Annotated in this window: 49 protein-coding genes and 1 tRNA gene; 45 read left to right on the forward strand and 5 right to left on the reverse strand. The window is 40.2% G+C overall.

The genetic code is table 11. The features are described 5' to 3' along the window. The first annotated feature begins 375 nt into the window (after positions 1–375). The 33 genes from VER_RS02025 (at position 376) to VER_RS02185 (ending at position 39,991) form a co-directional block, all read left to right on the forward strand. Positions 376–2,661: a bifunctional dihydroorotate dehydrogenase B NAD binding subunit/NADPH-dependent glutamate synthase gene (locus tag VER_RS02025; RefSeq protein WP_162099226.1), complete on the forward strand. Its 2,286-nt coding sequence runs from the start codon at positions 376–378 to the stop codon at positions 2,659–2,661. A gap of 264 nt (positions 2,662–2,925) precedes the next feature. Next, positions 2,926–4,974 (forward strand): urocanate hydratase, encoded by a 2,049-nt coding sequence (locus tag VER_RS02030; RefSeq protein ID WP_162099227.1) that lies wholly within the window; start codon positions 2,926–2,928, stop codon positions 4,972–4,974. A 365-nt stretch (positions 4,975–5,339) separates the two neighbouring features. Further along, entirely contained in the window at positions 5,340–6,584 is a 1,245-nt protein-coding gene (hutI, locus tag VER_RS02035) for an imidazolonepropionase (RefSeq protein WP_162099228.1), read from the forward strand. Positions 6,585–6,934: 350 nt separating this feature from the next. Beyond that, complete coding sequence (locus VER_RS02040; RefSeq protein ID WP_162099229.1) at positions 6,935–8,047, forward strand: GspE/PulE family protein; 1,113 nt, start codon at positions 6,935–6,937, stop codon at positions 8,045–8,047. Positions 8,048–8,084: 37 nt separating this feature from the next. Continuing rightward, on the forward strand, positions 8,085–9,167 hold the full coding sequence (locus tag VER_RS02045) for a type IV pilus twitching motility protein PilT (protein ID WP_162099230.1): 1,083 nt from the start codon (positions 8,085–8,087) through the stop codon (positions 9,165–9,167). Continuing rightward, the gene (locus tag VER_RS02050; protein WP_162099231.1) at positions 9,154–10,338 is read left to right on the forward strand and encodes a type II secretion system F family protein; all 1,185 of its coding nucleotides are present in this window, start codon (positions 9,154–9,156) and stop codon (positions 10,336–10,338) included. Before VER_RS02045 ends, VER_RS02050 begins: the two co-directional genes overlap by 14 nt. Before the next feature lie 51 nt (positions 10,339–10,389). Continuing rightward, on the forward strand, positions 10,390–10,815 hold the full coding sequence (locus tag VER_RS02055; protein WP_370456463.1) for a competence type IV pilus major pilin ComGC: 426 nt from the start codon (positions 10,390–10,392) through the stop codon (positions 10,813–10,815). Positions 10,816–10,866: 51 nt separating this feature from the next. Further along, the gene (locus VER_RS02060; protein WP_162099232.1) at positions 10,867–11,490 is read left to right on the forward strand and encodes an A24 family peptidase; all 624 of its coding nucleotides are present in this window, start codon (positions 10,867–10,869) and stop codon (positions 11,488–11,490) included. Between the two features lie 14 nt (positions 11,491–11,504). Then, complete coding sequence (locus VER_RS02065) at positions 11,505–11,990, forward strand: type II secretion system protein (protein WP_162099233.1); 486 nt, start codon at positions 11,505–11,507, stop codon at positions 11,988–11,990. A 3-nt stretch (positions 11,991–11,993) separates the two neighbouring features. Then, positions 11,994–12,380 (forward strand): hypothetical protein, encoded by a 387-nt coding sequence (locus VER_RS02070; protein WP_162099234.1) that lies wholly within the window; start codon positions 11,994–11,996, stop codon positions 12,378–12,380. Then, positions 12,340–12,918 (forward strand): hypothetical protein, encoded by a 579-nt coding sequence (locus VER_RS02075; RefSeq protein WP_162099235.1) that lies wholly within the window; start codon positions 12,340–12,342, stop codon positions 12,916–12,918. Before VER_RS02070 ends, VER_RS02075 begins: the two co-directional genes overlap by 41 nt. A gap of 171 nt (positions 12,919–13,089) precedes the next feature. Further along, positions 13,090–13,575 (forward strand): hypothetical protein, encoded by a 486-nt coding sequence (locus VER_RS02080; RefSeq protein ID WP_162099236.1) that lies wholly within the window; start codon positions 13,090–13,092, stop codon positions 13,573–13,575. A 20-nt stretch (positions 13,576–13,595) separates the two neighbouring features. After that, complete coding sequence (locus VER_RS02085) at positions 13,596–14,468, forward strand: hypothetical protein (protein WP_162099237.1); 873 nt, start codon at positions 13,596–13,598, stop codon at positions 14,466–14,468. 200 nt (positions 14,469–14,668) lie between these two features. Next, a complete protein-coding gene (locus VER_RS02090) occupies positions 14,669–15,130 on the forward strand; it encodes a hypothetical protein (protein WP_162099238.1) in 462 nt (153 codons plus the stop codon). A gap of 28 nt (positions 15,131–15,158) precedes the next feature. Next, complete coding sequence (locus VER_RS02095) at positions 15,159–15,548, forward strand: hypothetical protein (RefSeq protein ID WP_162099239.1); 390 nt, start codon at positions 15,159–15,161, stop codon at positions 15,546–15,548. 77 nt (positions 15,549–15,625) lie between these two features. After that, positions 15,626–16,252, forward strand: a complete 627-nt coding sequence (locus tag VER_RS02100) for a hypothetical protein (protein ID WP_162099240.1) — start codon at positions 15,626–15,628, stop codon at positions 16,250–16,252. After that, positions 16,252–16,401: a hypothetical protein gene (locus VER_RS02105; protein ID WP_162099241.1), complete on the forward strand. Its 150-nt coding sequence runs from the start codon at positions 16,252–16,254 to the stop codon at positions 16,399–16,401. The genes VER_RS02100 and VER_RS02105 overlap by 1 nt, the downstream gene beginning before the upstream one ends. A gap of 246 nt (positions 16,402–16,647) precedes the next feature. Beyond that, complete coding sequence (locus tag VER_RS02110; protein WP_162099242.1) at positions 16,648–17,238, forward strand: shikimate kinase; 591 nt, start codon at positions 16,648–16,650, stop codon at positions 17,236–17,238. Beyond that, a complete protein-coding gene (gene pfkA, locus VER_RS02115; protein ID WP_162099243.1) occupies positions 17,204–18,163 on the forward strand; it encodes a 6-phosphofructokinase in 960 nt (319 codons plus the stop codon). The genes VER_RS02110 and pfkA overlap by 35 nt, the downstream gene beginning before the upstream one ends. Before the next feature lie 214 nt (positions 18,164–18,377). Continuing rightward, on the forward strand, positions 18,378–19,454 hold the full coding sequence (locus tag VER_RS02120) for an efflux RND transporter periplasmic adaptor subunit (protein ID WP_162099244.1): 1,077 nt from the start codon (positions 18,378–18,380) through the stop codon (positions 19,452–19,454). 11 nt (positions 19,455–19,465) lie between these two features. Continuing rightward, positions 19,466–20,197, forward strand: coding sequence for an ABC transporter ATP-binding protein (locus VER_RS02125; protein ID WP_162099245.1), 732 nt, complete (start codon positions 19,466–19,468; stop codon positions 20,195–20,197). Then, entirely contained in the window at positions 20,190–21,404 is a 1,215-nt protein-coding gene (locus VER_RS02130; RefSeq protein ID WP_162099246.1) for an ABC transporter permease, read from the forward strand. Before VER_RS02125 ends, VER_RS02130 begins: the two co-directional genes overlap by 8 nt. A 209-nt stretch (positions 21,405–21,613) precedes the next feature. Beyond that, positions 21,614–22,066, forward strand: a complete 453-nt coding sequence (locus VER_RS02135) for a PaaI family thioesterase (RefSeq protein ID WP_162099247.1) — start codon at positions 21,614–21,616, stop codon at positions 22,064–22,066. A gap of 359 nt (positions 22,067–22,425) precedes the next feature. Next, positions 22,426–23,448 carry a phenylalanine--tRNA ligase subunit alpha gene (gene pheS / locus VER_RS02140; protein ID WP_162099248.1) on the forward strand — a complete coding sequence of 341 codons (1,023 nt, stop codon included), beginning with the start codon at positions 22,426–22,428 and terminating at the stop codon, positions 23,446–23,448. Positions 23,449–23,459: 11 nt separating this feature from the next. Next, a complete protein-coding gene (gene pheT, locus VER_RS02145; protein WP_162099249.1) occupies positions 23,460–25,904 on the forward strand; it encodes a phenylalanine--tRNA ligase subunit beta in 2,445 nt (814 codons plus the stop codon). 291 nt (positions 25,905–26,195) lie between these two features. Further along, complete coding sequence (locus tag VER_RS02150) at positions 26,196–28,469, forward strand: DUF3656 domain-containing protein (protein WP_162099250.1); 2,274 nt, start codon at positions 26,196–26,198, stop codon at positions 28,467–28,469. A gap of 41 nt (positions 28,470–28,510) precedes the next feature. After that, entirely contained in the window at positions 28,511–30,886 is a 2,376-nt protein-coding gene (locus VER_RS02155; RefSeq protein ID WP_162099251.1) for an endonuclease MutS2, read from the forward strand. Positions 30,887–31,009: 123 nt separating this feature from the next. Next, entirely contained in the window at positions 31,010–33,127 is a 2,118-nt protein-coding gene (locus VER_RS02160; RefSeq protein ID WP_162099252.1) for a transglycosylase domain-containing protein, read from the forward strand. 136 nt (positions 33,128–33,263) lie between these two features. Further along, positions 33,264–34,472: a tyrosine--tRNA ligase gene (gene tyrS, locus VER_RS02165; protein ID WP_162099253.1), complete on the forward strand. Its 1,209-nt coding sequence runs from the start codon at positions 33,264–33,266 to the stop codon at positions 34,470–34,472. A gap of 340 nt (positions 34,473–34,812) precedes the next feature. After that, a complete protein-coding gene (gene ppsA, locus VER_RS02170) occupies positions 34,813–37,191 on the forward strand; it encodes a phosphoenolpyruvate synthase (protein WP_162099254.1) in 2,379 nt (792 codons plus the stop codon). A gap of 190 nt (positions 37,192–37,381) precedes the next feature. Next, positions 37,382–38,011 (forward strand): CBS domain-containing protein, encoded by a 630-nt coding sequence (locus tag VER_RS02175; protein WP_162099255.1) that lies wholly within the window; start codon positions 37,382–37,384, stop codon positions 38,009–38,011. Between the two features lie 135 nt (positions 38,012–38,146). Continuing rightward, entirely contained in the window at positions 38,147–38,974 is an 828-nt protein-coding gene (locus tag VER_RS02180; protein ID WP_162099256.1) for a pyruvate, water dikinase regulatory protein, read from the forward strand. Positions 38,975–38,983: 9 nt separating this feature from the next. Continuing rightward, a complete protein-coding gene (locus VER_RS02185) occupies positions 38,984–39,991 on the forward strand; it encodes a deoxyguanosinetriphosphate triphosphohydrolase (protein WP_162099257.1) in 1,008 nt (335 codons plus the stop codon). 115 nt (positions 39,992–40,106) lie between these two features. On the opposite strand, the gene rpmB is transcribed toward VER_RS02185, so the two are convergent. Then, entirely contained in the window at positions 40,107–40,295 is a 189-nt protein-coding gene (rpmB, locus tag VER_RS02190) for a 50S ribosomal protein L28 (RefSeq protein WP_006556543.1), read from the reverse strand. A gap of 188 nt (positions 40,296–40,483) precedes the next feature. Here rpmB and recG point away from each other — a divergent pair, with 188 nt between their 5' ends. The 8 genes from recG to surE all read left to right on the forward strand — a co-directional run bounded on the left by recG (position 40,484) and on the right by surE (position 48,754). Beyond that, a complete protein-coding gene (gene recG, locus VER_RS02195) occupies positions 40,484–42,526 on the forward strand; it encodes an ATP-dependent DNA helicase RecG (protein WP_162099258.1) in 2,043 nt (680 codons plus the stop codon). Positions 42,527–42,676: 150 nt separating this feature from the next. Next, positions 42,677–42,862, forward strand: coding sequence for a 4-oxalocrotonate tautomerase (locus tag VER_RS02200; protein WP_162099259.1), 186 nt, complete (start codon positions 42,677–42,679; stop codon positions 42,860–42,862). Between the two features lie 101 nt (positions 42,863–42,963). Then, positions 42,964–44,418 carry an IMP dehydrogenase gene (gene guaB, locus VER_RS02205; protein ID WP_162099260.1) on the forward strand — a complete coding sequence of 485 codons (1,455 nt, stop codon included), beginning with the start codon at positions 42,964–42,966 and terminating at the stop codon, positions 44,416–44,418. Between the two features lie 19 nt (positions 44,419–44,437). Beyond that, complete coding sequence (locus VER_RS02210) at positions 44,438–45,163, forward strand: WecB/TagA/CpsF family glycosyltransferase (RefSeq protein ID WP_162099261.1); 726 nt, start codon at positions 44,438–44,440, stop codon at positions 45,161–45,163. Between the two features lie 14 nt (positions 45,164–45,177). Then, complete coding sequence (locus VER_RS02215) at positions 45,178–45,822, forward strand: phosphatidylserine decarboxylase family protein (protein WP_162099262.1); 645 nt, start codon at positions 45,178–45,180, stop codon at positions 45,820–45,822. Next, positions 45,815–46,486, forward strand: coding sequence for a CDP-diacylglycerol--serine O-phosphatidyltransferase (gene pssA / locus VER_RS02220; RefSeq protein ID WP_162099263.1), 672 nt, complete (start codon positions 45,815–45,817; stop codon positions 46,484–46,486). The genes VER_RS02215 and pssA overlap by 8 nt, the downstream gene beginning before the upstream one ends. Before the next feature lie 16 nt (positions 46,487–46,502). Next, on the forward strand, positions 46,503–47,768 hold the full coding sequence (locus tag VER_RS02225) for a glycosyltransferase family 2 protein (protein ID WP_162099264.1): 1,266 nt from the start codon (positions 46,503–46,505) through the stop codon (positions 47,766–47,768). A gap of 215 nt (positions 47,769–47,983) precedes the next feature. After that, the gene (gene surE / locus VER_RS02230; protein ID WP_162099265.1) at positions 47,984–48,754 is read left to right on the forward strand and encodes a 5'/3'-nucleotidase SurE; all 771 of its coding nucleotides are present in this window, start codon (positions 47,984–47,986) and stop codon (positions 48,752–48,754) included. A gap of 95 nt (positions 48,755–48,849) precedes the next feature. Here the strand turns inward: surE and VER_RS02235 are convergent. Further along, positions 48,850–48,933: transfer RNA gene (locus VER_RS02235), tRNA-Leu, on the reverse strand. 268 nt (positions 48,934–49,201) lie between these two features. Further along, on the reverse strand, positions 49,202–49,600 hold the full coding sequence (locus VER_RS02240; RefSeq protein WP_202922105.1) for a MerR family transcriptional regulator: 399 nt from the start codon (positions 49,598–49,600) through the stop codon (positions 49,202–49,204). A 177-nt stretch (positions 49,601–49,777) separates the two neighbouring features. Between VER_RS02240 and VER_RS02245 the strand changes: the two genes are divergently transcribed. Together VER_RS02245 and VER_RS02250 are read left to right on the forward strand one after the other, a co-directional pair. Continuing rightward, complete coding sequence (locus VER_RS02245; protein ID WP_162099267.1) at positions 49,778–50,419, forward strand: flavodoxin family protein; 642 nt, start codon at positions 49,778–49,780, stop codon at positions 50,417–50,419. A 150-nt stretch (positions 50,420–50,569) separates the two neighbouring features. Continuing rightward, positions 50,570–51,715 (forward strand): 2-methylaconitate cis-trans isomerase PrpF family protein, encoded by a 1,146-nt coding sequence (locus tag VER_RS02250; protein ID WP_162099268.1) that lies wholly within the window; start codon positions 50,570–50,572, stop codon positions 51,713–51,715. A 236-nt stretch (positions 51,716–51,951) separates the two neighbouring features. Here the strand turns inward: VER_RS02250 and VER_RS02255 are convergent, their stop codons facing one another. Continuing rightward, positions 51,952–52,812, reverse strand: a complete 861-nt coding sequence (locus VER_RS02255) for a LysR family transcriptional regulator (protein WP_162099269.1) — start codon at positions 52,810–52,812, stop codon at positions 51,952–51,954. Between the two features lie 100 nt (positions 52,813–52,912). On the opposite strand from VER_RS02255, the gene VER_RS02260 reads away from it, so the two are divergent. After that, positions 52,913–55,204 (forward strand): hydratase, encoded by a 2,292-nt coding sequence (locus VER_RS02260; RefSeq protein WP_162099270.1) that lies wholly within the window; start codon positions 52,913–52,915, stop codon positions 55,202–55,204. 141 nt (positions 55,205–55,345) lie between these two features. Here VER_RS02260 and VER_RS02265 read toward each other — a convergent pair whose 3' ends face one another. Continuing rightward, on the reverse strand, positions 55,346–56,695 hold the full coding sequence (locus VER_RS02265; RefSeq protein ID WP_162099271.1) for an MATE family efflux transporter: 1,350 nt from the start codon (positions 56,693–56,695) through the stop codon (positions 55,346–55,348). Positions 56,696–56,962: 267 nt separating this feature from the next. Here VER_RS02265 and VER_RS02270 point away from each other — a divergent pair, with 267 nt between their 5' ends. Continuing rightward, positions 56,963–57,634 (forward strand): TerC family protein, encoded by a 672-nt coding sequence (locus VER_RS02270; protein ID WP_202922106.1) that lies wholly within the window; start codon positions 56,963–56,965, stop codon positions 57,632–57,634. Positions 57,635–57,671: the final 37 nt, after the last annotated feature.

Here is a 57,671-nt window from a genome sequence, read left to right on the forward strand (position 1 = left end):
TCGACGCTTTTATTGTAACGGATTTTATTCAATATGTCTTTTTTTTGTACAAAAAAAGTAAGCGCCAAGAGGACACGCAACTTGCGTTTCTCTTTAGCGCCCCAAAATAAATTATAGAACCTTTTTTTAGGCTTTAGGATTACTTGTTACAAGGTTAATTAGGGATAGAAGGTCTGCTTGATAAATATATTACACTTATTATGCATAAATGTAATTTCTATTATTACTATTTTGGGTGTAAAATGATAGTAATGACATCGAAGGAATTAGGATTTACGAATCGATGAAGCTAAGCAGGTATAGCCTATGGTAGTAAATATCAAGTATAGTAATTGATATTTGCAGGTATTTAGTTTTTAAAAGGAGTGAGTTCTCTTGTATAAAATTGTAAAAAAGGAAGTTTTGCACGCCAATATGTACCAGTATGACATTTTAGCACCCCGATTGGCAGAATCGGCATTGCCAGGCCAATTTGTTATTGTTAAACATGGGGAATATGGGGAACGTGTTCCTTTGACAATTACCGATTATGATCGTGAGGCAGGTACGGTAAGTATTGTATTTCAGACCTTAGGAGATTCAACCCAAAAGCTAGCTAAACTAGAAGAAGGCGATTTTTTATCTGATTTTGTAGGTCCTTTAGGGAATCCTACTGATTTGGCAGAGCTTTCTGATGAAGAATTAAAAGACAAAAAAATCTTATTCCTTTGTGGCGGTGTAGGTACAGCGCCTGTATATCCACAAGTTAAATATTTAAGAGCTCGCGGTTGTGAAGCGGATGTAATCATTGGGGCTCGCAATAAAGATTTAATTATCTATGAAGACCATATGCGTTCTGTAGCGGGTAATTTATATTTAGCCACCGATGATGGTTCGACCGGTTTTCATGGCAATGTAGTCGCTTGTATGAAGGATTTAATTGCGCAAGGTAAAGAATATAATCATATCGTTGCCATTGGGCCAATGATTATGATGAAATTTGCTACCTTAGCAGCTAAAGAATTAGGGATTCCTATTGTTGTATCGTTGAACTCGATTATGGTTGACGGCACGGGGATGTGCGGTGCTTGTCGTGTTACTATTGGTGATGAAGTCAAATTTACTTGCGTTGATGGACCAGAATTTGATGGGTATTTAGTTGACTTTGACAATGCTATGCAACGTCAAACTATGTATAAATCAGAAGAAGGGCGCAAGTTAATTCGTGAAATGGATAAAGCCCATCCAAATCCCGATTGTACTTGTAAAGTAGATGAAGGCGCTGAAACGACCGAACTTACAGATAAGACAAAACGCATTCCTGTGCGGGAGCAAGATCCTGCTGAACGAGCTACAAATTTTGAAGAAGTATGTTTTGGTTATAGCAAAACAGAAGCTATGCTAGAAGCGCAGCGTTGTTTAGATTGTAAAGTACCACGCTGTGTACAGGCCTGCCCAGTGCATATTAATATTCCTGGTTTTATTCAGGCTTTGAAACATGGCAATATTGAAGAAGCAGGGCGTATCATTGCGCAGCAAAGTGCGTTACCTGCTATTTGTGGTCGTGTATGCCCACAAGAAGAACAATGTGAAGGCGCTTGCGTAATGGGGATTCGCAATGAAGCGGTAGCCATTGGCAAATTAGAACGTTTTGTAGCGGATACGAACCTTCAAAACGGAATCGTATTTGGTGAAAAAGAACCAGCTAAAGGCATTAAAGTGGCTGTTATTGGTTCCGGTCCAGCCGGGTTAAGTTGTGCCGGCGATTTAGCTAAGAAGGGTTATGACGTAACTGTGTTTGAATCCCTTCATAAATTAGGAGGCGTGTTAGCTTATGGCATTCCCGAGTTCCGTTTGCCAAAAGATCGCATTGTAAATAAAGAAGTAGAAAATATTAAAAATTTAGGCGTTAAATTTGAAACTGACGTAATTATTGGACGGACAGTGACCATTGATGAGTTAATGGATAAAGAAAACTTTAAAGCTGTCTTTATCGGTTCTGGGGCAGGGTTACCTAAATTCATGCACATTCCGGGCGAATCATCAAATGGAGTATTATCGGCTAATGAATTTTTAACGCGTGCTAATCTTATGAAATCCTATGATGATAGCTATGATACGCCAATTGCTATTGGTAAAGTATGTGTGACTGTAGGGGCTGGTAATGTGGCTATGGATGCGGCACGTACAGCATTGCGTTTAGGATCTGAATCTAAAATTGTGTATCGTCGTAGTGAAGATGAAATCCCAGCTCGAGCAGAAGAAGTGCATCATGCTAAAGAAGAAGGGGTTGAGTTTAATTTATTAACGAATCCAATTGAAATTCTTCATGATGAAAAAGGCTGGGTAACTGGTGTTAAATGCATTAAGATGGAATTAGGTGAACCTGATGCATCGGGGCGTCGACGTCCACAAGAAATTGCAGGCTCTGAATTTATCATTCCATGTGATACCGTGATTATGTCCTTAGGGACGAATCCAAATCCATTGATTCGTTCTACTACTAAAGGGCTTGAAACGCAGTCTTGGGGTGGTATTATTGCGGAAGAAAATACGGGCGCTACGTCCCGTCCTGGCGTATTTGCCGGTGGTGATGCAGTGACTGGGGCAGCTACAGTAATTTTAGCTATGGGTGCTGGTAAACAAGCGGCCACAGCGATTGACGAATATTTATCTAAATAAAACATTGCCTTATTGAATGGCATACATTTGTTAGTTAATAGAATCGGCCTTTATCCAAGGGATAAGGGCCGATTTTTAGTGGGGTAAATGTCCAAGTAAATGATGGCTAGCTTTACTAAGAAAATAATTATGATGTTATAATTCAAGATAAATCGAATAGTGTTAGACGTTTTTCAGATGAGAAATGTATACAATAACCTTAATCAGTATAGTCGATATAATGCATAAGCAAATATTGTAGTCATTTCAAAAAGGGGTGGACCTATGAATAACAAAACTGTACAAGACGCTATGACCATTAAACTTGATTTTTCCCAAGGCTTACCACCAAAGAAAAGTTTCCAAGAAGGGATTCGACGGGCTCCTGACCGTGGTTTTCGTTTAACCCCAGAACAAACGGAAGTAGCATTAAAAAATGCTCTTCGTTATATTCCCGAAGAATATCATGACGAATTGATTCCTGAATTTTTAGAAGAATTGACTACTCGTGGACGTATTTATGGCTATCGCTTCCGTCCAGAAGGGCGTTTATATGGCAAACCAATTGACGAATACAAGGGCCAGTGTGTAGAAGGTAAAGCCTTCCAAGTTATGATTGATAATAACCTTGATTTTGAAGTGGCTTTATATCCTTATGAACTTGTTACTTATGGGGAAACTGGTAGTGTTTGTCATGACTGGATGCAATATTTATTAATTAAACGGTATTTAGAAGAAGTAACGCAGGATCAGACGTTAGTGGTAGCCTCTGGGCACCCAGTAGGTTTGTTCCGTTCTAAACCAGAAGCGCCACGCGTAATTATTACCAATGGCATGATGGTTGGTTTATTTGATAACCTTAAAGATTGGGAAATTGCCGAAGAAATGGGCGTAGCAAACTACGGTCAAATGACAGCAGGTGGCTGGATGTATATTGGGCCACAAGGGATTGTTCATGGTACTTTTAATACGATTTTAAACGCTGGTCGCATGAAATTAGGTATTCCGGTTGATGGCGATTTAAGTGGCAAATTATTTGTTACCTCTGGGCTTGGTGGCATGAGTGGGGCACAAGGTAAAGCTGCTGAGATTGCTAATTGCGTAGCCATCATTGCAGAAGTTGACTACTCGCGTATTAAAACTCGTTTAGATCAAGGTTGGATTTCAGGCGTATCTGATTCCTTACCTGAAATTATTAAAATGGCACAAGACTCCATGGCCGCTAAAGAAGGCAAAGCCTATGCGTATCATGGCAATATTGTTGACTTGTTAGAGTACATTGCTACTAATGACATCCATGTAGATTTAATTTCTGACCAGACTTCCTGCCACAATGTATATGATGGCGGGTATTGTCCACAAGGCATTTCCTTTGAAGAACGGACTCGGTTGTTAGCCGAAGATTCTGCCAAGTTCCGCAGCTTAGTTAACGACACATTAAAAGCTCATTTCGCAGCTTTAAAACAGTTAACTGGCAAAGGGATTTATTTCTTCGATTATGGTAACTCCTTTATGAAGGCTGTTTATGATGCAGGGGTAAAAGAAATTTCTAAAAATGGTATCGATGATAAAGATGGTTTTATTTGGCCAAGCTATGTAGAAGATATTATGGGGCCTCATCTCTTTGACTATGGATATGGTCCATTCCGCTGGGTATGCTTAAGTGGCAAGCCAGAAGATTTACATAAAACAGACCAAGCCGCTATGGAATGTATTGAAGTAGATCGTCGTTATCAAGACCGTGATAATTATAATTGGATTCGTGATGCAGAAGAAAACAAAATGGTTGTTGGTACGCAAGCTCGTATTTTATATCAAGATGAAGTGGGCCGTGTGCGCATTGCCCTTCGTTTCAACGAATTAGTTCGCCTTGGTGAAATTGGTCCGGTTATGCTTGGCCGTGACCATCATGACGTATCAGGGACTGACTCGCCTTTCCGTGAAACGTCAAATATTAAAGATGGTTCTAATGTAATGGCTGATATGGCTATTCAAACATATGCTGGTAATGCTGCTCGTGGCATGAGCTTAATCGCTCTTCATAATGGTGGTGGCACAGGTATTGGTAAGGCCATTAATGGTGGTTTTGGGCTTGTACTTGATGGTAGCCATAGAGTCGATGAAATCATTCGCTCTGCTTTATCGTGGGACGTAATTGGTGGCGTTGCACGTCGCTCTTGGGCTCGTAATGAACATGCTATGGAAACGGCGGTAGAATTTAATAAAACTCGTGCTGGCGTAGGTCATATTACAATTCCTTATGTAGCTGACGATGCTAAAGTCAAAGCGGCTGTAGCTAAAGTTTATCCCACTGCTAAAGTGATTAAAGACTAAGCTTATATTGTTTACTCATTAACTGGTTATGATTGACTCGCAACGATGATAGCCACTCGCAAGAGGAACAATTAAGTGATACATTAAAAATATTAGCTTACATAGGCTAATATTCTACTTAGTCATTAATACTCGGTAGATACCGTTAGTCATATATAAATACAGCTCGGTAGGATTTAGACACGGTAGAAAATTATATACTAAGTAGTTTATCATAATAGCAACCACTGTTAGGTCTGTTTAACCTAGCAGTGGTTACTGTTCCATTTATAACAAAATAATTTATTCTATCTGAATGGATTTATATTACCTATAAAAGGTATAAGGAGATATAAGAAGATATAAGAAGACATAAGGAGACATATATGGCAGAACAATTATTAATAAAAAATGCAGCTCAAATAGTAACCCCTTTAGGTCATACATCACTTAAAGGTGCGGCTATGAAAGAGGTACAGATTTATGAAAATACGTCAGTACTTATTGAAGATGGGCGCATTAAAGCGATTGGTAATGACCCAAGTTGGGAAGCAAACGTACCAGCCGATAAGCAAATTGATGCTACAGGAAAAACAGTGTTACCAGGGTTTGTAGACTCTCATACTCACTTCGTTTTTGGTGGCTATCGTGCTGATGAGTTCTTGTGGCGCATGGAAGGCATGACCTACATGGAAATCATGGAACGTGGTGGTGGCATTAATAATACAATGCAGGCTACTCGTAATGCATCGGCTGAGGAATTAATTGATCATAGCTTAGATATTTTAAATAAAATGTTAGCTTTTGGGATTACTACGGTAGAAGGTAAAAGTGGCTATGGTATGGACCACGATACAGAGCTTCGTCAGTTAGAAGTTATGAAAGAGCTTGAAAAACGTCAGCCTGTTGAAATTGTTCGTACCTTCTTAGGCGCTCATTCTATTCCACCGGAATTTAAAGGTCGTAATCAAGATTTTTTACAATTCTTGGTTGATGAGGTAATGCCAGAAGTAAAACAAAAAGACTTAGCACAATTTTGTGATATTTTCTGTGAAAAAGGGGTATTCTCCATTGAAGAAAGCCGTAAGTTTTTACAGCAAGCTAAGGATATGGGCTTTGATTTAAAAATCCATGCTGATGAAATTGTAACCTTAGGTGGTGCTGAATTAGGTGCTGAGCTAGGTTGTCATTCGGCAGACCACTTATTGCATGCCTCTGAGGAAGGGATTAAAGCCTTAGCCAATAGCGACACGGTGGCGACTTTATTGCCAACCACTGCATTTTGTTTGAAGGAGCCATTTGCACCAGCTCGTAAAATGATTGATGCAGGTTGTGCCGTAGCGTTAGCGACTGATTTTAATCCAGGTAGTGGGTTTACAAACTCCGTACCACTTATGATTGCCCTTGGCGTCATTTATATGGGCATGACTGCGGAAGAAGCAATTACAGCACTTACTTTAAATGGGGCTGCTGCTGTAGGTCGGGCCGATCAAATTGGTTCTATTGAAGAGGGCAAACAAGCTGATATTGTGATTCTGCAATATCCATCCTATAAATTCTTGCCATATCATACAGGCGTGAATATTGTGGAAACTGTTATTAAAAAAGGTAAAGTAGTACATCAAGCATAAGTTTTGATGAGAAAATGAATAGTTAGTTTATAGTGCCAAAGGCGAATTGCTTTTGGCACTTTTTTTTATGTTCTACGTTTGACTCACACTGTCAGTGCGAGTTCATACCATTGGTGTGATTTAGCAGGAGTTAAAAATTTTTTCGAGAATACTTCGGTAGTTGTGATTTTAAAATAGACTTTAAAAATAAAAAAGTAACAGCTTGTTAAAAGTAAAAAAAGAACAGCTTGCTAAAAAATAAAAAAGAAAAAGCTTGTTTACAACTAAAAAAGTAAAAAGCTTGCTAAAAATTAAAAATAGGATGAGGCTAGCGTTGTTCTAATAGATTGTGAGGAGGGATTAAGAATTTAATGTTTCAAGTGGAGTTTGAGTTAGATAGGGTCATTCAGGATGCTTTAGAAGCTAAAGCGAGTGATATACATTTTGATGCGATAAAAGCTGGAATTTTAATTCGATTTCGCATTGATGGGCTCTTAGAATCCTATAAAACCATAACTGGTCGTGAGGCCGAGCAAGTTATGAATCGTATTAAAATTTTGAGTGGCCTAGATATTAGTGAAAAACGATTGCCTCAAGATGGGCGATGGAGTTGGCAGGAGCCCGTTGTAGCAGAGGCTTCAAGAAAGCGTTTAGGTGTAACTTTAGAAAATTTAGAGGGCATTACGACGACGCCTGAGTCACCAAAATTGAAGGAAGTGCTTCTTAGAGTATCTTCGCTACCTGCTATTTATGGTGAAACGATTGTATGTCGTATTGTGGGTAATGAAAATTGTTATAAAAGTCTAGCTGAATTAGGTATGTCGGCGGAGGTACGGTCCGCGGTTGAAGAAATTTTACGACGACCACATGGTTTATTTTTAATTTCAGGGCCCACTGGATCAGGGAAAACGAGTACGTTATATGCGTTACTCAGATTATTAGATACTCAGGCAGAAAATGTTATTTCTTTAGAAAATCCCGTTGAAGCTGATATTCCAGGGGCTATTCAAGTGCAAATTAATCCCAAAGCGGGCTTGACATTTCCTAGAGCATTGAGGGCTGTATTACGTCAAGATCCAGATACGATTATGGTTGGTGAGATTCGCGATACTGAAACAGCCGAATTAGCGGTGCAAGCAGCCCTTACAGGTCATCGCGTATTGGCTACGATTCATACAAATACAGCGCTGGGTGTGAGGGAACGTTTGCTAGATATGGGGATTGACGATTATCTGTTAAAGGCGACCTTGTTAGGTGCTTTGGCACAGCGTTTAGTGCGACGTGTTACGAGTAACGGCTCAGAGGGGCGCCTAGCTTTATACGAATTATGGTCGGTACCGGCCAATGTAAGTAATTGGGACACGAAAACTTTAGCTATGTATGTAAAGCCAACTTTAGAAGCATCGGCTAAGGCTGTTGTACAGCAAGGGTTAACTACTAAGCAAGCAATTCTTCAAAGTGGTATTTGTATAGATACGACTTAAATTAGTTTAATCATTTTTAACACGGTAGGAGGGGACAATGGAGTTAGGTGAGTTGTTAGAGACAGCCATAGCCAAAGGGGCTACTGACATTCATTTGGAAACGGGGAAACAGCCTTATTTTCGCTTAGGGTATGACCTACAAGTTGGGGTCAAAACAGTCATCACTAATAGCGTATTTGATGAAATTCAAATCGCTTGTGAAGAGGGCGAGTTAGCGTTAGTACAGTCTCAGGACTTAACGAATAAGAGGTTAATTGTTAATAAAGTGGCTGATGTGAGGGAACTGTATCAATCTAAATCAAAAGATAGTGCCTTTACCTTTCAAAGGGTGCGTGTCCGTGTCCACTTATATAAAGCACAACAGACTATGTGTGGTACTTTACGTATTTTATATAATCAGTCCTTAGCCATGCCTACAGGCGAGGCGGGGCAATTATTACGCCATGTTGTGAAATTACAAGAAGGGTTAGTCTTAGTCACGGGGCCTACAGGCTCTGGCAAAAGCTATACATTAGCCTCTTGTTTAGAGTGTATTAATGAAGAGTCTCATAAGCATATTATTACTCTAGAAGACCCCATAGAATTTACGTTTCAGAATAAGCGAAGTTTAATTCACCAGCGACAGTTAGGACAAGACATGGATTCTATGGCGGCCGGTGTGCGTGATGCACTGCGTGAAGATCCAGATGTGATTATGATTGGCGAATTGCGTGATCGAGAAACTTTAGAGGCTGCTTTACATGCTGCTGAAACGGGGCATTTAGTGTTTGCTACACTTCATACACAACGAGCGGTTATGGCTATTAATCGTATGATATCTGTATTTCCGGCGGAGCAACAGGAAGAGGTACGAGCTCAATTATCGCAAGCTTTACGAGCTGTTTTATGTCAGCGATTAGTTCGCATAGACCGTCAGTTTATTGTAGTTCGTGATATTTTGCTAAATACACCAGCTGTAGCGAATTTAATTAGGCAGCGGAAGGAGCCTCAAATTGTTTCTATTCAAGAAACGCAGCCGCCGATGCAGACTATGGAGATGGCTGTAGCAGCTCTTGAAAAAGAATGGGGACCTAGGGAGGAATTAAAGGAGGTATTGGAACAGAATTATGAAATGTTATAGTTATCGTGCCTTCGATGCAAAGGGGGTGATACAAGAAGATACCATGTGGGCTGAAGCAAGTGAAGAAGTGATTCAAAAGCTACAACATAAAGGCTTTCAAGTATTGTCTTTACAGATTGCGAAAGAGGTTAAACAAGGTGCCAAAAAATGGAAGTATAAGGATATTATTGAATTCTCCTATCGCATGTCACTATTGTTAGAAGCAGGTATTTCTATACGTCGTGTTATGCAGTTTTTAAGCAGTAAACCATCCAAACGAATTCCTTATAGGGCCATTAATGAAGCGGTACAACGAGGTCATGTATTATCAGCTATATTAGCTGATTTAGGCTTTCCCTTGATTGGCTGTGCCTTATTACAAGCCGGTGAAGCGGCGGGTACTTTAGATAATAGCTTTACACAAATTAAAGAGTATTACGAGAAACAAATGGTCTGGCAACGACAACTTAGTGGTGCGGCTGCCTATCCGCTATTTTTGTTGGGTTTAATGCTTTTGTTTATAGGTGTTGCCGTAGGATTTATTTTACCGGCCTTTAAAAAAGTATTTATGTCTATGCAAGTGCCGTTACCGTGGTTCACTAAGCTATTATTTAACTTTGGCGATTTTGTAACGCTGCATATAGGGGTTTGTATGACTTTACTAGTAAGTCTTGGTGTAGGTATAGGGTGGATTTGGCATCAACCTAAATTTCGTTTCAACGTATTACGCAAATGTTGGCAAATTGGCTGTGGTCACGAGTGGTTTGATTGCTTCTTTTTAGCACGGATTGCCAAGGTATGGGCTATATTACTTGATAGTGGCTTAACTATTACTGAAATGCTAAATTTAACGGGTTCACTTTGGGGCAATCCTTATGCGGTGACCTTACAAACTAAGGTGCAAGAAGATATTGCTCATGGCCGGACCTTTGGGGAGGCTCTAAAAGAAGCACAGTTAGGTAGTGAGTTTTTATGGGAGTTAGTGACTATTGGCGAAGAAACGGGGGATATGGTAGCTATGTTGAATCATGGCGCTACTTATTATGAACAATTGACAAATCGCTATATGCGTAAGTTACAACAATTATTAGAGCCTATTTTGGTATCTCTTATGGGGATAGGGGTAGCTGTTTTAGTGATAGCTGTTATGATGCCTATGTTTAATGCGGTAACAGCAATACAGAATGTGTAAGTGAAATAGTAAGTGAAATGGCAAGTTAAGAAAGGACTGTTAGGTATGGAAATGGGATCTATGGTAGCAATTACAGAACGTGTGAAACAATGGGTTATAGCCTATCGTAAGGCTATGCAAGCAAAACGTAAGAAACAAGGTGGTTTTACCTTAGTGGAATTGATGGTTGTCGTTGCTATTATTGCTATTTTAGCAGCTGTGGCGATGCCACAATTTTTATCGGCTGGGGATAAAGCTCGCGATGCTAAAATCAAAGCAGATACGCAAACGATTGCCAATGCAGCACAGCTTTATATGGTGGATAAAGCAACTGATCAAGTACCATCAGTGGATGATTTATATAAAGCTGGTTATTTGTCAGAAGCGGTTAAAACACCTAAAGGTGGTGACTATACGGTGACTTCTGAAAGTAATGGGGGCGGTGCTGGTAGTCATATTGTAGTGACAGCTTCGGATAGTACCAAGGAAGCTAATTAAAAGTTAGCGAGTAGCTTAGGTTAAAGGAAAAAGGAACGTTGTGGTTAGTATATGTGGTTACAGTATAGTATTGGCAGTATAGGTGGCTTATTGGCAGGGCTTGGTAGCTTTTATCTCTTAAACGAATTAATTATAGAACGAGAACGGCGTTCTAATACGTTTTATCTGCTTTGTATAGGCATGGGCTTATTAGTTGGGCTAAGCGGGGCATATGTTATGAAATCGCTTAGTACCTTGTTATTAACTATTATCTTCGGAAGTACTCTTTTTATAGGCGCTACCATCGACAAGCAGTATCTGATTCTTCCCGATGAAGGTGCTATTTTATTGCTTATAAGTGGGTTAAGTCGAATGTGGTTAATAGAAGGTGCTTGGTTAATGACATTACTAGCTGCGAGCTTAGTCTGGCTGGGTGGTTATTTATTGCGTTATTTGACTAAGGATGGTCTTGGTTTAGGTGACATAAAATGGTGCAGTATATTGGCCTTGTGGCTATCACCAATTGCTCTTTGGTATGTGATTGTATTGGCCTTTGTAGGTGGCACCTGCTGGTTAACAGCCTATTGGCTAATGACAAAACGAACCGTACATATACTACCCTTTGGTCCTTTTTTATGCCTATCAGCTTGGTTAATGTATGTGTGGGAACAAGGAGGCGGATTAGTATCGATTTAAAAGGGATTTCTATTATGAAACGACGGAGCGTGCGACGAAGGGAACAGGGATTTTTATTAGCTGAACTTGTTATTTATATAACTTTATTGGGGTTACTATTAAGTATGGCTCAATTAGCTATATCGGCTAATTTAAGTGAGACTAGACGATTTGATGAAGTGAGTCGACAGTTTTACTATACATTGAAACGAACTCAGTTTATCTCCTTCAATGGTAGTACAGGCCCTATAATAAATCCTATTAATACCTTATATGTTAATCCAGAAGCCTATAGCAGTAATCTGTATGGCGATATGTGGGGAACGCAGTATATTCAGTTGCCGAGCACTATGAAATTGGTCAATAATTCAAGATCGCAACAAGCGGTATATCTAGGGAGTTATGATGGACAGAATGATGTATTTAGCTATGAAATTTATGATTATCCCTTGCGGGTGTATCGAAAATTTATTTTTTCACAGCAAACCCCGCGTATTAGGTGGGTAGAAGGGAGTTTTTAGTTAATGATAGCACATCATCGTAACGGGGGTTATCTGTATGCGGAAGCTTTGGGTGGCACTTTAATTACAGTAGTTTTTATCTTAACTATAACCGCTTTAATTAGTTCCTTAGTGATGCAATGGCGTCAGGCTCAGTTACAACAGCAGTTAATGCAAGCAGCTATAACAGCTATGGAAGAAGGAAAATACAATTATCAACATCAAGGCCAATTAGGAGCACTACCAGAGGTACAGGCACCGTATAAATTGGTGCGTACCATTCATACAGTAACAGCTCATGATATGGCTGTTAAGGAGTTAGAAGCAATTGGTTATTATGAACAACAGGAAATGCTTCATTTTAAGACGTATGTGTGGGAAGGAGTACCCACTGAGCAAGGTTCTATTTAGCAATCAGCAACCAAATGGTTTTTTATTAGCTGAGTTACTCATAAGTTCTACCATTATCTGCATTGCCTTATTAGCCCTTTTATTGCTTATGGGAAATTCTGTTACCTGGTGGCAGCAGTGGCAAATTAGTAATGAAGTATATTTAGATGCAACTACTACACGTTTAACAATTGCCAATTATACCAAGCAAACGGCTAAGACAATGACTGTGAGTCAAAGTGGTAATTATTTATTGCAAGATGGATTTAGACAATATGGCATTACTGATGGTGAAGCGAGTCGTATTTTAAGCGATGGTCAAGGGCAAGCTATTTCTGCTACTTCCTTAAGTCCTCAATGGGGGGACCTTATTGTGGCACCTCTATTAGGAACTAAACCTTTTTCACAAACAACAAAAGGTGGGCCTATACATATGCGTTGGCGAACTTATGTAGATGGAAAGGCTCAATCTATTAATGGTAGTACTTATGAGCAACTGACTGATGTGACCATATATCCCAATACTCAATATTTTGGATTTTCAAAATATAAAAATTGAAATGGAACAGGAATAAAGGCTATGAAATGGCTAAGAGGTAGGTTAAGTAATAAGCTGAAAAATAGAATAAGGTATAGGTTAAAATGTAGGCTAAAATGTAGGTTAAATAATAACTTGAAACATAGACCACAAAATAGTCTACAGGAAGCTGAGCGCGGCTTTTTTACATACATGGCACTAATATTAGGTACTATTTTATTGTTATTTTGGAGTGCCATTGGTGAAACGATGCATACTTTGATAAGTATAACTCATGATGAAGTGGGATTGACGACGATGAACTATTATGCAGAAGGGGTTATTGGTTGTTTATTGCGGACATATAGTGAAAAGGGCGATTCTATGCCTACTGGTCGTGAAGTGATTTATGAAGAGAGTAAGGAGCGTATTGTTACATATATTTTGACACCACCTAGTGCTTTTAAGGAAACTGGGGATTTTAGGGTTGCTTATCGGAATGCGATTACAGGGCAACAAGTGAGATATTATGTAGTATTTAAAGAAGTAAAAGTAGCAAAAGACCCAGTAGACACAATTAACGGTGCAGACAATGTAGGTAATAGTACGAATAATGTAGGTAATAGTACAAGTAATGCTGGTAATTCTACAGCAAGGGGAAAACAAATTATAGTGGAGCGAGTTTCACGAATTCAGTAATTTAGAAGGGATATTGACATATGAAATCAGAATTTATTGGTATCGCAATAGGCACAACGCAAATAGTGGCGATTCGAATGGAGAAAACAGAGGCCGGTGTAATTATTAATGATAGCATTGTAGCGGATCGTCAAGGTAGTTTGTTGGAAGATTGTAAACGTTTAATTCAGACCTATTCCTTGGAAGGGCAAGCTATGGGGATGGTTGCGCTAGTGGAACGACAAGAAAAGACTATGATTCTACCGCGGTTACCACGGATTGAAGTAGCGGAAATGTTACGGTGGACTGTGCCAGAATTTGTGACTTGGCCAGAGGATTCCTATTATTATGATTTTATGCTAGCGGATATGCCACCTGAATCAGTAAATGCACCAGAACAAGAGTTGTTATACGTCGTAGCTTTGCAGCGTCAACATATTACAGATTTAGCGACCGGGGCTCTAAAAGGGGGTGGCAATTTAAAAATTATTGATAGTGCACCAGCGCCATTGGCTCGTCGCTTCGTAGAAAAAAGTGGGGCTGTTATTGGCATTGTTCATGACAATGAAGTTGAATTTACTAGTTGGTATAATGGCATTTGTATGAGTAGACATAGTGTAGCTAATGAAATGCAAGCTATTATGGATGTGTTAGCAGAAACAGAATTAGATTTATTCAGTTATGGTGTTTCAGGTATTGCAGGGGTTCAAATCTATGAAGGTACTCGGTGGCAATGTGAAAACTTGCAGTGGCAAACTGTGTATGAAAAATATGGTCGGTTAACGCCAATTCCTTTTGAAGAACGAATGACACTCAATACAGTTGTTAGTGAACAAACGAAAGAGGCTTCAAGCCCTATGTTATGGGATATGGCTTTAGGACTTGCTTATCGTGGTGTTATGCGAGCTAAGTAATAGTGCGTTAGCTTGGTATTAGGCGAGATAAGCAATAGTATGTTAGCGTGGCCTTAGAGTGGTCATGATGGAGTTAGGATGTATGGGTAAAATATAGGGGCAAAGAAAGGTAGTTTATGATTGTAATGAATTTTATGACATGGCCAATGCGTTTAGAATATGTATGTAGATTGCATAAAAGTTATTTAATAGGCGGGGTAATGGTTTTGCTATTTGTGCCCCTGCTCTTTTGGAGTTTGGCGGGGTATTGGTATATAGAAAACCATACGTTGGCAGCGAATATTCAACAATTAGAAGAAGCGGGTCGAGCTAATCATGAAGCCGTAGCACGCTATACGGCGCGACTTAAAGTTTTAATGGCTAAGGATATGAGTCATACTACAGAACGCAGTATGTTAATGTATATGGTTGATTGTGCTAATGCGCAATTGGTGTTAGACACCATTACCTTTACAGAGAATGGTTTTACAATTACTGGTATTAGTACGGCCCCTGAGGTAGTGCTGGCTTATAGTCAGAAGTTAAAGAGTGTATTAAAGGGAGTGACAATTAATGAAAAGCAAGGAATTGATGCAGCTCGTAAAGTGCATACGTTTCAGTTGTCAGGCCATTATGGCAAGAGTGACGATACCAAGAAAACTACTAATAAAGCTAGTCAGTAGCTATTGTATTATTACTTTATTAGGTGCGATGGCAGCCTTGTGGTTACATGCTGAACAGGTGGATTTGTTGGCGACCGAGGAGCAACAAGCGTTACAGAACAATGGCGAGGCAGTTGTAGTAGCTAGTCCTGCTTATGAATTAATTACAGCGACGGCTAGTGAGGAATCCACTGAAAGTCAGTTAAAAGATCTGCTTATGCAGATGATAGGGGGCAAAGCGTTGACCATTGTAGCTATGGAGGAGCAAACTACTAAACAAGGGACACAGTTACAGGTAGAGGTAAGCGGAAAATTGCAAGATTATTTTACGCTCATAACTGAATGGGAAGAAAGACATCCTACCTTTTACATTGAACCGCAGCAATTGAAAAAAGAGAATGGACAGTTACATATTCTATTTACAATTAAGAAGGAATAATTAAGGAATAATACAATTTTTATTAAATTACCTAGAGGTACATGACTAGGCAAATAATCAAGAAGGGATAGTGTTAGATGAATAAGTTAAAGTTGCCGTATAAAAGAGCTAGAAAGCGGTCAAAAAATACATTAACTTATGAAGAGCAACGCGTTGGTCGCAATAAGGAAACACAAATTAATTTGTCTTATATTAACAGTAGTGAGTACCGACGGAAGTTTGACATTATAACCGCTAATCCGGAGGTAAATCGAATTATTTATCAAAAGGCAAAAGACATGCTTTTACATAGAAGGGGCACATTATTTGAAGATATGTATTGGCTTGATGGTGAGTCTGGTGAGGTAGTAGCTAGTGCCGTAAATGAAGTACATTCACAAGCGATTCGTCGAAATAGAAAAAGAGATAAACGAATAAAAGAAAGTAAAAACATTATAGCCTTGCATACGCATCCGCTAAGTATGCCTCCTAGTCCGGCAGACTTTCATAGTATGTGGGAAATGGGATATAAAATAGCACTAATTATTTGTCATAATGGTAAGATATTTAAATATGGAATTGGGTATAAAGAGCCTGGCTTAGAACTTCATCAGTTACAAATTGATTATTATATAAAAAAAGACTATAATGAGTTTAAAGCACAGCATATGGCTATTAATGATATGAATAAAATATATGGTATTTATTATGAGGAGGTTTTGTAATGAGAGGGAATCTATTGATTGATGATAGAGTAGAAATGTCAGAGAGCGTAAAAAAGATGACTCTTAAAGAATTAGAAGAGAAACTTTATAATCTGAGAATACAAGAAGAAAAACGATTAGCTATTGAGCCCAAGCAGATGAATCAATAACCGCTTACCTTGGTAAGCGGTTATTTTATATATCCCTATTTTAGATTCACCGTACCAGTCCTTGGATTATCTTTGAATAAAATATATTCGCAGAAGTGATGCCTTGAGAAAATCGCGTAAACACGCTAATTATAACTCTTAGTATATAGGGAGTTAATTTTGAATTTTAAAAAATTATGTAGTAGAATAGAAACAAAGTACTATCATAGGCGAACTATGAGAATAAAAATTAGGCGGGATTACGTGATGAAGCGAAATATAATATTAATTGGCACTATGGGGAGCGGCAAGAGTCACTTAGGGCGCAATCTAGCAGAAGCAAAGGGTTGGCAATTTGTAGACACGGATCGATTATTAGAACGTCGTTATAATTTACCTATCGCCGATATTTATGAGAAATTGGGCGAGAAAATGTTCCGCCATGCGGAGCGAGAAATACTGAAAAAAGTTTGTATGTACCATGAGTCTGTCATTTCGGTAGGTGGTAATTTTCCCTTAGATGTACGGACTGTGCGTTACTTACAGCGTTATGCGTATATTATCGGTATTCGAGCGGCTGAGTATCGCATTGTAAAGCGGGTAAATCGACGTATTGGTAAACGGCCTACTATGGATTATTCAGATGTAGCTGGGTTTGTAGAAACCATGATGCAACGGTGGAAACCAGTGTATAAGAAGTGTGATTGTGTAATTGATACGACCTATGGTCGTACAGAAAATTTAATTGAAATTATTCATGGCATATTGGCACGGGATGGCGTAACCTTTAAGAAGCGTCGCCCTTATACGGGGGTAAAGCAACATGAAAAAAATAGCAATACTGACGAGCGGCGGTGATGCGCCAGGCATGAATGCAGCTGTTCGTGCCTTAGTACGTAAGGGTATTTATGAAGGCTTTGAAGTATATGGCATTCATCGGGGCTATGAAGGTCTTTTAAAAGGAGATTTTCAATTATTAGACCGACGTGATGTAGGGGGCATTGTCAATAAAGGGGGCACTCTATTAAAAACAGCTCGTTGTATAGAGTTTGCAGAATTACCACAGCAAGTGAAGGCTGCACGCATATTGCGTGAGCAAGGGATTGAAGCCTTAGTTGTGATTGGCGGTGACGGCTCTATGGCTGGTGCTATGGCTCTTTCTAAACAAGGGATTCCAACGCTTACGATTCCAGGCACTATCGATAATGATATGTGTGGTACGGAATATACCATTGGTTTTGATACGGCCCTTAATACGGTAGTTGATGCAGTGAGCAAGATTCGTGACACCACTACGGCTCATGATCGGGTAGCTATTGTGGAAGTTATGGGACGTCATGCTGGGCATTTGGCAGTACGTGCTGGTCTCGCTTGCGGAGCTGAAATGGTACTTATTCCTGAAAAGCCTATGAGCTTAGAAAACGTATGTAAGCATTTACGTGAATCGTATGCAGCCGGCAAGACTAATAGTATTATTATGGTAGCGGAAGGGGCGTATCATAGCTTCGAAGTATATTCGTATATTAATAAGACTATGCAGATTTCACCGAGCGTTACTGTGTTAGGCTATTTACAACGAGGCGGAGCGCCGTCAGCTCGTGATGCGAGTATGGCAGCTCTTATGAGTGAACGAGCTATTGATGCATTAAAAGGGGGCACCTATAACTGCTTAATTGGTTTTGCTGGCGCTTCGATTGAGGCTATTCCTTATGAAGAGGCTTTGCAGCGTCGCTATCCTATTAGTGAGGAAGAGTATGAATTGATTTCTGTTCTCGCTCGGTAATATTCATGAAGACCTCACAGACGAAATCTATAATTGGTGCATAGATATATATAGAAGTAGGGCCTTCTTCACAATAGTTTGAGGAGGGCTTTACTTAACTCAGATGGCGTATATAGTCAGTATACACTTGATTGTAACGTTGAGTGCGTAAGCTATACATTGTCAATTAAGAAATTGAGAATCCATTGTTAGTAACAGTAAAGGAGTTTATGAGATGTGGCGAACACGTAAGTTTTGGGGGATCCTCATTGCGGTGATTGTAATAGTATTAGGCGGGTTTTATTGGTATAAATCAAAAGATAGCAGTGAAACGACGTCCTACACCACGGGGACCGTAGAGCGAGGTAATATCGCTTCGGTTATTACCTCTACAGGGACGATTAATCCAAAGAATTATGTAGATATTTCTACTAACGTAGCAGGTACGTTAGAGAGTGTATTAGTACAAGAAAATGCTCATGTAACGCAAGGTCAAGTGATTGCCACTATTGATGCACGGCAACTACAAGCTACGGCTGATGATGCTAAAGCGACTTTAGAAAATACAGCTGCTGATTTAGAGCGTTATAGAACCTTGGTAGCACAAGGGGCAATTCCGCAACAGACCTATGACACAGCGTTGATGAATTACCAAAAAGCACAGGCTGCTTATGATCGAGCCGTTGCGAATTTAGATGATACGACTATTACATCGCCGATGGATGGTACTGTTATTGGCACACCATTAAAAGCGGGTCAAACAATTAGTACCGGTATTTCTACGCAGATGATTATTGCCACTGTAGCTGATTTAAGTAATCTTGAAATTTACCTTACTGTTGATGAAACAGATATTGGTAGCGTTAAAAAAGGAGCGCGTGTTGACTTTACTGTTGATGCGCATCCTGGTAAAACCTTTACGGGCTATGTAAGTGATATTGCTTTAGGCACAAAAGGTAACATGGGGACTACGTCCAGTAGTGTAGTGTACTACACTGTAAAGGTTGCCATTTCTGAAGCAGATGCTAGCAATTTCTTCCCTACTATGACAGCACGTGCTACGATTTATGGGGATGAAAGAAGCAATGTATTAGTGGTACCATTGGCAGCTGTTCGCACCGACAAAGTGGGCGAATATGTATATGTAATTCGCAATGGCAAACCAGAACGTACTAGCGTAACTACTGGCATTACCGGTGAAACGACGATTGAAATTACTAAAGGCCTCAACGAAGGCGATGAAATTGTAGTCAGTGGTGATGTAGGTTCCTCTTCGACTAAAAAGACCAACACTGGTGGTCCTATGTTCTAGGAGGGATGCAGATGAGAGAAGCAGTAATTTCACTAGAAGGTATTACTAAGACCTATGTAAATGGCAAATTGGTCGTACCCGTTTTACATGGTATTGACCTCAATATTTACGAAGGCGAATTTACGTCCATTATGGGGCCATCTGGGTCAGGTAAATCTACCTTTATGAACATTTTGGGTTGTTTAGATAGACCAACTTCTGGTTCCTATAAGCTGGATGGTGAGGAAGTGGCTACGTTGAGTGATGATGAATTAGCGTTCGTTCGTAATAAACGGATTGGCTTCGTTTTTCAAAGTTTCAACTTATTACCCAAATTAACAGCTCAAGAAAATGTAGCGCTCCCTATGGTTTATGCCGGCATTGCTAAAAAGGAACGAAGCGAGCGAGCCGCACAATTATTAGACTCCTTAGGATTAGGTGAACGCCTTGATCATTTGCCGGCTGAATTATCTGGTGGGCAGCGACAACGCGTAGCCATTGCTCGTGCGTTGGCGAATGATCCGTCCATTATTATGGCTGATGAACCAACGGGTAACTTAGACTCCAAGTCTAGTATTGATGTAATGGATATTTTTACGAATCTCTATAAAGAAGGTCGTACCATTATCCTAGTTACGCATGAACCAGATATTGCCACCTATGCGAGCCGTAATATTGTGCTACGAGATGGTAATATTGTAGAAGATAAAGTCAACCCTAATATGGCCGGGTTAACGCGCAAAGGAGGTGCTGCCCATGTATAAAGAAGGCTTTCTTATGGCGTGGGCCTCACTCATTGCTAATAAAATGCGTTCCTTGTTAACAATGTTAGGGATTATTATTGGTGTAGCGGCCGTTATTGCTTTAGTATCGATTGGCTATGGCGTGCGCAGTCAGATTCAAGATTCTATTTCTAGCTTAGGTAGTAATTTGCTCATGGTATATCCAGGGGCACCACGTACGCCAGGGGTTCGACCAACGGCGGATTCGCAAAAGACGATTAAGTTAGAAGACTATACGACCTTATCTCATTTAGAGGATATTGATATGGCTTCGCCTGTGTCGGCTGGCTCTTCGTATATTGTTATTTATACGAATAAGAACTGGACTACTTCGGTGACCGGGGTTAACTCAGATTTCCAATATATTAATAACTGGACCGTTAAATCGGGTCGTTTTATAACGGCTTCGCAAGTAGAGCGCCGCGAAAGGGTGGCGGTTATTGGTAGTACAGTAGCGACCAACTTATTTGGTAGTGAAGATCCAGTAGGGAAAGATATTCGTATTAAAAACAATCCGTATAAAGTTATTGGTGTTTTAGAAGCGAAAGGGTCTGGTAGCTTTGGCAATGACCAAGATGACGTGGTCTACATCCCGTATACGACGGGGATGGAACGCTTACAAGGGGTCGATTACTTACGCATGATTTATATCAAAGCAAAAGATGGTGTTGATTTAGATCGATTGCAGTCGGATGTGGAAAATATTTTGCGAGTGCGACACAACATTAAAAATCCTGATTTAGATGATTTCAACGTACGTAATATGGCGACCATTATGGAAACAGTAGAACAGACAACGGCAACCATGACCTTGTTCTTAGGTTCAGTGGCGGCTATTTCATTGCTCGTAGGTGGTATCGGCATTATGAACATTATGCTCGTATCTGTTACTGAACGTACCCGTGAAATTGGGGTTCGTAAAGCCTTAGGGGCGACCTATCGAGTGATTGTTATGCAGTTCCTTATTGAAGCGGTGGTTATTAGCCTAGTTGGTGGGGCCATTGGCATCATTGTAGGGATTGGCTCCTCTAAATTGATTAGTGCCTTAACGGGCATGAACACCGTTATCTCTATGGGGCCCATTCTATTGTCCTTTGGTTTCTCCATGGCCATTGGTCTTGTCTTTGGTTTATATCCAGCCCGTAAAGCGGCTAAATTAAATCCAATTGACGCCTTACATTATGAATAGGTATAATGATTATATAGCTTTAGATTCATTGTTTAGTACATACTAAACAATGGCTAGTTAGATGTAATCACATAAGCGTAGTTACAATTCGTGGCTACGCTTATTTTATGATATAGCTACGCTTATTTGATGAGTAGCTATGCTTATTTTATGATATAGTTACGTTTATTTGATGAGATTGTTATATTTATTTTAGGAAAGGACAGGTTATGAGTAAGCAAAAAGAAATGCGTACCTTAGTTGATTTTTTTGATCATATGTGTCATGAGCATACCTTTGATTGGTCACAATATGTGCGTGTTACCGGTGGTGATCCAGGGCATTTGGAAATGACCTTTTTAAGCGATGCGGTGAAACATGGTAATTTTATTGGCAATATTCATGGCGGTGTATATATGAGCTTTGCTGATACGGTTATGGGGGTATCTTGTTTCACCTTAGGGAAACGAGTGGTCACCTTAGAAATGAAGGGTAACTTTGTAAAAGCTGTAAAAGCAGGGCAGCGTTTGCGGGCTGTTGCTAATGTAGAACATAATGGCAATCATACAATGGTGACGACTGGTCGCATTTATAATGATATGGGCGAATTAGTGTACATGAGCTCAGGGACTTTCTATGTTATAGATGGTTTTGAACTGCCTCAATTACCTTGGCGTCTGTAGATTGCTAGCCATAAATCCTTAGAACTCTCGCAATTACCTTGGCGCTTGTAGGATGTTAATCATAATTCCTTTGACAGGAACCTTAAGTCTTGGTATACTTAACGGTAGATTAATTAAGACAATATGGCGATGACAAAATTGGCGCCACAAGGGTATTTTTCAGAGAGTGAAGGTATGGTGGGAACTTCATAAATAGCTTGTGGAGAGCATTTCCTTTTGGAGCCATGGATTGAACTAAGAGTAGATTCATCGTGTGACCGCGTTAAGGTCTTAGAGTACTAATTAGGGTGGTACCGCGAATTTATACCTTCGCCCCTTGCAGGGGTGGAGGTTTTTTTATTAGCAGGAGGTCGTAACAAATGGAAGAATTGTTAAAAGCCTTAAAAGCGGAAGCAGAAGCGCGCATAAAAAGTGCTGATGCATTAAACGTTTTACAAGAGGCACGCGTTAAGTATTTAGGTAAAAAAGGGGAAGTGACGGCATTATTAAAAGGCCTTGGTAAATTATCTCCAGAAGAACGTCCTCGCATGGGGGCTCTTGTGAATACCGTTCGTGAAGAATTAGAAGGCATGATTAGTGATGTGCAAGCTAATTTAGAAGCGAAAGTAATGGAAGCAAAATTAAAAGCTGAAAAAGTAGATATTACCTTACCTGGTCGTGTAACGCGCAAAGGGCATGTTCATCCATTAACGGCTGTTAACGACCAAATTGAACAATTCTTTATGAAAATGGGTTACACCGTTGCTGAAGGACCGGAAATTGAAAGTGATCATTTTAACTTTGAATGCTTAAACTTACCAGCCGATCATCCAGCTCGTGATATGCAGGATTCTTTCTATATTACGAATTCCGTTTTATTGCGTACCCATACATCGCCTGTGCAGGCGCGTACCTTGCAGAGCCAAGAACCTAATAGCCCTGTGCGGATGATTGCACCTGGTAAAGTATATCGTTGGGACTATGATGCGACTCATTCCCCAGTATTCCATCAAGTAGAAGGCTTAGTTGTTGACAAAGGAATTACCTTTGCTGATTTAAAAGGAACCTTAGAAATCTTCTTGCATCACATGTTTGGTGAAGAAACGAAAGTGCGTTTCCGTACGAGCTTCTTCCCATTTACGGAACCAAGTGCGGAAGTAGATATTTCGTGTTGCATGTGTGGTGGCGAAGGTTGCCGTGTATGCTCACACACCGGTTGGCTTGAAATTTTAGGCTGCGGTATGGTGCACCCACGCGTATTAGAGATGAATGGCTATGACCCTAATGAAGTGCAAGGCTTTGCTTTCGGTATGGGTGTGGAACGTATTGCTATGCTATTATACGGCATTGGTGATTTACGTTTATTCTATGAAAATGATATGCGTTTCTTGAAGCAGTTCTAGGAGGTAAGACAATGAAAGCTAGTTTAACATGGATGAAGGACTATGTTCCTGTAGACACAACGAAACCGGCTCAGGAACTAGCCGATGTATTAACGCAAGCAGGGATTCCCGTAGAAGATGTTATCGACATGGACCCTGGTTTGAAAAAGATTTATACCGGTAAAATCGTAGAAATTACTAAACATCCTGATGCTGATAAATTACAAGTGTGCCAAGTGGCGTGCTTAGATGATAAAACAGGGGAAGAGATTACGAAACAAATCGTGACGGCAGCGACCAATGTAGCGGTTGGTCAAGTAGTGCCAGTAGCGTATCATAAATCTCGCCTAGCTGACGGTACGGAAATTAAAAAAGGTAAATTGCGTGGCGAAGTATCGGAAGGCATGTTCTGCTCCGTAGCCGAATTAGGGGTGCCTAAAGATATGGTTATGCCAGGTGAAGCAGAGGGCATCTATATTTTGCCAGAAGGAACGCCTATTGGCATGGATATTCGCGATGCCTTAATGCTTAATGATACTGTCTATGAATTTGAATTGACGCCTAATCGGGCAGACTGCTTCTCTATGGTAGGGCTTAGCCGTGAATTTGCCGTTCTTACTAACCAGCAAAATACAGAACCTACGGTAACTGTTACTGAAAATGGGAATGCTATTGATGGTAGTGTAGATATTCAAATTGAAGATAGTGAGCTTTGTCAGCGTTTCATGGCGCGACTTGTAACGAATGTAAAAGTAGGCCCATCCCCATTGTGGTTGCAAAATCGGTTGCGCAATGGTGGTATTCGCCCTATTAATAATGTAGTGGACGTGACAAATTATGTCATGTTAGAACTTGGTCAGCCAATGCATGCTTATGACTATGATAAAGTGGTAGGTCATCAATTGACCGCTCGCCCTGCTAAAGCGGGTGAAACAATTACGACCCTTGATGGGACGGACCGTGAATTAACGGAAGGTATGCTCGTTATTGCTGACGTTAATGGCCCTGTAGGGGTAGCTGGTGTTATGGGCGGTTTAGATAGTGAAGTTACGGAACAGACGACGTCTATCATTTTAGAAGCTGCTGTATTTAAAGGGGCTTCTATTCGTCGCACCGCTCGTGCGCTTGGCATGCGTAGCGAAGCATCTGGTCGTTTTGAACGTGGTATTAATGCCGAATACACCCCAGTTGCTTTAGATCGAGCCGCTCAATTACTTCAAGAATTGGCTAGCGATGTAGTCGTTGCTAAAGGCGTGGTGGATGTGTATCCTGTAAAGGCCACAACGGGTACAGTAGCCTTTACGGTAGAGGCTATCAATGCATATTTGGGAACTCAGATTGAAGCTAGTCGTATGAAAGAAATTTTAACGACCTTGTCCTTTACGTGGAGCGAAGCGAATGGGGTAGTGACGGTAGGCGTGCCATCTTGGCGCGGGGATGTTACCGTTATGCCTGATATTGCGGAAGAAGTAGCGCGTATTTATGGGTATGATAATATTCCAAATCGTACACCTTGGGCCAATCTTAACAGTGGTACTATGAGTGACAAGAAGTTGTTATTCAAAGCCATTCGCAATAGCTTGGTAGACCGTGGCCTTAGCGAAGTGATTACATTTAGCTTTATGCATCCAGATAGTTTGAAAAAATTATTGCTTCCTGAAACGGATAGTCGCTATCAAGCAGTGCCAATCATGAATCCTATTACGGAAGATTTCCCAGTTATGCGCACAACCTTAATTCCAAGTCTTTTGGATGTGGCAGCGCGTAATATTGCTCAGAAAAATCATGACCTTTGGATTTTTGAAAGTGGTGCGGTATATCAGCCAAAGAGCTTGCCGATTACAGAATTACCAACCGAAGGCTATCGTGTAACAGGGCTTATGATGGGCAAAACGAATGAAGTGCAATGGGAAGAAGCACAACGAGACACTGATTTCTATGATGTAAAAGGCGTGTTAGAACGCATGTTAGCGGATAGTCGTTTTGAAGCGACCATTGAACGCTCTACGGAACCGTATTTACATCCAGGGGTAAGTGCTCAATATGTAGTTGATGGTACTGTCATTGCAACCTTTGGGGAATTACATCCACAAGTTATGAAAGCCTATGACTTGCCTGGTAAAGCCTATATCTTTGATATTGATGTAAGTGCAATCCTGACTATTCCACAAGGGCAATTGCAATATAAAGAAATCAGTAAATTCCCTGGTACCAGTCGTGACCTTGCGATTGTGGCACCAAAAGAAATCACCTCTCAAGATATTATTCGCCTCATTTACCAACATGGTGGCGATCATTTGGAACGGGCCTTTATCTTTGATGTATATGAAGGGGAACATATTGAAGCGGGGCATCGCAGCTTAGCCTATAATTTATCCTTCCGCAGTAACGAAGGAACTTTAACTGATGAAGATATTCAACCTAATATTGATGAAATTATCGAAGCGTTGAATGAAATTGGCTGTAAATTACGGTAGGCTAGCGTAGATTTATAGCTTGAAATGAAGGATAAACCTAACGTAGAAACGTATTGTATGTACTTTTTACGTTAGGTTTATTTTATTAATACATGTTGTCCTATAACTCAACCTTTGAAACGTTTTTGAAGCCTAGTAGTTGTATGGTAGACATAGGTAATTCGTGCTATAATATAGGAAGTAATAAGGATAAAGAGATATATTCTTTGTCCTTTTTTTGTGTTATTGAAATCTTTGAATGTGATATAATTTGAGTGGATATATAGTTTAGTTACCCTTAAGGAGGGGCTCATGGAATTATTAGCACCGGCAGGGACGTCGGAGAATTTTTTAGCCGCTTTAGAAGCTGGCGCTGATGCCATTTATTTAGGTGGCAAAGTGTTTAATGCCAGAGCCAATGCAGCTAATTTTGATATCGAGGAGTTAGAGCAAGCGGTACGATTAGCACATTTGTTAAACGTATCTGTCTTTGTTACGGTCAATATTTTAGTGGGTGATACAGAATTAGCCGACTTGAAAGCGTATTTGCAAGAGTTAGAACGAATTCACGTAGATGCTATTATTGTGCAGGATTTAGCGGTGGCTCAGTTAGCTAAAGAGGTGGCACCAAAGTTACATTTACATGCTAGCACGCAATTGACGGCTACTAATTTAGGAACAGTCCGTTTTTTAGAGCGTATGGGATTTACGCGCGTTGTGTTAGCTCGTGAAATGAGTCTAGCGGAGATTCAACATATTTGTAAGGAAGCTAAGGCTGAAATTGAAGTCTTTGTTCATGGGGCCCTTTGTGTATGTTATTCTGGGCAATGCTTGATGAGTAGTTTTATCGGTGGCCGCAGCGGCAATCGAGGTGCTTGTGCACAGCCCTGTCGTTTGCCCTATGAGTTATTAAATGGTAAAGGCGAAGCCGTTAATGGCGCTGATGAAGCGTATATTATGAGTCCTAAAGACTTGAATTATAGTGAGCACATGAGTGAACTCATGGCAGCTGGGGTTGCGTCTTTTAAGGTAGAAGGGCGTATGAAAAAGGCGTCCTATGTGCGCGAAGTGATTGGTTCGTATCGCACGATTATTGATCGAGCTGGTAAATCGACGAAGAAAGAACAAGCTCGTTTGAAAGAAGGGTTTAATCGAGGTTTTTCAACAGCTTATTTAGAAAATCGTTCGAGTCGTGAAATGATTACAGCCGTAGCACCAGGTAATCGGGGCAAACGAATTGGGCCTAGTGGAGAGGGCCCTAGAAAAACAGTATGGCAAAATTTACAAGACTTTGGTCGAAAATATGATGTACATGCCTATTTAGATGGGGTAGAAGGCGCGGCTCCTCAGCTGACTTTATTATTAGAAGATGGTAAATCGGTAACGGTCAGTGCTGATTATGTGGTGCAACGGGCTCAAAAAGTACCGACTAGTCGTGAGAAAGTAAGTGAACAATTAGGGCGCTTAGGAACGACTGTATTTAGCTTAGCCTCTTTATATATGCCAGAGGAACCTTATATGTGGCCTAGCAGTGTATTGAATCAGATGCGTCGTGATGGCATTGCGCAGTTAGAAGAATTGCTGTTAGCCCAGCATGAAACGGAGATGGCCAATACATTACAGCGGGTGGAAACAGCGATTCAGCAAGCGTTTCATAATCGACCTACTTATGCTACTATGACAAACTCCAAGGCAACTAGCCCTTTATCAAGTACAAAAGGGGGTGCCCCTTTTGTGGCTGTGCAGTTAGATGAAGAATGGCAAATTGAACCAGCGATTCAGGCCGGTGCGCAGAAAATTGTTTTTGGTGGGGACAGGTTACAGCGAACGCCCTATGAGTTAGGTGTTTATGGACGGGTAGTTGCACTTTGTAACTCTTATGAAGTGCCTTGTGTATTGGTAACGCCACGCATTGTGCGTGATAGCGAAGTTATTGAGTATTTGCCAACTTTAAAAGCCATGATTGAGGCTAAGCCTGATGCGATTAGTATTCATTTCTTAGGGGCGTTAGAATGGTTACAAACGCTAGGCTATACAGGGGCGATTGAAGGGGATAGTAGCTTACAACTGTTTAATAAAGAGGCGGTACAGCAAGTGACTCAGCTCGGTTTACGGAGTGTCGTGCTGTCACAAGAAGCAACCCTTAAACAGATTAGTAGCATTATAAAACAGACTGAGTTACCTATTGAATGCATTGTTCATGGCTTGACAGAATTGATGATTTCGGAATATTGTGTAATCAGTAGTTTTGCTGGGATTGGTAAAAAAGAAGGGTGTCCGGCCCCTTGCTTGAAGGATGCTTATGCCTTAAAAGATAGATTGGGCGAGCAGTTTCCACTTCGCACAGATCCCTATTGTCGCATGCATATTATGAACAGTCGTATGCTAGATATGAGGGCATATATTCCCGATTTAATGAAACGAAATATTGCTATATTACGTATTGATGGGCGCCAACAGTCCAAAGCATGGCTACAGACAACAGTAGCAACTTATATAGGTATTTTACAAGGTACATTACCAGTACCACCTAAGAATGAAGACGTGCTCGTTACTCGAGGCCATTATTTTAAAGGGATTTTCTAGTTTCAGAAGTTTTACCTAATATAGGAGGGATAGATATATTTATGAACAGTGAAAAACTGTTAGATTTTGATGTGATTCGGGAACGGTTAGCTGACGCCTGTTCATCACGTATTGCTAAAGAATTAGCTCGTGAGCTTACGCCACTAACGGATCCGATTGCCATAAAAACGGCATTAGATGAAACGGTGGAAGCTGTTAATTCTATGCAAATGGAGATTGAGCAACCTATTGGAGGCACACGGGATATTCGCGAAGCTTGCTCCAAAAGCCGTAAAGAAATTATTTTGACCCATGATGAACTATGGGATATTTATACTACCTTAAGTGCCTATAAGCGGATGTATAGCTTTTTTCACAGCAAATATACATCCTATCCATTGCTTTCCCTGTGGATTCAAGATATGCCCCGTCATGATGGCTTAGAACGTAAATTTGAACGGGTATTTGATAAAAAAGGGAATCTTATGGATTCGGCGTCCCCTAAGTTACAGCATTTACGGTCTACGATTGTGCGCACGAAAGAGCGGATTAAGTCAGATATTCAGGCTATTATTCATGATCCAGATAATCAGAAATATTTTCAAGAAGCCTTGGTTACACAGCGTAATAACCGCTATGTAATTCCTGTTAAACAAGAATATCGCTATGCGTTTGAAGGTCTGATTCATGACCGTTCAGCTACAGGGGCTACATTATATATTGAGCCAATGCGTCTTGTTAATTTAAATAATGATTTACAAGAAGCCATGTTGGCGGAAGAAGAAGAAGTGCGTCGTATCTATAAGGACTTGTCTTTGGCGGTGCGTAAGGATAGTAACACTTTGATGGATGCGTGCGAGCGCGTATCCCATGTAGAATTTGTGTATGGTAAAGCGGCCTTGGCGATTGCTATGAAAGCCACCCCAGCTGTTATTAGTGGTGCTCGTGAAGTAAAATTGATGAATGCACGGCATCCACTCATTCCCGCTAATGTGGTGGTGCCAACGACGATTACTTTGGGCACAGACTATCGTATTTTACTAATTACTGGTTCTAATACAGGTGGTAAAACGGTAGCTATGAAGACCTTGGGCTTGTTGAGTTTAATGCATCAAGCGGGCCTTCATATTCCGGTTGATACGGGCTCGGTATTGCCTATTTTTAATACTATTTATGCTGATATTGGTGATGAACAGAGTATCGAAGCCAGTCTTAGTACTTTCTCGGCTCATATGACACAAGTGGTGCGTATTTTAAAAGTAGCAGGGGCCAAAGATTTAGTATTGCTAGATGAACTGGGGTCTGGTACGGATCCAGAAGAAGGAAGTGCCTTGGCCGTAGCCTTACTTGAATATTTCCGCAAGCGTGGTCCACTTATGATGGTTAGTACTCACTATAATGAGTTGAAACGATATGCGTACAACACGGATGGCATTGAAAATGGCCATGTGGAATTTGATGAACGCACGTTGCGACCGACCTATCGACTTCATATTGGTGTGGCAGGTAGTAGTCATGCTTTAAGTATTGCTTCGCGCTTAGGGGTTCCTCGAGAAGTGATTGATTATGCGAAACAACATCGTGAAGGGTCAGATCATCGTGACATGGAAGAAGTATTGAGCGACCTAAATGAACAGCTTCGTAAGAATCAGGCGAAGGAACGAGCTCTTAAGAAAGAATTAGATGAAGCACGGCGCATGCGTACCCAAGCAGATCGTGAGAAGAAGCAACTTAATGAACGACGCAAGCAGATTTTAAGTAAAGCACAAGCGGAAGCGCAACAACTGAAACAGTCAATTCGCGTAGAAGGGGAACAGATTATAAAAGAATTAAAATCGCAGTTCTCTGAAACGAATAAGGCCAAACGACAAGAGGCTATTACGCAGGCACGCAAACATATTTCGGGCGTGCAAGTGCCTGAATTAGAACAAGAAGCAAGAACGCCTGTAAATGTGAAAGAGTTACAAGTGGGGCAAACAGTCTTTGTGACGTCCTTAAATGCAGTGGGCACAGTTGAAGCTATCCAAGGAAAGCGAATTCAAGTATCGGTAAATGGCTTATCAGCTAATGTGAAAGTGACTGATTTAGCCGTAGCTAGTCGTGAAGAAACTAACAATTTACGGCGTAAACAAGAAGCTGTGCAACCAAAACCACGGAAGCGGGCTGGCGGTTCGGCTGTTGAACGACAAAAGCATGCTACGACAGAGCTTAATGTGATTGGGCAGACGGTGGATGAAGCTAACCAGAATGTAGGTCATTTTATCGACCAAGCTTTGATGGCGGGCATTTCACCAGTACGCATCGTCCATGGTAAAGGTACGGGGGCGTTACGAGCGGGTATTCATCAATACTTAAAAACATTGCCTCATATTAGTCGCTATGAGATTGCTGGTTATGATGAAGGTGGCGCTGGTGCTACTTTAGTATATTTAAAATAAAGATAACCTTTGTGTGGGCGTTTCATAAAGCAGTTTACTTCTATGGCCCAAGATGATACCATATGTGGCATAGGTATGATATAATAAACTATATGACTTATTATTCGTAATGAGAGGTGTCGTATGAGTTTACAACGTTCGTCCCAAAGAGGGCGACAAGTTAAGAGTAGAGCAACTACGGTTAAAACGCCGAAGAAGAAGTCGCCAGTCCGTCGCTTCCTATGGATTGTAGGCATTCTGTTGTTTTTAATTATTGCTGGTGCTGGTTGTGGTTTTATTGGAGCTACCATGTCTGATTTGCCAGAGGTGGCTAATGTGAAACCTGCTGCATCCTCGCAAATTTACGACGTTCATGGTAATTTGATTACGACCGTTCATGCTACGGAAAATCGATTGCCTGTTAAATTGTCGCAGGTACCAAAGAACTTGCAAAATGCATTTATTGCTACCGAAGATGTTCGTTTCTATAGTCATCATGGGATTGACCCCGTTGGGATTTTACGTGCCATTTGGGTAAATATTGCTCATGATGGAGTCGCTGAAGGGGGCAGTACCATTACGCAGCAGTTAGCTCGTAATGCTTTCTTAACACAGGACCGTACGCTTAAACGTAAGATTATGGAAGCTATGTTGGCGCTACGGATTGAACAGTACTATACGAAACAAGAAATTTTAGAAATGTACTTGAACCAAATTTATTTTGGTCAAGGTGCTTATGGTGTACAAGCAGCGGCTCATGTATACTTTGGCAAAAATGTACAGGATTTAGACTTAGCCCAGTGTGCTATGTTAGCAGGGTTACCACAGAGTCCTAATTATTATTCACCGTTAACGAACTTAAAAGCTGGTAAAGCCCGTCAAGCAGTTGTGTTGAATCAGATGGCTAAGTATGATTATATTGATCAGGCTACCGCTGATGAAGCCAAAGAAGCTGATTTAGGTCTTCGTGAAAAAGCGGAAACCGCACATAGTGATAATAATGCTTCTTACTTTATTGATTATGTTATTTCTGAAATCGCTGAAAAATATGGTGATGATGCGATTTATAAAGATGGTTTGAAGATTTATACTACTATCGATATGAAGGCGCAGGAAGCAGCTGTTAAAGCTATGCATAATTTACCTGACTTCTATACTGATTCCAATGGGTTGCAACAACCACAAGGGGCGTTAGTGGCTATTAATCCGCATAATGGTTATATTGTAGCCATGGTAGGTGGTCGTGGTGATGATTCCTTTAACCGAGCAGTATTAGCTGAACGTCAACCAGGGTCAGCGTTTAAACCATTTGTATATTTAGCGGCTATCCAAGATGGCATGACGCCAGGTACCACTATGGAAGATAAAAAGATTGATTTCAATGGTTGGAGCCCTAAGAACTATGAAGGTACTTATTCTGGCACCATGACCTTGCGCTATGCGTTACAGCATTCGGTTAATACCATTGCTGTACAATTGGCAGACAAGGTAGGCATGAATAAGATTATTAATTTGGCTACGGAATTAGGGATTTCTACATTAGTTACTAAAGGCGACCCTAATGACTACAACTTAGCTGTGGCTTTAGGGGGTTTGACACAAGGGGTTAAACCAATTGATATGGCAGTTGCTTATGGTACCTTAGCCAATGGTGGGGTCAAAGTTAAACCGGTAGCTATTACGAAAATCGTAGATCGCAATGGTCAAGTGGTAGAAGAAAATAGCACGGAAGAAAAACGTGTAGTAGATGCTAAAGATGCGTATGTAATTACTAACATGCTAGAATCAGTAATGACTGGTGGTACTGGCGGTGGTGCCTCGATTGGTCGTCCGGCAGCTGGTAAAACAGGGACTACTGATGAATCAAAAGATGCTTGGTTTGTAGGCTATACGCCAGATTTAGTGGCTGCTGTTTGGATGGGTGACGACTATGGTGTTGAAACCTTGAATGAAATTACTGGTGGTACAGTTCCGGCTGCTATTTGGCGCGACTTTATGTCTGATGCGTTAACAGCGATGGAAATTCCAGCTAGTGACTTTACGGTTCCACCAGGAGCAGCGTCTATCGCTAACCAAGGGTATGCACCGCCACCAAAGAAAGAAGAACCAAAAGATAAAGATAAAGACAAAGCCAAAAAGGATGATAAGGATAGCAAGGATAGTGCTGTTAGCGATGATAGTTCGGGCGATTCGGATGATAGCAAGAGCGAACCTGCTAAGGCGCCAGCTAAACAATCATCAAAATCAAGTAAGAGTGAGTAATTAGCTAAACTTAAAGATTTGTTATTTATAGTGGTTGCATATATAGTGAGTACATAATTAGCACGTGCAGAGTAACCTGCTTTGGCAGGTTACTTTTGCCATAATAGAACCTAGTGCGTATAGAGGAGGAAGATTGATGAAAACATTGGAAGAACAGTTACGTCTTATTAAACATGGCGTGGAGAATTTACTTCCAGAAGAAGATTTTAAGAAGAAATTGGCAAAGTCCATTGCTGAAAATAAACCGTTGAAGATTAAGCTTGGTCTTGATCCAACCGCACCAGATATTCATTTAGGCCATACTGTAGTATTGCGTAAATTAAAAACCTTTCAGGATTTAGGACATCAGATTATTATTTTGATTGGTGATTTCACGGCTCGTATAGGAGATCCAACTGGCAAAAGCGTTACTCGTCCTCCCCTTGATGAAGAGGCTGTAGCTCATAATGCTAAAACTTATAAAGAACAAATTTTTAAAGTTCTTGACGAATCTAAAACTAAGGTTGTCTACAATAGTGAATGGCTTAGTAAGTTATCTTTTGAAGACGTTTTAAAATTATCCGCTAAGTATACGGTAGCTCGTATGTTAGAACGTGATGATTTCCAAAAACGTTATACGGAAGGTCGTCCTATTGGGGTTCATGAATTTATGTATCCATTAATGCAGGGCTATGACTCCGTTGCTTTAGAAGTGGATATTGAATTTGGTGGCACGGACCAAACCTTTAACTTATTGATGGGACGTCATTTGCAAGAAGAATATGGCCAAGCACCACAAACTATCATTACCATGCCAATTTTGGAAGGTCTTGATGGCGTGCAGAAGATGAGTAAATCGTTGGGCAACTATATTGGGATTAGCGAAGCACCTACTGAAATGTATGGCAAAGCTATGTCTATTCCTGATGAGCTTATGATGCGTTATTTCATGCTTGTTACCGACATGTCCATTGAAGAGCAGGAAGAACTAAGCAAAGCGTTAGAAGCTGGTACAGCACATCCACGAGATACAAAAATGAAATTGGCCCATACCATTGTGCGCTTGTACCATGGTGAAGCAGCCGCTGATGAAGCGCAAGAACAATTTATTCGCGTATTCCAGAAGCATGATTTACCAACGGATATTCCTGAATATGCTATGGCTAAACCAACAGAACCAGTATATGTGCCACAATTATTGACTGATGCAGGCTTAACGGCTAGTAATAGTGAAGCGCGTCGCTCTATTAAAGCTGGGGCTTTTAAAATTAATGGTGAAAAATGTGGCGATGAAAATATTGAATTAGCCGAAGACATGGTGCTTCAAGTAGGGAAACGTAAATTTATTAAAATTAAATTTAACTAATCGATGAGTAATCTATAATAGATTATAAATGTGTTACACTATTTAATGTGTTGCACTATATAAATTGTGGATTGTATATAGGTTAACTATTTGCGCTGCTTTATATAATGTTATATGCAGAAACTGGCTTACAATTAAATAGGTGCATTGTCTATGCGTTGCTACAGGCTATGCTTAACGTACAAGAGCTACTAGTATTAGTAGCTCTTGTTTTTATATACTGAGTATGCTGTAAGGAAATAATATTCTATAAAGTGCAAAATATAATTGACATTCTATTAAATGTGTTGTACTATTTATCTAGATTGATGTATTTCTTTTCTTCAGGAGGTTTCATATAATGAATCGTGAAAATGCATATGTACTTTGGTTTGATGAATTGAAGCGTGAAGATGTTGCCTTAGTTGGCGGTAAATCTTCTTCGTTAGGGGAAATGACGTCCTCCACAAATGTACCTGTACCATACGGCTTTGCTACAACTGCTCATGGCTATCGGTTCTTTATGGAACAAACTGGGTTAGAAAACAAAATTAAAGCAGAACTTGATAAATTAGACGATGTAGAAAACTCTGCTTTATTACGTGAAATTTGTGCTAATATCCGCAAATTGATTTGCGATGCTGAAATGCCTCAAGAATTAGCTGATGCTATTGAAAAAGCATATGCTGAATTAGGGCAGAAAGTAAAGGAAGAAAATCCTTTCGTAGCCGTTCGTTCCAGTGCAACGGCGGAAGATTTACCAGATGCTAGTTTTGCAGGTCAACAAGATACCTATTTAAACGTGCGTGGCGCTGATGTAATCATTCAAAAAGTAAAAGAATGTTACGCATCTACGTTTACAGATCGTGCCACATACTATCGTGTAAAACAAGGGTTTGACCATATGACAGTTGCCTTGAGTGCTGCTATTCAAATGATGGTATTCTCCAAAGCAGCCGGTGTTATGTTTACTGTTGATTTAGTAACTGGTAACGATGAAAGCATCTTAATTGAAGGCTCTTGGGGCCTTGGTGAATATGTTGTACAAGGTACAGTTACACCAGATAACTTCACAGTTAGCAAAAAAGATATGAAAATCGTAAGTCGTATGATTAACGACAAAAATATTGCGCTCGTTCGTAATCCTGATGGTGATTGCGCAGAAATCGTAATTCCAGAAGATAAAGCTAAAGCACAAGTTATTACTGATGAACAAGTGCTTGAATTAGCCTCCTATGCCAAAGCTATTGAAAAACATTATGGTTGTTATATGGATATGGAATGGGGCGTTGACGAACGAGATAATAAGATTTGGATTTTACAAGCGCGTCCTGAAACCGTTTGGTCTCGCAAAAATAAAGAGGACAAACCAGCAGAAGCAGCGGTACAGACTACTACTTCTCGTGAAATCGTGGTTAAAGGCTTACCAGCTAGCCCAGGTAAAGCAGCAGGTAAAGCGCATGTCATTTTAGATCCAGCCGATATTGATAGTTTCAAAGAAGGCGAAATCCTTGTTACAACTATGACTGCGCCAGACTGGGTGCCTGCTATGAAAAAAGCTAAAGCCATTGTCACTGATGCTGGTGGTATGACTTGTCATGCGTCTATCGTTAGTCGCGAACTTGGTATTCCTTGTATCGTAGGGACTAAGAGTCGCAGTGAAGAAGGGACTAAACGTATTACTGATGGTCAGATGATTACAGTGGATGCGACGAATGGTATCGTGTATGACGGTATTTTAGAAGATGCGGTCAAACCTAAAGAAGAAGCTACCGCACAAGTAGTGAGTGAATATATTCCAGTAACAGGCACTAAAGTATATATGAACCTTGGTGATCCTGATTTAGCTGAAAAATATGGTGTATTGCCATGTGATGGTATCGGTTTAATGCGTGAAGAGTTCATTTGGACTACGTTTATCCATGAACATCCACTACATTTAATTGAAACGGGTCGTAGCCAATTTGCTATTGATACATTAGCTGAAGGTATGCGCAAAGTTTGTCAGGCCTTAGCACCTCGTCAAGTAGTGCTTCGTTTAAGTGATTTCAAGTCTAGCGAATATCGCGACTTAAATGGTGGTGACAAACATGAACCACATGAATCCAGTGCTTTACTTGGTTGGCGTGGGGCTTCGCGTTACTATGATCCTAAATATGCACCTGCTTTCCAATTGGAATTAGCAGCTATTCGCAAAGTGCGTGAAGAATATGGTTTCAAAAACTTACAAGTTATGATTCCATTCTGCCGTACAGTACAAGAAGCAGCGGAAGTAACTCGTGTAATGGCTGAAAATGGCTTAGCTCGCAGTGCTGATTTCAAAATTTGGCTTATGGCTGAAATTCCAGCGAACATTATCTTAGCGGATCAATTTAACCAATATGTAGATGGCTATTCCATTGGTTCTAATGACTTAACCATGTTAATTCTTGGTTGTGACCGCGATAATGAAACGGTACAACATATTTATGATGAACGTAACTTGGCAATTCGTCGTGCTATTCATCATTTAATCGAAGTAGCTCATCGCGATGGTAAAACAGTATCCATTTGTGGTCAAGCACCAAGCGTATATCCTGATTTCTGTGAGTTCTTAGTACGCAGTGGTATTGATTCCATTTCTGTAAATCCAGATGCTGTAAAAGCTACGAAAAAAATGGTGGCTCAGTTAGAACAACGTATTATGCTTGACGCTGTGACTGGTCGCGGCCGCACTCTTGGTAATGAATTAGAGTGGTAATAATACTAGGTGAAACGGACAGGAGGCTGCAGAGCCTCCTGTTTTTTATAGACACGGTATATAGATACGGCATATAGATACATATTTAGATACGGTATATAGATACGTATATAGACACGATGTATAGATACGTATATAAATCCAGTAATGAGTAGTTTGGCTATATAGCATATGAAGGGAGGGGAAGAGTTTGCAATTGACGGAACGACAAGATAAAATCGTCCATATTGTAAAAGAGGAAGGCCCTATTACGGGTAAAGCTATTGCTGCAAAATTAGCTTTAACGCGGTCTGCTTTGCGTTCCGATTTAACGGTTCTAACTATGATGGGCCTATTGGATGCACGTCCTAAAGTGGGTTATTATTATATAGGGCAACAGGGTGTGAGCCCCGTGGCTAATGAGATTCGTCAATTTACAGTAGGGCAAGTTATGGCGCAAGCAGTGGCTGTTACGGCGGATACCAATTTATATGACACTATAGTTACTATGTTTACAGAAGATGTAGGGACTGTGTTAATCTGCGATGATGGATATTTGTTGGGCCTCGTTTCACGGAAGGACTTATTGCGGGCTGCTATTGGTCAGAACGACCCTAAAACAATGCCTATTTCTATGATTATGACACCGGTTAGTAAAATGATTTCTTGTCATGTAGAGGATAGTGTGGTAGAAGCGGCGCAACGCATGATTGATTATGAAGTAGATTGTTTGCCAGTAGTGGAACTGGATACAGCAAATAGCCGGCGTCGTTATAAAGTGTTGGGGCGCATTTCTAAAACAACGGTGACTAAATTATTTTTAGATTGTGGCGTAAAATAGTAATGTGGAATAGTGTGTAAAATAATGCATAAAATAATGGCGTGATTTAGATTACTTATTTTTTACGTGCATAATGGCAACAAAGCATTGTATAATAAATGTATATTAGATAAATCGTCATAATTGAGGTGTGGCATGGAAGAAAATAAAATTATTTTTGCAATTTCAGACTCCTTAGGTGAAACGGCTGAGTCCGTGGCGCGCGCTACGGCGAGTCAGTTTGATAAAGAAAATATAGATATTATTCGCATTCCTTACATTAGTCAGGAAGCGCAAATTGATGATGTAGTACGCGAAGCAGCACAAGGCAAGCATGTGATTTGTCATACCATTGTATCGCCAACTTTGCGTCAGTATTTGCACAATGAAGCACAGAAGCAAGGGGTTAAGGCTGTTGATATTATGGGCCCTGTACTAGATGCAGTGGGGAGCGTGGCTGATACACGACCTCGTCTAACAGCTGGCATGATTCATAAGTTGGACCAAGAGTATTTTAAAAAGGTAGAAGCTATTGAGTTTGCTGTTAAGTATGATGATGGCAAGAATCCATCGGGCTTTGAAAAGGCTGATATTGTGATTATCGGTGTTTCAAGAACAAGTAAAACACCATTATCCATGTTTTTAGCGTATAAAAAAATAAAGGCCGCTAACTTACCGTTAGTGCCTGAAGTGCCATTGCCAGAAGAATTATTTAAGATTCCACCGAAGAAAGTGGTGGGTCTTATTATTGATCCTTATAAATTAAATAATATTCGCAGTGAACGTTTGCGGACGATGGGGCTTGATGGGGAAGCCAATTATGCAACCATCGCACGGATTGAAGAAGAATTAGCCTATGCGAAAGCGGTTATGCGCCGTGTACATTGTCCTGTTTTGGATGTATCAAACAAATCTATTGAAGAAACCGCTTCCTTTGTTATGCAAATCATTGAGCGCAATAAACAGCAGGAGCAAGGGCGCTAGGAGGCTCATATGACTATCCGAGAAGAAATTGAAGCGAGAGAAGATTTGATATTATCGCCACAGGCAACGAAAAGTCGAACGGCTAAACGGGATCGGGACGAAGCGCCAGATCCTTTGCGGACGGCTTTTCAACGAGATCGTGACCGCATTATTCACAGCAAATGTTTTCGTCGTTTGAAACATAAAACACAGGTCTATATTGCACCAGGTGATCATTATCGGACGCGGATGACACATACGTTAGAAGTGGGGCAAATTGGCCGTACCGTGGCACGTGCTTTGCGCCTTAATGAGGATTTAGTGGAAGCCATTGCCATGGGCCATGATGTGGGACATACGCCTTTTGGTCATGTAGGGGAATATGCACTACGTGATTTAGTGGGGCATTTTAACCATAACGAACAAAGTCTGCGTACCTTAGAAGTATTAGAAAAGAATGGGCAAGGTCTTAATTTGACTCAGGAAGTACGTGATGGTATTCTAGGTCATACAGGGACTCATAAGCCGGTAACTATGGAAGGGCAAATTATTCGCTTAGCTGACCGCATTGCCTATCTTTGTCATGATTTTGACGATGCGCAACGGGCAGGCATGCTCGCCATTGAAGATCTGCCAGGTTCTGTCCGTGAAGTGCTGGGCACAACACCTTCACAGATGATTACCACAATGGTTATGGATATGGTTCGTGAATCGATGGACAAAAGGGAAATTTTTATGTCCGACGAAGTAACTAATGTGATGAATGAGTTTAGACGGTTTATGTTTACGGCGGTGTATAAAGCGCCCACGTTAATTCCTGATCGGAATCGAGCCGCACATGTAGTTAAATACTTATTTTTACATTATTTAGAGAATCCTGAGCTGTTGCGCCATGAAGTGGAACGGCAGGGTGGCGAGGCGAATCGGTTAATTACTCTTACGGATATTGTTGATTATGTAGCTGGGCTTACGGACCAGTATGCTATAAAATTATTTAAAGAAATATATATTCCAAGAATTTGGGATCCTGCAAATTAAATGGTTAGCATTAGGATGTGAGCTTTAATGAGTGGGCGATGCTAATTAGCTAATAAAAAAACTGCTATGACATTGTCATAGCAGTTTTTTTAGAGTACATGTACCTTCTTATTTTTTACGCGCGTGTAATTTTATCGGAACGAAGGCAGCGAGTGCATACATTTACCTTTTTGGTTTCGCCGTCTACAATTGCTCGTACTCTCTGGATGTTTGGCTTCCAGGTCCTTTTCGTGCGGATGTGAGAGTGACTCACGTTCATACCGCTAGCGGTGGTTTTGCCACATACTTCGCAAAGGTTTGCCATAATTTCCACCTCCAAGCATAATTTACAACATAACATATGTATTCTATCACAAGGGGACAGAATAAAGCAAGTACATAATTTAATTCGTTGACGAATCGTATAAATTGCCGTACTATCTTTCTTAACAGTATTATTATATCATAGATTTGAAGGATTTGAAGAGTAGATGAGGAGGGCTGACGAAGTTCATGGAAGAATCGTTGTTAACCATAAAAGGTGTTGGACCTAGCCGTGTGAAACAACTTAATAAATTAGGTATTACTGACGTGTCTTCGTTATTGACCTATTTTCCCCGAACTTATGAAGATCGAAGTGCTACCTATTGTATAGGCGCTTTAAAACAAGGTGCGGTGGGAGCCACGGAAGGCACTGTGTTACACATACAAGAAAAGAAACCACGGCGGGGGCTATCTATTTTAGAAATTACCATTGGTGATGCTACAGGTCGTTTAAAAGTTGTTTTATTTAATCAAGGATATAAGAAGAATTTTTATAAAGTAGGACAACGGCTACACGTGTATGGCAAGGTGGAATTTGCTTATGGCTCGTTGCAAATGAATACCCCCCATATTGAAAATTTACGAGAAGGGCAAGTGGCTGAGGCTGGTATAGTACCAGTATATCCCCTTGTAGAGGGTGTGAGTCAATTTGTAGTGCGTCAAGCGATTGCTAATTGGTTTGCGGCGCATGATTCTTTGCCAGAATTATTGCCCTTAGCGGTGAGTCAAGAGCATAGCTTTATGTCCCGGTATGAAGCATTCAAAGAAATGCATAGTCCGCTTACGGTAGAGCGTTATGAATTGGCACGTAAACAATTGGCCTATGAAGAATTGTTTATTATGCAAGCAGGCCTATTACTACTGCGAGCTCGTGAACAAGACGAACAAGGAATTAAAATGCAACCATCAGGTCCTTTAGTAGCCGGCTTTTTAGAACAATTACCATTTAAGCTCACTGGTGATCAAAATCGAGCGTTTCAAGATATTGCGAATGATATGGAAGCAGAGCGACCTATGCGTCGATTGTTACAAGGGGATGTAGGCTCTGGTAAAACAGTAGTGGGAGCGTTAGCGTTGTTAAAAGTAGTAGAAAATGGCTATCAAGGCGCTTTGATGGCACCTACGGAAATTTTGGCACAACAACATTATGAGAGTTTACAAGAGCTTATGAAACCAGAAGATATACGGATGGCTTTATTGACAGGCTCTACCAAAAATGCGGAACGACAAGCTATTTATGAAGGCTTAGCGACAGGTACCATCGATATAGTTATTGGTACTCATGCACTGATTCAAGAGGCGGTACAATTTAAAAAGTTAGCCCTAGTGATTGTTGATGAACAACATCGCTTTGGCGTGGAACAACGAGCTACCTTACAGCGTAAAGGGGTGCATCCACATATGCTAGTTATGACGGCGACCCCCATTCCACGGACTATGACGTTGTCCATTTATGGTGATTTGGAAGTGAGCTTGATTAAAGAAATGCCACCAGGCCGTAAGCCTGTGCTTACATATGCGGTGGATTCTTCCTATAAAGAACGACTATACGCTTTTTTTGAAAAAGAAATGGCCGCAGGCCATCAAGTATATGTGGTATGTCCTTTAGTTGAGGAGTCTGAAAAACTTGATTTAGTGGCGGCGGAACAGCTATATGAAGAATTGGCCGAGCGTTATAATCGCCAATTTGGTGTTGGTCTTGTGCATGGTCGTATGAGTGCGGCTGATAAAGAAGCCGTAATGGATGATTTTTACAAAGGACGTATTAAATTATTAGTATCGACGACGGTTATTGAAGTAGGCGTTAACGTACCGAATGCGACAATTATGTGTGTAGAAGGGGCGGAACGATTTGGTTTATCGCAGCTTCATCAGTTGCGGGGCCGTGTTGGTCGTGGCAGTACGCAGTCCTATTGTGTACTCATTAGCGATAGCCGAAGCGAGGAAAGCTGGCAACGTTTGCAGGTCATGACAGAAACGCAGGATGGTTTTGTTGTGGCTGAACAAGATTTATTACTGCGTGGCTCAGGCCAATTGTTTGGGTTAGCACAATCTGGTTTACCTGATTTACGATTAGCTAATATTTTGAAAGATATTGATTTATTAGTAGCTGCTCGGCAAGATGCGAAACGTTGGCTCTCACAAGTTGGTTTTGAAGTTGGTGTAGCTCAAATGAAGCCGGAATTAATGCGTCGTTTTGGTGAAAGTTTCCAGCGAATTATTTACAGCTAAAAATGTTCTAGTAATTTCAGAAAATACTGTATTTTAGCATGTACAGAATAGGCCTTATGTAGTAAAATAATATGATAGAGAAGTCTAAATAGATAAATTATATTATCTAACATAGACATACACGTTTTTCGATGATGGAGGTTGAAAAGAATGCCAATTATTCATGTGGAGCTTGTTGAAGGTCGTACCTTTGAACAGAAGAAACAATTAGGCGAAGCTATTACTAAAGCAGCAGTGGATATCGTTAAAGTGCCAGCTGATGCAGTTAAGGTTGTTTTCGTAGATATGAAAAAAGACAACTACATGGAAGGTGGCGTAATGCGCTCTGAAAAATAGAGCCATTACCTGTTTGATTTACTGACGTAAGCAGGTCAAGAGAGTTTAACTTAGCTAAGTAGAATGAATCGAGTAAGAAATTAAGGAGAAAGGAAGTTACCATGAGAGAAGATAAGTTTGGGTTACGTGGGTTAACATTTGATGACGTTTTGTTGGTGCCAGCAGCATCAGATGTGTTGCCTAATCAAGTAGATTTAACTACGAACCTAACTCGTGATATTAAGCTCAATATTCCAATGATTAGTTCCGGTATGGATACGGTTACGGAGTCCCGGATGGCGATTGCTATGGCTCGTGAAGGTGGTATGGGCGTTATTCACAAAAATATGTCCATCGAAGAACAGGCTCATGAGGTGGATAAAGTAAAACGTTCCGAACATGGTATCATCGTTGATCCAATTTATTTAAGTCCACAGAACTTATTGTCTGATGCTGAAGAATTGATGCGTAAGTACGCTATTTCTGGGGTACCTATTACAGAAAACGGCAAATTAGTTGGTATTATTACCAACCGTGATATGCGTTTTGAAAATGAATTAAATCGTCCTATTGGCGAAGTTATGACAAAAGAAAATCTTGTAACGGCTCCCGTAGGTACATCCTTAGAAGAAGCAAAGGCCATCTTACGCAAACATCGTATTGAAAAATTACCATTAGTAGACGAAGCAGGTATCTTAAAAGGGTTAATTACCATTAAAGATATTGAAAAAGCAACTAAATATCCTAATTCAGCTAAAGATGCTAGCGGTCGCTTGATTGTTGGTGCAGCTGTAGGGGTAAGCAAAGACTTATATGATCGTATGGATGCTTTAGTAGCTGCTAAGGTTGACGTTATTATCGTTGATACGGCTCACGGCCATTCGGCAGGTGTATTGCGCACGCTTAAAGAATTAAAAGCGGCTAATCCACATATTCCCGTTATTGCTGGTAACGTAGCCACAGCCGCTGGTACAGAAGCTTTAATTGAAGCTGGTGCTGATGCTGTTAAAGTAGGGATTGGGCCTGGTTCCATTTGTACAACCCGTGTTATCGCTGGTATTGGTGTACCTCAGATTACAGCGGTATATGAATGTGCAGCCGTAGGTCATCGCTATAATATTCCAATCATTGCCGATGGTGGTATTAAATACTCCGGTGACATTGCTAAAGCGATTGCTGCCGGCGCTAATGCTGTTATGATGGGGAATATTTTAGCTGGTACTGATGAAAGCCCAGGAGAAACGGTTATTTATCAAGGCCGTAGCTACAAAGTATACCGTGGCATGGGTAGCTTAGGGGCTATGAAATTAGGTAGTAAAGACCGTTACTTCCAGACGGAAGCTAAAAAGCTTGTTCCAGAAGGCATTGAAGGTCGTGTACCTTACAAAGGTATGTTAGCTGATACTATCTTCCAAATGGTAGGTGGTTTACGAGCAAGTATGGGGTATTGTGGTTGCCATAATATCCAAGAAATGATTAATGATACTCAGTTTATCCAAATTACTGCTGCTGGGCTTAAAGAAAGTCATCCACATGATGTAAGCATCACGGTGGAAGCGCCTAACTATAGCGGCTGATTATTGAGGTGTATTTGTTTTGCGTAATCAATTGAGCATTCTTGATGTGCCGGTTGATGTTATAACCATGAATGAAGCAATTCAGCGTGTACAGGATTTATATTCTGAGCCGGGGCTACATACTGTAGTCACGGTTAACGCTGAAATGGTTATGCGGGCCCGACATGATAAAGAATTGCACCAAATTTTAAAACAAGCAGATTTAGCGGTCCCTGATGGGGCCGGTGTATTATGGGCTGCCGAGCAATTGGGGCAGCACATTCCAGAGCGTGTAGCTGGTTGTGATTTAGCGGCTGCTTTATTAGCGAAAGCAGCACAACATAAAACGCCTGTGTATTTTTTAGGGGCCGCTCCTGGCGTAGCTGAGCAAGCGGTAAAAAATATGGAGGCTAAGGTAGGTCCATTAGAAGTAGTCGGTATCCATTCCGGCTTTTTTGATGACCAAGAGGAAACAAGGATTATTCAAGCGATTGAAGCGGGGCAGGCTAAATTAGTATTAGTAGCGTTAGGTGTGCCTAAGCAAGAAAAATGGATGACGGAGAAGTTAGCCCATTTAGATGGTGTAGTAGCTATCGGTTTAGGTGGGTCCTTTGATGTTATGGCTGGTACGGTAAAACGAGCTCCTCAGTGGATGCAACGAAATCGATTAGAATGGTTATATCGATTGTTAAATCAACCACAACGTCTTGGTCGCATGATGGCACTGCCTAAATTTATGTGGGCAGTGAAACAAGCAAAAAAATAGAGAGGTGGTGCGAGATGCCCACAGGGTTTATTGTTAAAGATGGGTATCCTTTCATAGGGGTAACCTTTCTGATAGCCATCTTAACGGGATATTTTGTATCTCCCTATGTGGCGATTATACCCTTTATACTCGCTTGCTTTTTCACGTTCTTTTTTAGAAATCCTAAGCGCGTGATTCCTACGGATCCAGATGTATTGGTCTCACCAGCAGATGGTAAAGTGATGGAAGTAAGTGAAGTATATGAAGATTTATTTTTAAATACAGAATGTAAAAAGGTAACGATTTTCTTATCTGTTTTTGATGTGCACGTAAACCGCGCACCGATGGAAGGGAAAATTACGTTCCGACAATATACATGTGGCGGCTTTTTACCGGCCTATAAGAAAACGGTAGGCTATGAAAATGAACGCCATTCCATTGGCATTGACAATGGTCGCATTGAAATTTTAGTTACACAAATCGCAGGATTATTAGCCCGCCGTATTATATCGTGGACAGATTTAGGGAACACTTTGGCAAAAGGCCAATTATACGGAATGATTAAATTTGGCTCTTGTACTGAAATTTTTGTGCCTAAATCAGTGGATATTTGTGTCAAAAAAGGCGATTATGTACGTGGTGGGGAATCAATTATCGGGAGGCTGCAAAAAAATGGATAAATCAATTTTTCCTAATTTGTTTACGGCTGCTAATTTATCCTTTGGCGTCGTAGGCATTACTATGGCGGCTAACGGTGAATTTACATGGGCAGCAATTTGTGTATTATTATCGTTATTAGCTGATGGCTGTGATGGTCGTGTGGCTCGTGCGTTAGGTGTATCTGGACCTATGGGCCGTGAATTAGATTCATTAGCAGACGTGGTAGGCTTTGGTGTAGCACCGGCTTATATGTTATATATGTATCAATTGACCCATACTGGTTGGTTAGGCTATGTACCTTTGTTGGCCTTTTCTGTATTGGGGGCTTTTCGTTTGGCTCGTTTCAATATTATGACTGATGAAGTACATGGTTATTTCTTAGGCTTACCAATTCCAGCGGCTGGCTGTATGGCCGCTACCTATGTATTATCGGGGATTCGTTTACCAGAATGGCTTTTGATGATTTTAATGGTCATTGTAGGTTATTTGATGGTAAGTCGAGTACATCATCCAGATTTTAAAGGTAAAGGGGCCGATCCAGTTAATACCTTAGCTCTAGCGATTGTAGTGGTACTTGGTATTATTGCGCTAGTGATTGATTGGCATAGTTGGCCTGTTCTTATTTTTGCTTTATATGCTGTATTTGGCATTTGTAATACGATTATTAATATTGTAAAACGGTGAGAGGTGAAGGACGTAAATGGATTATATTCTTGACCTTATCATGATTCCCTTACAAGTAATCATTGTATTTTATACGATTTATTACTTTGTATTAGCAGTATCGGGAATGTGGCGAAGGAAAGAAAAAAAGAATTATACGCCTAAGAACTCGTTTGCCATCATCATATGTGCTCATAATGAAGAGGCCGTTGTGGGTCAATTAGTGGAGAATCTTAAAATTTTAGATTATCCTAAAGAGTTGTATGATATTTTTGTAGTAGCTGATAATTGTACGGATCAAACGGCGACCATAGCTCGTGAAGCTGGCGCTAGTGTGTATGAACGTGAAAACCACGAAGAAGTGGGTAAAGGCTATGCTATGGGGTGGATGTTTAATCGCATCTATGAAATGGACCGTCACTACGATGCATTTGTCATATTCGATGCTGATAATTTGGTGCATCCTAATTTTTTATTGGAAATGAACCATCATTTGGAATTAGGGGAACCGGTTATTCAAGGGTATTTGAATGCTAAAAATCCGACTGATACTTGGGTAGCAGGTACATTTGCCATTGCATTTTGGCAAGTAAATCATATGTGGCACTTAGCAAAATACAATTTAGGTTTATCTACGGCCCTTGGGGGCACTGGAATGTGTATCCGTACGGATATCATTAAAAATTACGGTTGGGACTGTAACTGTTTAACAGAGGATATGGAGTTTTCCATGAAACTCTTAATACACGGTATTAAGACAACCTGGGCTCATGATGCCATTGTTTACGATGAAAAGCCACTGGGCTTTATGCAATCTTGGCGTCAACGTAAACGGTGGGCACAAGGTCATTTTGACTGTGGTGAGCGGTATATTCCTAAATTGTTCGTGGAAGGTATCAAACAGGGTAATTTCCGTATTTTAGATGGTATTATTCAAATTAGTCAGCCTTATTTCTTATTGGTATCTACATTCTATTTGATTATGACATATATCAATGCGTATGTGCCTATTTATACCAATATTATCTATCAGATACTGCCTGTTACTGTATGGACTGTTATTGGGATTGGCCAGTATTTGTTTCCTTTGATTGTGTTGGCTAGCATTAAAGTACCACCTAAAGTTTGGCTATACTATTTGGTATATCCATTGTTTATGTATAGTTGGGTGCCAGTTACTTTCTTAGGCTATCTAAATCGTCACGATAAAGTATGGGCTCATACAGAGCATACTCGTGGGGTTTCCTTAGGTGAAGTAAAATTGACACGCATGGGCAATGCGGATCAAAAGATAAAAAAATAAAATTGAAATTAGAATTTATGCGTTATACGCATAAATCCTAGAGAGTTATAAAAAAGTGCCTATTAATAGGCACTTTTTTAATATATAATAATAGATGTAATATTAATTAATAATAGGCTTTTTAATAGAGCTATATTATAAGTAGTTATACTGGCTATTATAAAAAGAAGTGAATAGCCTGTTTTATGGTGAAAAGAAAGGATCTATAAACGACTATGCACATTTTATTAACAAATGATGACGGCGTATGGGCTAAAGGTATATTGGATTTGGGAGCAGAATTAGCTAAGCATCACCGTGTAACGGTTATTGCACCTGAAGTAGAGCAGAGTGCTAAATCACATGCCATTACCATTCAAATGCCAGTTCGTTTACGTCGATTTTCCGAAGATAGTGACAATCCTAGACGTTTTGCAGTTACGGGAACACCTACTGATTGTATGAAGTTTGCGCTTTCCCATTTCTTAAAAAATGATATGCCTGACTTAGTTGTGTCTGGTGTAAATAATGGTTTCAATTTAGGCTCTGATGCCTTGTATTCAGGCACTGTTAGTGCGGCTATGGAAGCTATGTTTTACAATGTACCAGCCTTAGCAGTATCTGTTGAACGTTATAGCCCAACGCGCAGTGCGGAAATTATGCCATTTATTCGAGAGTTTATTGAAGAAGTATATGAAAAGCAGCAGTATAGAGGCCTTTTAAATATGAATTTTGCCAAAGAAGGGCCAGTAGGTTGGTCTAATTGTGAAATTCTAGATCAAGGTTTGCAACAGTATTATGATATTATTGATCCGCGCGAAGATCGGAAAGGTCGTAAGTATTATTGGATTGGTGGTAAATTAGGCTTTGAGCCAGAAGCTACACCAACCGATGTAGCCTCAGTTAAAGAAGGTAAGATTACCGTTGTTGCTTTAACTTGGAAACAGCAGGATGCAGCGGGAACCGCCCAAATGCGCGATATTCTTGGGGAAGTAAAAGTAAAGTAAATAAATTATAAAACCAAAAAGAGACCTGTGAAGGATTCGCAGGTCTCTTTTTATAATATGCTAAAAAGCATTAGAATAATTGATTTTTTCATTTTTGGTGCGGTTGGCGGGAGTTGAACCCGCACGCCCGAAAGCACTGCCGCCTGAAGACAGCGTGTCTGCCATTCCACCACAACCGCATAAACATGTCCTCATTGTAGTACTTTTGGCTAACAGTGTCAATAAGTTGCATAACACATGTATACGTATTATTATTGTTGTAGGGAGGCGTAGTATGAGGGATAAAGATGTGCCTAAGGGCTTGTTAAATGCTATTTAAAAAAGGACAGGCTTAATTGAGAAGATATAAAAAGGAGGGATATATATGTTATTTACATATCCTGCATTTATTCATGAAGATAAGGATGGAATTTTTACTATAAAGTTGTGAGGTAATTAGTGATTTTCTCAAGGCACTAAATTACTAATATATGGTTTTTTACCAGACTGAAAATCATCATATAATTCTTGTTTCCAATCGATATATTCGATGGACGTATTTAACTCGTCAATTTGTTGTAGTAGCTCGTTACGTTTAGTAGCGAGCATTTTTTTGCGTTCCGTAATGCTACTAGGGCCTTGTAAACATAATTCTAAATAATATTTCATTTCTTCAATGCTCATGTTGCAACGTTTCAGACAAGATAAATCTTTAATCCAGCGCAAATCTTTTTCATCGAAAATACGACGATTGTTCTTATCGCGTTTCATGTTAGGTACTAGGCCTTGATTACAGTAGAATTTTAACGTTTCATAAGCTAGACCTGAATAATCACAAGCGTGTTTCATGGTATATAGTTCGGCCATAATAACCCCCTTATGGTACATTAACTCAATGGCAAGGATAAAGTTTTAAATAAAGTCTTGTGCGGTAGCCACTACCGCCGTGTATACTATTATTATATGGAAAAGGTAAGAGTTTGCCAATTAGTATTTATTATAATTCTTTTACTTTGACTTGTAATTGAGGCAGGAGGGATAGATATGAAAGTAAACAAACAGTTGGGAAAACGTTTTTATCAGCGTTTATTGGTATTAAGTTTAGGGGCGATTATGTTAGTAGCTACTGGTTGTGCAGCTACTAGTTCGACTAATGAGACTAATCGTGCAACAACAGTAACGAATACCATTAATCAACAAGACAAATTTGAAATGAAAACTAAGAGTTTATTTATTAATACGAGTCGCGATCCGCAAGGGAATACGGCTAAAATGGGTGACACCTTCTTCGGCGATGTACCTCATGATACTTTATTTTTAAATAATTATAAGGTATATCAGCTCGGCCAAGAGTTTCCTGATGATCAGTTTAATATAGTCTATGATGCGATGAAACAGGCTGATATTATCGTCATTGGTACGCCTGTATATTGGCACACTATGAGTGGCGGTTTAAAAACCTTGATTGATCGCATGTATGAATTACCATACCCCGATCCTAATTTAGAAGGGAAACAATTGTATTTCTTAATGCAAGGGATGAATCCATCTGCTGAAACAAGAGAACAGTTGCCATATACGATGACACGGGTAGCTAAGCGTTATGGTATGGAATATATGGGGGCCGCTCGCGATGCTATTGAATTGCCTATTTTACAGAAGACTTTATTTGAGCAAGTAAAATAAAAAACAGTAAAATAAAAAAAGCAGTAAAATAAAAAAATAATAAAAAGTCAGTGTTATGAAAAAATAGCACTGGCTTTTTTTATAAAAATTTTGTATAGTACTTACTAAAGCAATTGGTGGTAACGCAGTCATATGAAATGAGGTATAACAATGAAAGGGTATACGACGATTCCTGTTTTATATATGCGTGGTGGCACTAGCAAAGGGGCTTATATCGGAAGCTGCGACTTACCATCAGATCCTATGGTACGGGATCAATTAATTATGAACTTATATGGCACACCGGACAAACGACAAATTGACGGTATTGGTGGTGCTGATCCCTTAACGAGTAAAGTCGCTATTGTGGGTCCTTCGGTACATGAAGGGGCTGATGTAGACTATACCTTTGGTTATGTAGGCATTGAAAAAGCTGAAGTAGATTATGAGGGAAATTGTGGTAATATGTCAGCAGGGGTTGGCGTATATGCAATCATGCGTGGTTTAGTCGAAGCAGTAGCGCCTATAACCATTGTGAGAATTTACAATACGAATACCAATAAAATAATTGAAGCTCATGTACCGGTAGAAGCGGGGGCTCCCGTTATTGATGGTGATTTTGCTATTGATGGCGTGCCTGGCACAGGGGCACGTATAACTTTATTCTTTTTAGAAGCAGGCGGGTCTAAAACGGGACGATTATTACCGACTGGTCATGTTAAAGATACTTTAACGCTAACTGATGGACAGCGAATTGAAGTAAGTTTAGTAGATGCCGCGAATCCTGCGGTTTTTGTAAAAGCAAGTGATATTGGCTATAAAGGAACTGAATTGCCTAGTGAAGCAGAAGCTGATGGCGGTGCGTTACTTGCTGTGTTAGAAGATATTCGTACGTCTGCGGCGGTTATGATGGGGCTCGCTGAGTCTAAAGCTACCGCCAGTTCGGCGGTTCCTAAAGTCTGTATGGTGGCGCCACCGACTAGCTATGTAACGAGTGATGGTCGATACATAGAGGCTGAACAAGTAGATTTACTAGGTCGTACGAAAGCGTTGGCAGTTATGCATAAAGCATATGCTGTTACTGGTGGTATTTGTACAGCTACGGCTGCGCTAATTCCAGGCACTGTTGTAAATGAGGTAGTCAGTGAACGGGCTAAAGTAACTAAGCAAGTTATATTAGCTCATCCTAGTGGTCAATTACAGTTTGAAGTGGTATTGACAAAGAATGAGGAAAGTTGGCATTTAGCCAAAGCTGGTGTAGCACGCACAGCACGGCCTATTTTAGATGGAATGGCCTATGTGCGGAACGTTAAATAGTTCTAAATAAAAGTTAAGCGTTAATATATAATGGCTAAATCGTTAGGCAATATCTAGGTAATAACTAGATAATAGAAAACCAGTCTCCTTTGGTGGGGACTGGTTTTTAATTTTTATACCCATAAATTTTACCTATGTCTAATTCGTTTAATTATTATTTGTATATATTGCTTTTAAGTTATATAGTAAATCTATAAAAAGAATATAGATACGCTCGTCACATAGAAATAAGAATTTTATAATTGCCATGTTTTCACGAAATCGACAAAGGCTTTTACTGGCGTCATGGCTTCATAGTTATGACGATAATATAAGGTGGTGTTACGGCGCAAAGGCTCGCCGTCCTTATTATGTAGGGGATAGGTGATTAATTCTGGTGCATCTTGGCCACAACTTTCTGTTAATAAGGTAAAGCCCAGACCTTGGCGCACTAGTTTTACACAAGTATCAATATCGTCAACAACGATAGATACTTTAGGCGGGGCCTGATAATTGGCATACCACCAGTCATCCAAGGTTTGCTGTAAATTAGGATCCGTTTGATAATGGATATAGGGATAGTGTGGTAATTGACTTACATCTAATTCTGTTTTATTAAATAAGCAGAACGGTTCATTCATCAGTTGTAATTGATGTTCTGACCAGTCATGAGGGCCACGGACAATCGTTAAATCTAAGTCACCTTCTAAGAAACGGCGATACAGTCGATAGCTTAGGCCGCTATACATATTAATATCAATATGTGGATAGGTTTGTGAAAAGGCTGATAAAATATGAGGAATGTGATATTTAGCAAATACATTGGAACAGCCAAGTCTTAGGGTACCACGAATTTCCGTTCCCGTTGCTACCAATTGCTTTTTAATCGCTTGGTACGCTAGGTCCGCTTGTTGGGTGTAGGCATATAATTGTTCACCTTCTGAAGTAAAGGCAATGCCGCGAGGTTGGCGAATGATTAAGGAGCAGTTAAACTCTTTTTCTAAGCGTTTAATGCGTTCACTCAAAGCAGGCTGTGTCATAAAAAGACGTTTAGCCGTATAGGTAATATTTTTTTCCTCATATAAGATTTTTAGTAATAGGAAATCTTTGGTATCCATGGCATCCTCCCATAAATAATTCTTATTTTAAGTATACGAGACTTACGTATTGAAAACAAGTACAAAGTGTATAGGTAATAGGCAAAGGAGTAATTCAGTTATGGTAACATTAATTCCAGATGGCGTATTTTTACAAGATGGTCAACATATAATTCCTGCAACAGCTGCGCAGGCTAAGGAGAATGCTAATGTCTTTGATGCCACTAAGGCGTATAAGGAAACGATGGCCTATCGAATCCTGATGGCTCATCAAACAGGGGATGGTGACCAAAGTCTACAAATTAAATTTGATGCTCTTACCTCTCATGACATTACCTATGTAGGGATTATCCAGACGGCTATTGCTTCTGGTTTGGATCACTTTCCAGTACCTTATGTATTGACTAATTGTCATAATAGCTTAGCCGCTGTAGGGGGCACCATTAATGAAGATGACCATGTATTCGGTTTATCGGCAGTAAAGCGTTTTGGTGGGATTTATGTACCTCCTCATTTGGCTGTTATTCATCAATATATGCGTGAAATGGCAGCTGGCTGTGGCAAAATGATACTGGGGTCAGATAGTCATACCCGCTACGGTGCATTAGGGACGATGGCTATTGGTGAAGGTGGTCCTGAACTTGTGAAACAGCTACTAGGTCGCACCTATGATATTCAGCGCCCAAAAGTTATTGCCATCTATTTAGAAGGTAAACCTCGTCATGGTATTGGGCCACAAGACGTAGCCTTAGCTATTGAAAAGGCGGTTTTCAAAAATGGTTTTGTTAAAAATACCGTTATGGAATTTGTAGGGCCTGGTATTCAGCATTTGTCTATGGACTTCCGCAATGGTATCGATGTAATGACGACGGAAACCACCTGCTTATCTACTATTTGGTGTACGGATGCAGTGACTAAAGAATTTCTTACCGTTCATGGTCGCGGCAGTGATTTTACCCCATTAACACCTGGTGAGGTAGCGTATTATGATGGCCTTGTAAAAGTAGAATTAGATAAAGTGGAAAGCATGATTGCTATGCCATTCCATCCAAGCAATGTATATACCATTAAAGAATTAAATGAAGGTGGTCAAGATTTACTTCGCGAAATTGAAGCTAAGGCTGTAGAGCAGTTAGATAATAAAGAATTACGCTTATTGTTACCTGAAAAATATGCTCATGGTAAGTTACACGTTGATCAGGGCATCATTGTAGGGTGTTCCGGTGGTTTATATGAAAACGTTATGGCCGCGGCTAATATTGTGCGTGGTAAGGGCGTAGGGCATGATCGGTTTGCCTTTAGTGTGTATCCATCTAGTCAGCCTATTTACTTAGAATTAATGCGCAATGGAGCATTAGCTGATTTAATGGAAGCGGGTGCTATTGTGCGGACTGCTTTCTGTGGGCCTTGCTTTGGTGCTGGCGATACGCCTAATAATGGTGGCCTATCGGCTCGTCATGCAACTCGTAACTTCCCGAATCGTGAAGGCTCCAAGCCAGGTAATGGTCAGATTTCTTCCGTAGCCCTCATGGATGCTCGTTCGATTGCGGCTACGGCTATTTATGAAGGGGCTCTTACACCAGCCACTGAAGTGGATTACGAAGATGAAATTCCAGCCTATCATTTTAATAGTAAACCGTATGATCATAAAGTGTATGCAGGCTTTGGGGAAGCTAATAAAGAGGCCAATATTATTTATGGCCCTTCCATTAAGGCTTGGCCTACGATCCAACCATTGACGGAACATATTTTGTTAAAAGTGGCTGCTTATATTGATGACCCTGTAACGACTACTGATGAATTAATCCCTTCTGGTGAAACGTCCTCCTTCCGTTCAGATCCATATGCCTTATCTGAATTTGCTCTGAGTCGTAAAGTACCAGAATATGTAGGGCGGGCTAAAGCGGTGCGCGCTTGGGAAAAGAGTCGTCAAGATAATGAGTTAGCTAGTGATTTGCAAGACGCGTATATCTTGCTTAATGATACCTTACAGTTAGGGCAAACCGTGGAAACGTTAGCGAATACTACCGCCGTAGCTAGTTTAGTATATGCTAATAAACCAGGCGATGGCTCTGCTCGGGAACAAGCTGCCTCTTGTCAGCGTGTTCTTGGCGGTGGTGCTAATATTGCTCTTGAATATGCGACGAAACGTTATCGCTCTAATGTTATCAACTGGGGCATGTTACCCTTTGTAACCAGCGAAGAAGACGCTAAAAAATTAGCCGTTGGTGATTATGTATATGTGGCAAATGTACGCACTATTTTATTGAGTGAACAGGACGATTTCAAGGCATATGTAGTGAATGAAGGTAAAAAAGAAGAAATTAACTTACATTTAGGCTATTTAAGTGAGGAAGAAAAAGAGATTATTGCTAAGGGCTGTTTAATTAATTATTATGCGGATGCCAAATAATAGGGATGTAGCGTTTTAGTTAGTAGATAGTAAAATTTAACAGATACTAAAAAATAGTAGGTAATAAAATTTAGTAGATACTAAAATTTAGTAGATAATAAAAAGGACTGTAAGTAGCAGACATTACTTACAGTCCTTAATTTATTGAGGATAACGCTTATATTGAATAAACCAGACTCGCCCCGTATAGGCCACCGCAGAACAGGCAACGCCCCCTAAAAGGCCCATCCAAATTCCATAGGGACCATAATTCATGACTAAGGTGAAGAAGGCTGCAATAGGGAGGCTAAGGCCCCAATAACAGATAAGTGCAATAAGGGATATAATGCGCACATCTTTATAACCCCGTAGTACACCTTGGAGCGGTGTGCCAAATGCATCGATTACCGTGAAGAATACAGCATAGGATAAGAAACTACTGATTAATTGAATCATATGAGGATCATTCGTGTAGAAGCTAGCAATTTGCAGTAGATGGGTAAAACTATACATGCATATAAGACCAGCGATAATAAGGGCAATACCGCGCGCAATATAGGCATATTGTTTAGCGTCCTTATATCGTTTGGCTCCCACTTCATAACCGACAGCAATGGTAGAAGCGATACTTAGGCTAAGGGGGAAACAATAGAATAAATTAGTAAAACTAATAGCCGCTTGATGGGCGGCTATAATTTGTGTGCCATAGTAGGCCATAATTAAACCGACCACGCTAAACAAGCTCATTTCACAAAAAATAGCAATACCAATAGGAATACCCAGTTTTAGCTGTTCCATTACATAAGGTAGTTGAAACTTAGGCCACCAGCGAAAGATGCGATAGGGCCTAAACGCTTTATTATAGAGTAAAATAAAAAAGTAAGCTAAAAAGTTATACCAAGAACAAATAGCGGTAGCAATACCGGCCCCTAGACCGCCTAGGGCGGGGAGGCCAAAGTGACCTAGGATTAATCCGTAGTTTAAAATAACGTTTAGTACAAAACTGGATATCATAATGTACATGGAGTAATGGGTGTAGCCGTGACAATCTACGGTATTACGTAAAACGCTGCTACCCATGAGTGGGACCATGCCAAAGGCAATGGCTACCATGTATTGGTTGGTAATGGCTCTAGTGGCGGGTTCTAAATTAATTAATGTTAAAATGGGTTGCAAAGCGATGACGCCTAAGAGGATTAGCATTAGCCCTAAGGCAATAGCTAAATATAGTCCATGACCGATAATGGTAGGAATCGTTTCTTTTTTATTAGCCCCTAATAATTGTGCAATAATAGGCGAAATGCCTAATAAAATCCCCATTACGCCAAAGAAAGAGGCGACCCAAATATTGTAGCCTACGGAGATACCAGCTAGGTCTACGGTACTATATTGGCCCGTTAATAAAATAGATACAAAAGAGCCAGCAATTAAGGAAAACTGGGTAAGTATAATGGGTAAGGCTAAGCGAATAAATAGCCTTATTTTTTCAAAAAGTCTAAAGGTTGGGTGCATAGCGCCTCCTTGTGGTAACAGGCAATAAAAAAATCTCCAATAAACATCGGAGAACAGTATCTATAAACATTACTACATCATTAATTATTATAGTTTTATTGTAACATAGGCCCTAAAGAATGAAAAGTAGAATCTATTTAGTAGAAATTAATAAAATTTATAATGAATCTAATTAAAACTATCGACAAGACTAGTTTTTTTCGATATAATAATTTTGCTAGATTGATAATATGCGATAAAGTTATATGTTAAATGGGGGTATTAAATTTGGAACTGTTTACAGCTGCAGGTTTGATGGCTATTGCTAAGATTATTGTAATCGATATTTTATTAGCCGGCGATAATGCGATTGTTATTGGTATGGCTGCTAAAAACTTACAAGATAAACATCGTAAGCAAGCTATTTTCTGGGGTACTTTTGGTGCTATTGCATTACGTTTGGTGATGGCATTCTTATTTATAGAAGCCATTAATAATATTCCAGGCTTACGTTTAGTAGGTGGGATTTTATTACTTTGGATTGGCTATAAATTAATGTCTAATTCTGAATCTTCTCATAATATTGAAGCGAAGAGTAATTTACGGGATGCTATTATTACTATCGTTATTGCCGATGGGATTATGGGTATCGACAATGTAATTGGTGTAGTTGGCGCTGCAGAAGGTCATATGGGCTTAGTGTTAGCGGGTATCTTAATTACTGTGCCAATTATTATTTGGGGTAGTACCTTATTTGTGAAATTAATTGACAAATACCCTGTCATTTTATTCTTTGGTGGCGGTATTTTAGGTTGGATTGGTGGCGAAATGATTCACGCCGACAAGTACGTCTTTGATTATATTGATCCAATTACAGTACCATTTAAAATTGCTTGCGTTATTTTAGTGGTAGGGGCTGCGTTGTTGCAACGTAAGTTAACGGCTAATAAAACAAAATAAGTAAATGTATAGAAAGAGGCTCTTTTAGGGCCTCTTC

The sequence above is a fragment of the Veillonella sp. R32 genome, assembly GCF_010093125.1.
GTDB lineage: Bacteria > Bacillota > Negativicutes > Veillonellales > Veillonellaceae > Veillonella_A.

Coding starts and splice junctions, on each gene's coding strand:
- VER_RS02030 (WP_162099227.1), top strand. CDS start 2,926: ATGAATAACAAAACTGTACAAGACGCTATGACCATTAAACTTGATTTT.
- hutI (WP_162099228.1), top strand. CDS start 5,340: ATGGCAGAACAATTATTAATAAAAAATGCAGCTCAAATAGTAACCCCT.
- VER_RS02040 (WP_162099229.1), top strand. CDS start 6,935: ATGTTTCAAGTGGAGTTTGAGTTAGATAGGGTCATTCAGGATGCTTTA.
- VER_RS02045 (WP_162099230.1), top strand. CDS start 8,085: ATGGAGTTAGGTGAGTTGTTAGAGACAGCCATAGCCAAAGGGGCTACT.
- VER_RS02050 (WP_162099231.1), top strand. CDS start 9,154: ATGAAATGTTATAGTTATCGTGCCTTCGATGCAAAGGGGGTGATACAA.
- VER_RS02055 (WP_370456463.1), top strand. CDS start 10,390: ATGGGATCTATGGTAGCAATTACAGAACGTGTGAAACAATGGGTTATA.
- VER_RS02060 (WP_162099232.1), top strand. CDS start 10,867: ATGTGGTTACAGTATAGTATTGGCAGTATAGGTGGCTTATTGGCAGGG.
- VER_RS02065 (WP_162099233.1), top strand. CDS start 11,505: ATGAAACGACGGAGCGTGCGACGAAGGGAACAGGGATTTTTATTAGCT.
- VER_RS02070 (WP_162099234.1), top strand. CDS start 11,994: ATGATAGCACATCATCGTAACGGGGGTTATCTGTATGCGGAAGCTTTG.
- VER_RS02075 (WP_162099235.1), top strand. CDS start 12,340: ATGTGTGGGAAGGAGTACCCACTGAGCAAGGTTCTATTTAGCAATCAG.
- VER_RS02080 (WP_162099236.1), top strand. CDS start 13,090: ATGGCACTAATATTAGGTACTATTTTATTGTTATTTTGGAGTGCCATT.
- VER_RS02085 (WP_162099237.1), top strand. CDS start 13,596: ATGAAATCAGAATTTATTGGTATCGCAATAGGCACAACGCAAATAGTG.
- VER_RS02090 (WP_162099238.1), top strand. CDS start 14,669: ATGGTTTTGCTATTTGTGCCCCTGCTCTTTTGGAGTTTGGCGGGGTAT.
- VER_RS02095 (WP_162099239.1), top strand. CDS start 15,159: ATGGCAGCCTTGTGGTTACATGCTGAACAGGTGGATTTGTTGGCGACC.
- VER_RS02100 (WP_162099240.1), top strand. CDS start 15,626: ATGAATAAGTTAAAGTTGCCGTATAAAAGAGCTAGAAAGCGGTCAAAA.
- VER_RS02105 (WP_162099241.1), top strand. CDS start 16,252: ATGAGAGGGAATCTATTGATTGATGATAGAGTAGAAATGTCAGAGAGC.
- VER_RS02110 (WP_162099242.1), top strand. CDS start 16,648: ATGAAGCGAAATATAATATTAATTGGCACTATGGGGAGCGGCAAGAGT.
- pfkA (WP_162099243.1), top strand. CDS start 17,204: ATGAAAAAAATAGCAATACTGACGAGCGGCGGTGATGCGCCAGGCATG.
- VER_RS02120 (WP_162099244.1), top strand. CDS start 18,378: ATGTGGCGAACACGTAAGTTTTGGGGGATCCTCATTGCGGTGATTGTA.
- VER_RS02125 (WP_162099245.1), top strand. CDS start 19,466: ATGAGAGAAGCAGTAATTTCACTAGAAGGTATTACTAAGACCTATGTA.
- VER_RS02130 (WP_162099246.1), top strand. CDS start 20,190: ATGTATAAAGAAGGCTTTCTTATGGCGTGGGCCTCACTCATTGCTAAT.
- VER_RS02135 (WP_162099247.1), top strand. CDS start 21,614: ATGAGTAAGCAAAAAGAAATGCGTACCTTAGTTGATTTTTTTGATCAT.
- pheS (WP_162099248.1), top strand. CDS start 22,426: ATGGAAGAATTGTTAAAAGCCTTAAAAGCGGAAGCAGAAGCGCGCATA.
- pheT (WP_162099249.1), top strand. CDS start 23,460: ATGAAAGCTAGTTTAACATGGATGAAGGACTATGTTCCTGTAGACACA.
- VER_RS02150 (WP_162099250.1), top strand. CDS start 26,196: ATGGAATTATTAGCACCGGCAGGGACGTCGGAGAATTTTTTAGCCGCT.
- VER_RS02155 (WP_162099251.1), top strand. CDS start 28,511: ATGAACAGTGAAAAACTGTTAGATTTTGATGTGATTCGGGAACGGTTA.
- VER_RS02160 (WP_162099252.1), top strand. CDS start 31,010: ATGAGTTTACAACGTTCGTCCCAAAGAGGGCGACAAGTTAAGAGTAGA.
- tyrS (WP_162099253.1), top strand. CDS start 33,264: ATGAAAACATTGGAAGAACAGTTACGTCTTATTAAACATGGCGTGGAG.
- ppsA (WP_162099254.1), top strand. CDS start 34,813: ATGAATCGTGAAAATGCATATGTACTTTGGTTTGATGAATTGAAGCGT.
- VER_RS02180 (WP_162099256.1), top strand. CDS start 38,147: ATGGAAGAAAATAAAATTATTTTTGCAATTTCAGACTCCTTAGGTGAA.
- VER_RS02185 (WP_162099257.1), top strand. CDS start 38,984: ATGACTATCCGAGAAGAAATTGAAGCGAGAGAAGATTTGATATTATCG.
- rpmB (WP_006556543.1), bottom strand. CDS start 40,295: ATGGCAAACCTTTGCGAAGTATGTGGCAAAACCACCGCTAGCGGTATG.
- recG (WP_162099258.1), top strand. CDS start 40,484: ATGGAAGAATCGTTGTTAACCATAAAAGGTGTTGGACCTAGCCGTGTG.
- VER_RS02200 (WP_162099259.1), top strand. CDS start 42,677: ATGCCAATTATTCATGTGGAGCTTGTTGAAGGTCGTACCTTTGAACAG.
- guaB (WP_162099260.1), top strand. CDS start 42,964: ATGAGAGAAGATAAGTTTGGGTTACGTGGGTTAACATTTGATGACGTT.
- VER_RS02215 (WP_162099262.1), top strand. CDS start 45,178: ATGCCCACAGGGTTTATTGTTAAAGATGGGTATCCTTTCATAGGGGTA.
- pssA (WP_162099263.1), top strand. CDS start 45,815: ATGGATAAATCAATTTTTCCTAATTTGTTTACGGCTGCTAATTTATCC.
- VER_RS02225 (WP_162099264.1), top strand. CDS start 46,503: ATGGATTATATTCTTGACCTTATCATGATTCCCTTACAAGTAATCATT.
- surE (WP_162099265.1), top strand. CDS start 47,984: ATGCACATTTTATTAACAAATGATGACGGCGTATGGGCTAAAGGTATA.
- VER_RS02240 (WP_202922105.1), bottom strand. CDS start 49,600: ATGGCCGAACTATATACCATGAAACACGCTTGTGATTATTCAGGTCTA.
- VER_RS02245 (WP_162099267.1), top strand. CDS start 49,778: ATGAAAGTAAACAAACAGTTGGGAAAACGTTTTTATCAGCGTTTATTG.
- VER_RS02250 (WP_162099268.1), top strand. CDS start 50,570: ATGAAAGGGTATACGACGATTCCTGTTTTATATATGCGTGGTGGCACT.
- VER_RS02255 (WP_162099269.1), bottom strand. CDS start 52,812: ATGGATACCAAAGATTTCCTATTACTAAAAATCTTATATGAGGAAAAA.
- VER_RS02260 (WP_162099270.1), top strand. CDS start 52,913: ATGGTAACATTAATTCCAGATGGCGTATTTTTACAAGATGGTCAACAT.
- VER_RS02265 (WP_162099271.1), bottom strand. CDS start 56,695: ATGCACCCAACCTTTAGACTTTTTGAAAAAATAAGGCTATTTATTCGC.